Source organism: Pandoraea cepalis (assembly GCF_902459625.1).
GTDB lineage: Bacteria > Pseudomonadota > Gammaproteobacteria > Burkholderiales > Burkholderiaceae > Pandoraea > Pandoraea cepalis.
Genome location: NZ_CABPRY010000011.1, coordinates 1 through 57671, shown reverse-complemented (window position 1 = coordinate 57671; position 57671 = coordinate 1). Strand labels below are relative to the sequence as shown.

Here is a 57671-nt window from a genome sequence, read left to right as displayed (position 1 = left end):
CATTCTCGGCGGTGCCGCGACCGGCGCACTCGTCGCCACCGACCGCCGTTCCGTCGGCGCGCAGACGGAAGACCGTGAAATTCAGATCAAGGCCGAAGCCAATACCGCGAATAACCTGCCAGACGCCGCCCACGTCAACGTAACGGTCTTCAACCGTCGCGTGCTGCTCACCGGCGAGGTTCCGAACGACGCCAGCAAGCAGCGCGCCGTCGAAATCGTCAAGCAGATCAGCAACGTTCGCGGCATTGTCGACGAACTTGCCATCGGACCGGCCAGCTCCTTTGGTTCGCGCTCGAACGACGCGTGGATCACCAGCAAGGTCAAGGCCAACCTGATCAACACGAAGGAAATCTCGGCCAACGTCTTCAAGGTGGTCACCGAGCGTGGCGACGTGTATCTGCTGGGCCTCGTCTCGGAAGAGGAGGGCCGCATCGCCGCCAACGTGACCAGCCGTATCGACGGGGTGCAGAAGGTCATCAAGCTGTACGAATACATCAAGCCGGAAGAGGCGCAGCGCCTGTCGACCGAGGCCTCGAAGAACCCGGCCCCGGTGACTGACGATTCGAGCGCCGCGACCGTCACGACCACGCCGATCGACACCGACACCGTGACGGCCAAGCCGTTGTCCTCGCCCGCGCCGATCAGCGACGCACCGATCAAGCCCGGCCCGTCGAACAAGACCGGTAACTGACGCGTGCTGCCCGAGCGCTTCGGGATACCTTGCATGCGCACGCGTGCCGTCACGGGCGCAGCATCCAACCGCCGCGATCGTCTGCCTTGTCCATCTGCACGATGGGCGGCGCAGGCGTTCGCGGCGGCGCTCGTTCTGACCGCCGGAACCGGCGTTGTCGCCACCGGGACGGCGTTGGCTGCACCGGCCTCCGGGGTACGTGCCGCTTCCCCCATCTATGTCGAGCCGATGACCCCGCCGGCATCTCAGCCCGACTGGCAAGCCCGCGACTGGGCGATGGCATGCATGACGTGTCACAACGCGTCGGCGCCGGTGAGCGCGGGCAAGGCAACGCTGCCCGCGCTGGACGGACGCCCGGCGACGGAACTCATGACAGCGTTGCAGGCCATGCGCGATGGTCGGCGTGCCGCCACGCTGATGCCACAGCTTCTCAAAGGCTATCGCGACGACGAATTGCGTCGCATCGCCGCGTATTTCGCATCGCAGCCGGCAGACACGAGCGCGCCGGCGTCACCGCGCACGTCTCAAACGTCTCGATAGGGCCGAAACGATGCGTCGCCGCGACTTTCTTCTTGGCATGGGCTCGACAGCCGCACTGGGCGGCGCGTCTCACGCGTTGGCAGCGCCGCTCTGGCCCACGCCGCTCAAGACGCGTGCCCGTGTCGTCGTGATCGGCGGGGGATTCGGCGGTGCGACGGCCGCCAAGGCACTGCGCGTGCTCTCGGGCAACACGATTGATGTCACCCTCGTTGAGCCGAACCCCGCCTTTGTCTCCGCCCCGTTATCGAACCTCGTGGTTGGCGGGAATTTGCGGGTGAGCGACCTGACGGTGCCCTACGACCGGCTCGTCGAACGGCATGGCGTGGTCTGGCGGCGTACGCGTGCCCATGCCATCGACGCGGCCGCCAAGCAGGTGCGGCTTGCCGACGGTGGCCGACTTGCCTACGACAAACTCATCGTTGCCCCGGGCGTGTCGTTGCGCAGGGAAGCGATTGCCGGACTCTCCGATCACGCGGTGCGCGACGCCCTGCCGGTGGGATGGACCGACGCCCGGGAAAGCGCCGCGTTGCACGCGCGTCTGCAGGCGATGCCCGACGGTGGAGTCGTCGCCATCACGATCCCCGAGGCGCCGTTTCGCTGTCCGCCCGCGCCGTATGAGCGCGCGTGTCAGGTGGCCGCCTGGCTCAAACGTCACAAGCCGCGTGCCAAAGTGCTCGTCTTTGACACCAACGATCAAGTGCTCGCGGAAGCGGAGCAGTTTCAGGCGATCTGGCGCACGCAATTTGCCGGAATCGTTGAGTATCACCCGCAGTTCAATTGCACGGAAGTCGCGGCCGATGGCGCGAAGTGGCTGGCGCGCTTCGAGTTGGGAGAGGAGATCAAGGCCGACGTGCTCAATGTCATCCCGCCGATGCGGGCGGGCGATATTGCGGTGGACAGTGGGCTGGCGACGGCCAACGGCCGTTGGTGCGACGTCGACTTTCTGACGTTTGCGTCGACGGCGCACCCCGACGTCCATGTGCTGGGCGACGCCATCCAGATTGCCCCGCAAATGCCCAAGTCCGGCCACATGGCCAACCAGCACGGCAAGGTGTGCGCCGCGGCGATCGTGGCGGCCCTGTCAGGGCGTCCGATCAACCCGGAGCCGCTCTACAGCAACACCTGTTACACGTTCGTCTCGGCGACCGAAGCGATGCACGTGGCCAGCGTGCACCGATACGACGCCGCGCAGCGCACCATGCTCCCGGTGCCGGGCACAGGCGGCGCATCGCCGCGCGCCACACCGGACGAATTCGCCCTGGGACTCGCATGGGCACAGGGCATCTGGGCCGACATGCTGGCGTGACGCGGGTTCCGGTGGCATTCGCCGTCGTTGAAGCGCGTTTGGAGGCGACTCTCTAAGCGGCGCAACGACCGTGCTGCCGAAGTGCGTGATCGCGTTGTTGTGTAGGCGCCGCATCGCTGCAAATTCCTTCGTTGACGGGGCCTCACGCCTCTCGGTTACACTGGCCGCACGAAAAAATAAGCATACAAGGGGCATAGGGATGGCGCATCGCCAGGGAGCAGCCCGTCTTGCGCCACGCGTCGCGCGTGGGAATTCGGTCAAGACGGTGCAAAGCCGCAAGGTCGTTCAAGTCGTCGCCGTATCGTTGTGTTCCATTGGTCTGCTAAGCGTGCACGACGCCTTGGCCGACGGCAGTCCCGTGCGTGGCGACCCGCTGCAAAGCATTCCAAAAATCGAGGTGCCGAAGGCGCCCGCCGCCACCTTTCGCATTCAGCCGCCGACGCAGGAAGACGCGCTCAAGTCGCTGCTCGCGCGCAAGATGACCCCACGGCGTTTCGGTATCGAAGGCGTCAAGTCGTTGCCGTTCGCTGACGTGGCCGGGGTCTTCGCGCCGCTGGCGGGCAAGGAAGTGACCATTGGCGATCTGGTCGAAAAGGCCAATCAGGTCACGAAGATGTATCAGGACGCGGGCTATCTGCTGTCCTTCGCCTTTGTCCCCGCGCAAGACTTCAAAGACGGCTTCGTGCGCGTGACGATCGTTGAAGGCTATATCTCGAGCACGAAGATCACCGGCAAGCCGGGGCCGTCGGAACAGCGTCTGCGCGACATTGCCGCGCACATCGAGGCGGAGCGCCCGCTCAAGCGCGCCACGTTCGAGCGCTATCTGAACCTGCTCACGCTCGTGCCCGGCATGAAGATCAAGGCCGACGTGCAACCGCCGACGCAGACCGACGGCGCGACCGAACTCTCGCTCGACGTTACGCGTCAGCCCGTAGCGCTGGGCACGTCGCTCACCTATAACAACCCGGGCATTCGCGGCGTGTTCACGGTGACAAGCAACGCGCTCACCCCGCTCGGCGAACAGATTCAGCTTACGGCCATCGCCCCGAAGGGGCATAACGACGAAGAGTTCTATGCGGGGTCGTACATCCAGCCGCTCGGGTCGAACGGCTTGCAGGCGCGCGTGGACGCGTCGCACTATCGCGGACAACCAGACGATCAGGCGCTGGCCGGTCTGACGCGACACCTGGACACCAAGCGTGTCGCCGTGACCGTGTCGTACCCGATTCTGCTCAACAACCAGCGCAACCTGACGGTCAGCGGCGGCATGTACGGCGTGAATTCGCGCGATCGCTACGAAGTGCCGAATTCGCCGAACAACATCAATTCACAGACCAACGTGCGGGCCGCGCAGGTCCAGCTCTCGTACAACGAGGTCACAGAGAAGCAGACCCGCAGCGCCACGCTCGGTGTGTTCAAGGGCTTTACCGGGATGGGGGCGAGTCAGTCTTACACGACGCAGCCGGCGGGCGTCGCGCAAATACTCGGTCCCTACGATCTCGGCTTCTGGCGCTTCACGCTCGACGCCAAGCAGGGGCTCGTGCTGCCGTGGGAGTTTGGTGTTGTCGTCGCTGCGGGCGCGCAATACAGTGCCAACACGCTGCCGACGTCCGAGCAGGCGACGTTCGGCGGTCAGCGCTTCGGCCTCGGCTATCCTGCGGGTGAAGTCGCCGGAGACAGGGGCTGGGGGGCGTCGATCGAACTCAACCGGATGTTCCGCACCGACTTCCGCTTCCTCAAGACGATTCAGCCGTACCTGATGCTCGATACGGCGCGCGTCTATCTGAGTTCGGGACAGTTGTTCCACAACCAGCTTGCCTCCGTCGGCCTGGGCGTCCGGGTCTCCGACAGCAAGTACTACTCGCTCGACCTGTCGGTCGCCAAGCCGATGGCCGACGCGCCGACCAACTCGCCGAGCCGTCCGCTGCGGTTCAATGCGAACTGGTCATATCAATTCGAGTGAGACGGGATGGCGATTCGTCGCCGTTGCGCCATCGCCCGCGGACGACGTCCGCAAAATGTGGTGCTCTGGCACGCTGTCTCCCGCCACTTTCTTATCGGGTTTTTCCCTGATGCCCCAATCCGCCGGGTCGTCGCGCATGCGGCTGCACCTGACGGTACGTTCGGCGTTGCATGTCACGCAAACGCATACGAGGTGGAGCGCTATATCCATGGATATATACGGCAACGCGTCTGATCGGCGCCAAATGCACGTCCTCCGCGACGAGGCGACGGTCTCCAACGTGCTGCAGTGCAGCTTGCGTCCGACGCTTATTGTTTTGATTATCCGTATATGCGTCATTAGGCATATACGAAACTCCTTGTGCCAGCATACGAACTCAAAGACTGACCGTCATGGAAGAACTCGATCGCGTATTCGAAAAGGTGTCGCACTACTTCAGCCTGCTCTCCGAGCCGACCCGGTTACGGATTCTGCATGCGCTGTGCGGTGGCGAGCGCTCGGTGAGCGAGGTGGTGACGCAGGTGGGCTCGTCGCAGACGAACGTATCGCGGCATCTCGGGGCGATGTATCAGGCGGGCGTGTTGGCGCGCCGTCGCGATGGGAATCAGGTGTATTACACGATCGCGGATACCGGGGTGGTCGAGATCTGCCGCGCAGTGTGCGTGCAGGTCGCCGGCCGACTCGAGGAGGAGGCGCTGCCGGAGCGTGCCGTCGATGGCTTCATGCCACGCGTGAACTGACGCATGCCGCAGGCGCTTGTGGGGGCGTAGCACCGCAGTATGGCAACACCCGTAGGTCAGCGCGGCAATCAGACCGCGCGAATATTGTGAAACGCAAGCGGTAATCCGCCCGTGTCCTCGCGACGCGGGCGGACGCCACAAAACGCGAGGAGACAGGGTGAGCAAGACCAGCGATAGCACATCGCGAGCCGGCCGTTTGCGCCGGGCTCCGGAGAACTTCGTCGACAGCACGCTCGCCGACGACATCGCTCGCGACGGGTTGAGTCCCACCCGACGCAGCTTTCTGCAGCGCAGCTTCCTGGCTGCCGGTGCCGCGCTCGCTGGCGGCACGGCCTTTGCCGCCGACGCGCCCAAGGCTGCCGGGGATCCGATGATTCTCGAACCGCGTCCGTGGGCTACATCGCTGGGCCAGCCGGTCGCGGCGCGTCCGTACGGCATGCCGTCGAAATTCGAGGCGAACCTACAGCGCCGGCAGTCGCCAGGGCTGACGCAGACCGCGCAGGCATCGGTGGCATTCACGCCGCTGCAGGGCCTGTTCGGCATCATCACGCCCAGTGGGCTGCACTTCGAGCGCCATCATCAGGGCTGGCAGGAGATCGATCCAACGCAGCATCGCCTGATGGTACATGGCCTCGTGCGCGAAGCGAAGGTGTACACGATGGACGACATCATGCGCCTGCCGTCCGTGTCGCGCATGCACTTCATCGAATGCGGTGCGAACACCGGCATGGAATGGGGCAATGCGGCCGTGCCGACCGTCCAGTACACGCACGGCATGCTGTCTTGCTGCGAGTTCACGGGGGTGCCGCTGTCGGTGCTGCTCGACGAGGTGGGCGCCGATACCAAGCGCGGCCAATACGTGCTCGCCGAAGGCGGCGACGGCTCCGGTATGACCCGCACGATCTCGATGGAGGCGGCACTCTCCGACGTGCTCGTCGCCTGGGGCATGAACGGCGAAATGCTTCGTCCGGAAAACGGCTATCCGCTGCGGCTGGTCGTGCCGGGCGTGCAGGGTGTGTCGTGGGTGAAATGGCTGCGTCGCATCAAGATTGGTGACGCGCCATGGAATACCAAGGATGAAACGAGCCATTACGTCGACTTGATGCCGGACGGCCAGCATCGCCAGTACACATCGATCCAGGAGTGCAAGTCGGTCATCACGTCGCCCTCCGGTGGACAGGCGCTGCTCGATCGCGGCTATTTCAACGTGACCGGACTTGCGTGGTCGGGCCGGGGCCGCATCAAACGGGTCGACGTGTCGACCGATGGCGGCAAGACCTGGCGCGTGGCACGGCTCGAATCGCCCGTGCTGCCGAAGTGCCTCACGCGCTTCAATTTCGACTGGCAATGGGACGGCTCGCCGGCGCTCCTGCAAAGCCGGGCCATGGACGAGACGGGCTTCGTGCAACCGCGTTATCGGCAACTGCGCGAAGTGCGCGGCACGAAGTCGATCTATCACAACAACGCGATCCAGACGTGGCAAGTGGCGGCGAACGGGGAGGTGACCAATGTCCACGTCGATTGAACGCAAGTTGCAGCGCCCCTTGCGCCGGCGCGCGCAGTCGGTGGTGCTGGCCGGACTGTGGGTGGCCGCATTGACACTCGCGGGTTTGACGGTCGCGGCCTGGTTCTCGGCCCCGGCGCAGGCAGCGTCGGCCAACGCGTCCGGCAGTGCGAAGACGGTGGCGTCGGGGCCGGGCCAGACGCCCATCAAGGCACCGGCCGGGATCGGGCGCGACGCCACGCCGGCCGAATTGAGCGCGTGGGACATCGATGTGCGCCCTGACTTCAAGGGTTTGCCCAAGGGGCAGGGATCTGTCGCGGACGGCCAGAAGGTGTACGACGCCCGCTGTGCGTCGTGTCACGGTACGTTCGGCGAGAGCAACGAGGTGTTCAACCCGCTGGTGGGTGGCACCACGGCCGATGACATCAAGACGGGGCACGTGGCGTCGCTGCGCGCGAACAATCAGCCGGTGCGCACCACCTTCATGAAGGTCGATACGATCTCGACGATCTGGGATTACATCCGTCGCGCCATGCCGTGGAACGCGCCACGCTCGCTCAAGCCCGACGAGGTGTACGCGGTCACCGCCTATCTCCTGAATCTCGCGGAGATCGTGCCGTCGGACTTCGTGCTGTCGGATAAGACCATTGGCGACGTGCAGAAACTGATGCCCAATCGCAACGGGATGACGCGTGCGCACGGCATGTGGCGCGTGGGCGACAAACCGGATACTCATAACAAGGCCTGTATGCAGGATTGTCCCGAGGCTGGTATCGTGACGTCCGCACTCCCTGCGTACGCCCGCGACGCACATGGGGATCTGGCCGCGCAAAACCGGATCATCGGTCCGGTGCGCGGTGTCGATACGAAGCTGCCGCCGCTGTCGGGCACTGCCGCGCAAAACGCGTCGGTGCGCAAGACGGCGGCCCTCGCCACGCTCGGCATGGCGAGTTCGGACGCGCCGGCCCACTCCGCCGCTGTGACGTCATCGGCAGCAACGCTTGCGGACAAGAATGGTTGTCTGGCGTGTCACGGCGTGACCGACAAGAAGATCGGACCCGCCTTCTCGGAGGTCGCCACCAAGTACCATGGGCAGCCGGATGCGGCTGAAAAACTGGTGGCGAAGATACGTGCCGGCGGCGCCGGCAATTGGGGCAGCATGCCAATGCCGCCGCAATCGCAGGTCGCCGAAACCGATATCCGTACGATGGTCGACTGGATTCTCCGTGGTGCACATTGAGCGGGCAGGAGGTTCGACGGACGCACCGAGGGGCTCTCGGGCCGCCGCAGGACCCCCGTCCCCTACACAAATCGAAGGAGATACGATGAAAAAGATGCTGATCGCCGCGGCCATGCTGGCCGGCACCTCGCTGGCCCATGCCGGTGTCGATGTCGCAGCGGCGACCAAGCTCGCGGGTGCCAACGCCTGTATGGGTTGCCACGCCGTCGACAAGAAGCTGGTGGGCCCGGCCTATCAGGAAGTCGCCGCCAAGTACAAGGGTGACAAGGACGCGGTGGCCAAGCTGGTCAAGAAGGTGAAGGGCGGTGGTTCGGGTGTCTGGGGTCCGATCCCGATGCCGGCGCACCCGAACCTGTCGGATGCCGACGCCAAGATCCTCGTTGAGTGGGTTCTGGCCGGCGCCCCGGCGAAGTAACACCGGGGCAGGGGGCTCGCCGGCGGGCTACTCGGCAGGATCGGGTGGCGGGTCAGGTGAGCGAACGGCGGCCGGTGCGTGGCGGATCGATGGTCCGCTTCGTACCGGCGGCCCTCAGAGAAGGAAACACACAGAGATGAACCAACAGCGACGCGACATGCTGCGGTTTTCCGCGGTAATGGGACTGGCGGTAGCCGCCGGGCTGATCAAGCCCGAAGAGGCGCGCGCGGCAGAGGCGCATTGGAACAAGGCGGCGTTCTCGACCCGGAGCGTGGCCGACACGGTCAAGGCCCTGGGCGGCACGGGCACCAGCCCGAGCGATCTGGTCGTGCTGACCGCGCCTGACATCGCCGAGAACGGTGCGGTGGTGCCGGTGGCGGTGGCGAGCAAGGCGCCGAATACGCAGATGATCGCGATCTTGATCGAGAAGAATCCGAATACGCTTGCGGCGTCGTTCGATATTCCCGACGGTACCGAGCCGGCGGTGACCACGCGCGTGAAGATGGGCCAGACCTCGAAGGTCTATGCGCTCGTCAAGGCGGACAACAAGTACCTCGTGGCCGAGAAGGAAATCAAGGTCACGCTGGGCGGCTGCGGCGGTTAAGCGACGCATCGTAGAACAGAGGAGCCACAACATGGGTAATCCGATGCGCATTCGCGCAACCGAGGCCGGCGGTGTCGTCGAGGTCAAGGTGCTGATGAGTCACATCATGGAAACCGGCCAGCGCAAGGACGCTTCCGGTAATATCGTCCCGGCACACTTCATCCAGAACGTCACGGTGACTTGCAACGGGAAGACGGTACTGTCGGCCGAATGGGGTCCGGCGGTGTCGAAAGATCCGTTCATGGCGTTCAAGTTCAAGGGCGCCAAGAAGGGCGACAAGGTCACGGTCATGTGGGTCGACAACAAGGGCGATTCCCGGACCGACGAGACGGCCATCGCCTGACGGGCGGACGTCGGCAGACGTGCGGCGGCGAGTCACAGGCGCTGCCACGCGGATCCGGCCGGGTGGGACGGCGTGACGAGTAATCCGCGCCGTGCAGTGTGCAAGCACGAGCGCTCTCGGGAGATTCCCCGTTGCGCGGACCAACCCCACGAAGAGGAGATCGAGATGAACGAGGCGCAACATAGCGCACGGGCGAGCCAACGAATGAGCACGGCAGGAGACGCAGCGTGGCTGCGACGGACTGTGCTTGGCGGCATGCTCGTCATCGCGGGCGTCAGTGCCCCCGCATTCGCTGCAGAAAGCTCGACGGCGGACGCCATCGCGCAATATCGCGAGATGCTCGCCGACGGCAATCCAGCGGAACTCGTCGAAATGCGAGGCGAGGAACTCTGGAAAACGCCACGCGGCCCGAACAACGTGTCGATGGCGCAGTGCGACCTGGGTCTTGGTGCGGGTGTCGTCAAGAACGCTTACGCGCAACTACCGCGCTACTTCCCCGATACGAAGCGCGTGCTCGATGCCGAGTCACGCATCGTCGAGTGCATGGTGCATCTGCAGGGCTTCAAGCGCGCGGACGTCATCAAGCAGCCGTTCTCCAAGGAAGGGCAGGACCCGACCGATCTCGAAGCGCTCACCGCCTACGTGGCGGGTCAGTCACGTGGCGCGCTCATTCACGTGTCGCAGGCGCGCAAGGAGGAGAAGGAAGCCTACGCGCGCGGTCAGAAGATCTTCTATTACCGTTCCGGTCCGTACGATTTCTCGTGCGCGTCGTGTCACGGGGCGGATGACAAGCGTATTCGTCTTCAGGATCTGCCGAACCTGACCAAGCCTGCGGCGGCGCGACAGGCGTTTGCGACGTGGCCGGGCTATCGCGTCTCGCAAGGTGCGCTGCGCACGATGCAGTGGCGGATGAACGACTGTTTCCGCCAGCAGCGCATGCCGGTGCTGAATTACGGCTCGCAGGCGTCCATTGACCTGATTACCTTTCTCGGCGTGATGGCCAATGGCGGCAAGATGGACGCCCCTGGCCTGAAGCGCTGACCGATTGCGAGGCACACCCATGAAATCATTCGCATTGCGCGCGACGGGCGTCGCGCTGGCAGCGGCCGGGGCACTCGTCGTCGGCACGGCCTTCGCGCAGGACGAGAGTCCGAAGCTGGTGAGCGGCACGACCGATGCGGCCGTCGTGCAGGAGTTGCGCGATTCGTTCCGCGCCTCGGGCATCGCGCAGCTTGACCGCATCGATCAGAGCGAGTTGCAGAAGCTGTGCACGCAGTACGCGACCAAGCCGATGCCGGCGAAGGTGGCCGAGCGTCTGCAAAAAGCCGAGATGACGAAGGTCAAGGCACCGGCCGACGGCCAATATCTCGGCGACTGGAAGGAAGGCGAGAAGGTTGCCCAGAACGGCCGTGGCCTGCAGTTCACCGACAAGGCCGATACCGTCAATGGTGGCAACTGCTACGCGTGCCACCAATTGACCAAGAGCGAAATCTCGTTCGGCAACATCGGACCGTCGCTGTATCACTACGGCAAGCTGCGGGGTGACTCGACCGAAGTGGTCAAGTACACATGGGCGAAGGTCTATGACTCGCATAGCTACACGGCCTGCTCGAACATGCCGCGATTTGGCGCAGCGGGCATCCTGACGGAGAAGCAATTGAAGGACGTCATGGCGCTTCTGCTCGACCCCGCGTCTCCCGTCAACCAGTAAGCCACCGCCGTTCCGGCGCGCGGCCCGAGATCGTTGCGATCGACGGCCGCCGCCGGCTTCCGGAGTGCCGCATGACATCCCTGGAATATTCGAATCAAGCCACTGATCGTCGCCGGCCGTCGCGATGGTCTTGCTCGCGTGCGGGGTGGCGAAGTGGGTGTTTGCTTGCGTCTGGCGCGGACTCGCCAGTGGCGCGAATGCGTTTGTGGCAAGTGGCTGTTCACATGATGCTGAGTGGAATGGACGCCGTATTTGATGCCTGTACGGGGCGTGGATCGCGCCGTGCTGCGCGACGACGCGACATGGGCGTGCTCGGGCGTTTGGACGCAACGATGCGCACGGTGTTCGTCGTGGGAGCGATGGCCCTTGGCACACCGGCGCACGCGCTTGAGGTCGGCGACACGGTCACGCTGCCGTCGCTCACGCTGCTCGATGGCAAGACGCTGCCGGCGAGCGCGTTCAAGGACCGTACGGTCATCGTCGAGTACTGGGCATCGTGGTGCCCGTTCTGTGCGCAGCAGAATCCGCATGTGCAGAAGCTGTACGAGGCCACCCGCGGCAAGCCGATCCAGATCGTCACGTTATCGATCGACAAGAAACCGCAGGAAGCCATCGACTATCTCAAGACGCATGGCTATACGTTTCCGGCGGGTATGGAAACGGACGCCTGGCGGGCGGTGCTGGGTAAGCGTCGCGGGTTGCCGGAGCTGTATGTGATCGGCCGCAACGGCAAAGTGCTGCGCAAGGAGGTGGGCGAGATGTTTGGCGAGGACGTGGCGGCGCTGGCGGATTACGCGGGAAAGTGACCAGATGACCACGTGACCACGTGACCACGTGGCAAGGTGCCAGGGTGCCAGGGTGCCCAAGGTGCCCAAGGTGCCCAAGTGCCCCCGGTGGTTGGGTGATTGGGTAACCCGGTTACACGAGGACTCAGGGTTTGAATCAGTGATTTGGCGACTCGGTGAATCGATAACTCGGTGGTCGGGGGCTCGGTGAGTCGGCGGGACGAGACGGAAGATGATCGTTACCGAATCGTCCCGGGACGCTTACCTCGGCATCGCGTCGATGGTTTGCTGGCGCGGTACGCGCTGGCGGGTATGGCTACATTGGCTAACGATAAAGCAGGCGCGCCGCACGACGTTTGCGGTACGGAGACGAAATGAATCGACGCGAGTTCATGCAGGTGTTGGCGGTGGCGGCAGCCGGCGGAATGGCGCTTTCGCATCACGAGACGGCGGCCGCCGCAGGGGCGTCGTCGTTCTACGATCTGCCGAAGTTCGGCAATGTGCATCTGCTGCACTTCACCGACTGCCATGCGCAGTTGTTGCCGATGTATTTCCGCGAGCCGAGCGTCAATCTGGGGATTGGCGACCAGGCGAACAAGCCGCCGCATCTGGTGGGCGAGGCGTTTTTGAAGGCGTACGGCCTGCGTCCCGGCACACCCGACGCGTATGCGTTCACGTATCTCGACTTTGCGGCGGCGGCGCGTACTTACGGCAAAGTGGGCGGGTTCGCGCATCTTGCGACGCTGGTCAAGCGCATGAAGGCGTCGCGTCCTGGCGCGCTGCTGCTGGACGGCGGCGATACGTGGCAAGGTTCTGCCACATCGATGTGGACGAAGGGCCAGGACATGGTCGACGCCACGCTGGCGCTTGGCGTCGACGTGATGACGGCGCACTGGGAATTCACGTATGGTGCTGACCGTGTGAAGTCGGTGGTCGAGGAGCAGCTCAAGGGCAAGATCGACTTCGTTGCCCAGAATGTGCAGACGAACGATTTCGGCGACCCGGTCTTCGCGCCGTACACGATCAAGACGATGAACGGCGTGCCGGTGGCGATCATCGGGCAGGCGTTCCCATACACGCCGATTGCGAATCCGCGTTACTTCGTGCCGGACTGGACGTTCGGTATACAGGAGGAGCGTCTGCAGTCGATAGTCGACGGGGTGCGCGGCAAGGGCGCGCAGGTTGTGGTCTTGTTGTCGCACAACGGGATGGACGTGGATCTGAAGCTGGCGTCGCGGGTGCGGGGTATCGATGCAATTCTGGGCGGTCATACGCACGACGGGGTGCCGAAGCCTGTCATCGTGGAAAACGCTGGCGGCAAGACGCTTGTGACGAATGCCGGGTCGAACGGCAAGTTCCTGGCGGTCCTGGACTTCGACGTGAAGGGCGGCAAGCCGGTGGACTTCCGTTACAAACTGTTGCCAATTTTTGCCAATCTGCTTCCGGCCGACGCGCCGATGCAGGCGCTGATCGAACGCGTGCGTGCGCCGTTCGCGGCGAAGCTGGCGGAGCCGCTGGCGGTGACGGAGGGCGTGCTGTATCGGCGGGGGAACTTCAACGGGACCTTCGATCAACTGCTGCTCGATGCGGTGATGGCGGAGAAGGATGCCGAGATTGGCTTTTCGCCGGGTTTCCGTTGGGGGACGTCGCTGCTGCCGGGGCAAACGATCACGATGGAGCAGTTGCTCGATCAGACGGCGATCACTTACCCGTACACGACGCTCACTCCGATGACTGGCGAGACGATCAAGACGGTGCTCGAGGATGTGGCCGACAACCTGTTCAACCCCGATCCGTACTACCAGCAGGGCGGGGACATGGTGCGTGTGGGGGGGATGGATTACGCGATCGACCCGATGGCACCGATGGGGCAGCGGATTACGGAAATGCGTCTGAACGGGAAACTGATCGAGGCGGGGAAGACGTACAAGGTGGCAGGCTGGGCGCCGGTGGCCGAGGGGGCCCAGGGCGAACCGGTGTGGGATGTGGTGGCGCGGCATCTGCGCGCGCAGAAGACGGTGGTGGCGAAAGCGCCGAAAGTGCCGTCCATCAAGGGGATGAAGGGGAATTTGGGGGCGGCTTGAGGGCGGGAAATACGAAAATCCAACAAATCCCGAGCGTTTTTGTCGGCTGCTCGTCGGGCATTCAAAAACCGCTATAATTGGGGCCTCGTGTGGGGCGGTAGCTCAGCTGGGAGAGCGTCGCGTTCGCAATGCGAAGGTCGGGAGTTCGATCCTCCTCCGCTCCACCACTTTGTACGGCAGGTCTCTGCCGTTTCTCTTGTGTATTAAGTTAGCTTCGTGATGAAGTTGTGTCGCGGTGGCTTGTCGAAAGTGGGTGTTCTGCGTTTCCTGGACGTTCACCCCCCTCTCGGTCTTTCATACGTCCCCTTTTTGCGCGCGTGCGCTGCTTCTGCGCAATATCGCAGTCTTTGCGTTTAAATTCCCTCCGCCTGTTTTCGGTCACGTTCTTTTCGTCGAGAGATTATCCGTGAACACCGTGTGCATGCTGTAAATATGGAATCAATACTGCCGATCGTCGCGAGATTTCCGGGAAATTCAAGCGGATTTTCATTGCGATTTGCTCATCACAGAATTTCCAGGATTGGTGAAAGTGTTGGCAATCAGTACAGTTTGGCGATGATAGAAGATTCTGGATCGACACGTGGGGATTTGGCTGTAGGCACCACGCGTGTTGCTTCGTTGATTGGATTTTCGTTCCGTGAGCGCGAGGCATTAACACAGTCTTGCTCCTTGCGGCGAAATCAACCTCACGATAAGGGTTAGCCTGCGCGACGTGGGAACGTTTTGCAATCTGTTGCACCACTGACCATCGGCCAACCGGGCTGTCATTTTGTGGTGACTTCAAACGATCGGCGATTTTTTCAGCATCCATCGACTCTTGATCGTCACAGGTGGGGTTTCTTCTCAAATAAGCCCTGGTGAAGGGGATCGTCCACCGAATTATTTACATTTGCATATAGGCACGAAAATTGGCATTTTTGCGGGCTGACTATATGGCGTGGTCCCATCGATCATCGAAGCATTCTTTTATGTCAGTCGCCAGAGAAAATAACTTCAGTTTCGAGCGTGGGGCAATGAATCAATTCCGATAATGCCGCTATCTTTTCTTGTCAATATATTAAATCGCGGGCCCTGCTCACTTTCGTCCGGCCGTGTCACGGTATTCGTGTTGGGCTACCATCGAATCGAACCTGGGTGGAATCAGTTTCACGGCGACTTGCCATGCCGCTTACCTGGCCTCAGGCCTCTAGCGAGTGATATGCGCAGGTTGTGGCTGCAATGTAACGATATGTATCACGCGTCTGTAGGAGACGGGAATTACACAGGCCGATCTCGGCTTGCAGGGTGTGCCCGATAGTCAGTTACAAGTGCAGACTCCCCGATTCTTCAGGGTTTCTGGCAATCTGCGCGCCCTAACGGGGTGTGGACTTGTCCGAGGCAGCTTCGGTTACGCCTTGTTGCGAATATTGCGTCGACCTGACATCGAATCCGCCTGCCGCTGGCGAGTTGGATTAAAATCCTCGGTTTGGCAGCGAGCCATGCGCGGGTGGTGCATATCCCACGAGGGGGTACGCGTTCGACCACCATAAGCGGCGATTTTTGCCAAGCGTGGTGTGTGACCACCTCAGATGCGAAAGTTGGCGGGTTCTTGGAGCTTAATAGAATTATGGCGATAATTCCGGTCGTCCTGTCTGGTGGCAGCGGTACGCGCCTTTGGCCGCTTTCACGTGCGAGCTATCCCAAGCAATATCTCGCACTCTATGGGGCAGATACGTTGCTTCAGCAAACGGTCGGCAGAATTAGGGGGCTGAAGGATGTCGGTGCGCCGCTGATCATTGCGAACAACGAACAGCGATTCCTCGTGGCCGAGCAATTGCGATCGATCGATCTGAAGCCGGGCGCTATCGTACTCGAACCCATCGGCCGCAACACCGCACCGGCTGTCGCGGCTGCGGCACTGCTTGCGCTGCGCGACATGCCCGATGCAGTACTTCTCGTTCTGCCGTCGGATCACATCATTGCTAACGAGGACGTGTTCTTCGATGTTGTGGAAGCCGCGCGGGAACTAGCGGCCGACGACTATCTCGTCACTTTCGGTATTCCACCCGAAACACCTCATACGGGCTATGGTTATATTCGTCGCGGCGCCCGGACGAAGGGCAGCGCCAGCGGGTTTCACATCGAGCAATTCATCGAGAAACCGAATGCAGAACTCGCGGCTTCGTTTATCGAGGAGGGGAACTGCTTCTGGAACAGCGGCATGTTCCTCTTTAAGGCTAAAGCTTATCTAGAACAGATGGCCCGACTGCAGCCCGATATGCTCGCGCAGGTAACGGCAGCCGTTGATCAAGGTGCCGTCGACGTCGATTTTCTGCGGCTGGACAGGGCAAGCCTTGAGGCGTGCCGATCCGATTCTATCGACTACGCCGTTATGGAAAAGGCGACGCGCGCCGCCGTCATCGATGCGGCGGGTCTGGGCTGGAGTGACATCGGGTCTTGGTCAGCTTTGTCGGAAATCGTGCCGCGTGACGAACAGGGCAATTCTTTGTTGGGAGACGTGGTCGCTCACGATGTGAAGAACTCCTATATCCGTTCCGAGAGCCGCATCGTTGCGGCTGTTGGCGTCGAGAACGTCGTTGTTGTCGAGACACCGGATGCTGTGCTAGTAGCAGGGAAGGAGCATGTGCAGGACGTACGAAAAGTGGTCGACTCATTGATCGCTCAAGGGCGTTCCGAATCGACACTGCACCGCCGTGTGTTCCGTCCCTGGGGCGCCTATGAAGGTCTTGGCGAAGGTGAGCGCTTCCAGGTGAAGCGGATCTTCGTGAAGCCGGGCGCCGCCCTCAGCTTGCAGATGCATTACCACCGTTCGGAGCACTGGATCGTTGTTCGCGGTACCGCGAACGTCACATGTGACGGCAAGACCATACTACTCACGGAAAATCAATCGACTTACATTCCGTTGGGGACGTCCCATCGTCTGGAGAACCCGGGCAAAGTGCCGCTCGAATTGATTGAAGTCCAGTCCGGCACCTACCTTGGAGAGGACGATATCGTCCGATTTGAGGATCATTATGGCCGAGCCCCCTGATTGGGATCGGCACAGCTCGGACGAATTCTCCTCCCCCTTTCGTTTGTTTGACAATCGCCAACCGATTCTTGCGGGACGGCACAGTATTGTGCGTAATGGCTATGAAAAAAGTACTTGTTATTTTCGGCACCCGCCCCGAGGCCATCAAGATGGCACCGGTGATTTCCGCTCTGAAAGCCGCGGATCGATTCGAGGTGCGTGTGTGCGTCACTGCGCAGCACCGCCAGATGCTCGATCAGGTACTTGACCTGTTCGGCATTCAGCCCGATTTCGACCTGAACTTGATGCGCCCTGGGCAGGATCTGACGGATGTGACCTCGCGAGTATTGCTCGGCATGCGCGACATCTTCGCCAAGTACCGACCCGACATAGTATTGGTTCACGGGGACACAACTACCACGCTCGCCGCCTCGTTGGCAGCGTTCTATCAGCGGATAGTCGTTGGGCACGTCGAAGCTGGCCTGCGCACGGGCAACATATACTCGCCGTGGCCGGAGGAAATGAACCGGCGCGTTGCCGGCTCGATCGCCACGTTCCATTTCGCGCCGACCAACGTCGCCCGCGACAACCTGCTGGCCGAGCATAAGGACGCTGCGTCGATTCATGTCACGGGCAACACCGTAATCGACGCTTTACTCGAAGTGCACCAGCGCATCAGGGGCGATGCCGATCTGCGAGCCGCCTTCGACGAACAGTTTGCATTCCTTGATAGTAATCGCAAGCTGATTCTAGTGACGGGGCATCGGCGCGAGAATTTCGGCGACGGATTCGAGAGTATTTGCGCTGCATTGGTCGAGCTTTCGCAAAGAGAGGACGTTGAGGTCGTCTATCCCGTGCATTTAAATCCGAATGTGCAGGAGCCGGTTCGCCGCATTCTGGGGCGCCTGGGCAACGTACATCTCATTGAGCCACTCGATTACCTGCCGTTCGTCTATTTGATGGGGCGCAGCTACCTTATTCTTACGGATAGCGGAGGCATTCAGGAAGAAGCTCCGTCGCTGGGCAAACCGGTGCTGGTGATGCGCGACACCACTGAGCGCCCGGAGGCGGTAAGTGCGGGGACCGTTCGACTCGTAGGCACCGATTCCGACTTGATCGCTCGCGAAGTCACGCGATTGCTTGACGATTCCACGGCCTATCAAACGATGTCACGCGCGCACAATCCATACGGCGACGGTGCGGCAGCAAAACGAATCACAGAGATTCTCGTAAAGGGAGTATGAGGCAATGACGCAGTTCAAAACGGTCACCGTGATTGGCCTGGGATACATTGGTTTGCCGACCGCAACAGTCCTGGCGAGCCGCGGCGTCACGGTCGTGGGTGTGGACGTGAACGACCGTGTTGTGAACACGATTAACGAAGGCCGGATTCACATTATTGAGCCGGAACTTGACGCGCTTGTCCACGAGGTCGTGCGCAATGGCAAGCTGCGGGCAACGCTTGTGCCCGAGCCGGCCGACGCCTTCATGATCGCCGTGCCTACGCCGTTCAAGGGCGATCACGAGCCCGACCTCTCCTACATCGAGCAGGCCGGCAAGGCCATCGGTCCTGCGCTTAGTGCCGGCAATCTAGTCATCCTCGAGTCGACATCGCCCGTTGGCACCACGGAGAAGCTTTCGAAGTGGTTGGCCGAAGCTCGCCCGGACCTCAAGTTCCCGCACGAGTATGGCGAGCAAGCTGACGTCCACATGGCGTACTGCCCCGAGCGAGTGCTGCCGGGTCATGTGTTGCGCGAGCTTGTCGAAAACGACCGGATCGTCGGCGGGCTCACCCCGAAGGCCGGAGAATTGGCGGTCCAGCTTTACCGGACTTTTGTGCGTGGGGAATGTCTGCAGACGGATGCCCGTACGGCCGAAATGGCAAAGCTCACCGAGAACGCATTTCGTGACGTGAACATTGCGTTTGCGAACGAACTGTCACTAATCTGCGACCGCCTGAGCATTGATGTTTGGGAGCTGATTCAGTTGGCCAATCGCCATCCCCGTGTCAGCATACTGCAGCCGGGCCCAGGAGTTGGTGGACATTGCATCGCCGTAGATCCTTGGTTCATTGTGGATTCAAGCCCGGACGAGGCACGCCTGATACGGACGTCACGTGAAGTGAACGACTACAAGCCGCATTGGGTCGTTGAGCAAGTGCTCAATGCGGTCGCAGGCCGCGCGGACGCGGTCGTCGCGTGCCTGGGACTTGCCTTCAAAGCCAACATTGACGATTTGCGTGAAAGCCCGGCCGTGGATATCGCAAAGACGCTCGCCAGCGACGAGCGTCTGCGTGTACTCGCAGTGGAACCACACATCGAATCGCTGCCGGCGTCACTCGTTGGCGCAGTCGAGTTGTCGACTTTCGACGAAGCGCTCGGCGTCGCCGACGTTATCGTGCTGCTGGTCGACCACGATCAGTTCAAACGCGTGGACTGGAGCGCACATACTGGCAAACCGATCATCGATACGCGCGGCCTCGTTCGCGTTGGCCGATAACACAGTAGATCAGGGCATACAAGCACATGAGCAAAGCACTAGTTACCGGGGTCACAGGTCAGGACGGCGCCTACTTGACCGCGCGTCTTCTCGAGCTGGGTTATACCGTCTACGGTGCTTACCGCCGTTCCAGCTCAGTGAACTTCTGGCGACTGGAGGAGCTTGGCGTTCTTGGACATGCGAATCTGCATCTGGTCGAGTTTGATCTGACTGACGCTTCCGGCGCCATTCGCCTCCTCGAGCAGTGCGAGCCGGACGAAATCTATAACCTCGCGGCACAAAGTTTCGTCGGGGTCTCGTTTGACCAGCCGCTTGCAACGGCAAACATAACGGGGCTGGGCGCCGTGAATCTGCTCGAAGCGATTCGTATAGTCAACGCGCGTATCCGCTATTACCAAGCATCCACTTCGGAGATGTTCGGCAAGGTGCAGGCGATTCCCCAGGTCGAAGACACCCCGTTCTATCCGCGCAGCCCATACGGCGTCGCCAAGCTTTACGCGCACTGGATGACGATCAACTACCGCGAGTCCTATGGCATCTTCGGGTCGAGCGGGATTCTCTTCAATCACGAGTCGCCTCTGCGCGGACGTGAGTTCGTGACACGCAAAATCACGGACACCGTGGCAAAGATCAAGCTAGGCAAGGCAGACATCCTTGAGCTTGGAAATATGGACGCCAAGCGCGACTGGGGCTATGCAAAGGAGTACGTTGAAGGCATGCGCCTGATGCTGCAAGCTGATCAACCGGACACGTTTGTACTCGCGACCAACCGCACCGAGACTGTGCGCGACTTCGTGACGATGTCGTTCAAGGCGGTGAACATTGCGCTTGAATGGAGAGGTAACGCCGAGAACGAAATAGCCATCGATTGCGCTACGGGACGAACGCTGGTGCGCGTAAATCCGAAGTTCTATCGCCCCGCCGAAGTCGATCTGCTGATCGGCGATCCCGCGAAAGCCAAGAGAATTTTGGGCTGGGCTCCAGAGACGACACTTGAGACTCTTTGCGAGCTGATGGTGGTGGCTGACCTTAGCAGGAACCGCAGTGGTCACTCGTTCTGATACCGTGCCGCGCGTCTTTGTGACTGGGTTGTCCGGCTTCACCGGAAGTTATCTTCGTGAGCGTTTCGCCGCTGATGGCTGGGAAGTGCGGGGCACCGGCCGCGAGGTCGCAGACGGCGTGATGACCTGCGACCTGTTTGAAAAGTCGCGCATGACGGAAATTTTGTCGGCGTTTCGTCCGGATTATGTGGTGCATCTCGCGGCCATTGCGTTTGTCGGACACGGCGCGCCGGACGCCTTTTACAACGTCAATGTACTGGGCACGGAAGCGTTGTTTGAGGCCATCGTTGCTGCGGATGTCCAGCCTCGCAAGGTATTGGTCGCGAGTAGCGCGAATATTTACGGCAACGCCACAATATTGCCGATTAACGAAAAAACACCACCTGCACCGACGAATCATTACGCGATCAGCAAATTCGCGATGGAGCTGATGTTGCGCAACTGGTTTGACCGGTTGCCGATCATTGTGGCTCGGCCTTTCAACTACACTGGGTTCGGGCAATCGGAGAGTTTTTTGGTGCCGAAGATCGTTTCGGCATTTTCACGTGGTGATCGCGCTTTGAAACTGGGAAATCTGGACGTGGCGCGCGATTTCTCGGATGTTCGTTACGTCGTTGATGCTTACGCGCGACTTTTAAGCGCTGACATTGCTGGAGAAACGGTAAACATTTGTTCCGGCAAGGCCTATTCGTTGCGCGACGTTGTCGCCGCCGCCGAGGCTGCTTCAGGCCGATCCATTGTCATAGAGAGCGAGCAACATCTCAGGCGCGCCGGCGAAGTATCGGTCCTGTATGGCACGCCGGAGCGCCTTGCGCAGCTCATTGGTGACCTGTCTCCAGTAGGCCTTGATGCGCTTGTTCGCAATATGTACCAGCAGTATCTGCATGCCGCCGCCAGAACGGGTGGCGATGCTCCGATTAGCTTGATGTGATGACCGTGCGCGGTTATTAGTCGTCTGACGTACCTCTCTTCATGAAGATTTGTTTCTTTTCGCACATGACCGATCACTCCAACTGGCGTGAGGCGTTCGAGAAAGTGGAGTTCTACCGGGTCGACATCGAGATTTTGCGCTCGCTCGGGCATGAGGTCGTGCTGGCAGGGGACTTCAAAACGTTTGATCGCACGGCAGATTTGTACTACTGCTGGTGGTGGACCTATGCAATGTTTCCCGTCGTACAGTCGCTAATTGGGCGTAAGCCCGTGGTTGTGACCGGGGCATTCGATTACGACACATGTCACGGCGTAATTCCAGGCCTTAGTTATCTCGACAGGCCGACGTGGCAGCGCGCCTTGATGGCGGCCGCACTCCGTACGGCAAGCGCCAATCTGTTTATTTCGCAATGCGAGTACGAGAAGGTGACGTCGAACCTTGTTGTGCGAAATGCCGTAAATTGTCCGTTGGCCATCAATACCGAGCACTATCGCTTGGCGAATCCTGCTCTCGCGCGCGAAGACTTCTTCTTCACTGTGTCTTGGTCGAGCAAAACTAACGTGCAGCGCAAATGCCTTGAATCGATTATCAAAGCATTTGGAGAATACGCGAAAACAAATGCGAAGACGCGCCTTGTGATGGCGGGAAAGAAGGGCGACTACTACGAGAACTTAGTTGAACTGGCGAAGTCCTGCGGCGTAGCTGAGCGAGTGGAATTCCCGGGCATGATCTCTGACGAGGAGAAGATTCGAAAATACCAAGCCTGCATCGCCTATGTGCAGCCAACGTTGTTCGAGGGCTTTGGCTTGGCTATCGGCGAGGCGCTTGCCTGCGGTGCCCAAGTTATCACGAGTCCGTCCGGTGCTGTTCCAGAAGTGGCTGTCGATTTTGCGCAATATGTCGAGCCTAACAATGTGGAAGCGTTGACGACTGCGATGCGTAAGGCCGTTGATGAGATCTTGACTATGGACCGCAAGATCGCGCAATTCGAACATATTAATCGCACTTTTTCCATTGAGGCCCGTCGCGAGCATTTGGGGGAAATCATCGATCGCGTAGCTTCGCGAAAAGTGACGCATGCGCAGCGATATCAGCAGTGAGAGTGCACCGCGTTTTGGAAAAAGTTTTCACAAAATTGGGAGCATACCGGACGGTGTTCTCGGTGCTCATTTTGACGATGTGCATCCAGGGCGGCATCATTGCGTCACAGCTATTCACGACGCTTTATTTGACATCGTCGGAAGTTGGCGTGATTCGGGCGTTGGAGAGCATTCTATCCATTCTCGTACTCGGCGTTTCCTTCGGAGCTCCATCCCTCGCCATTCGCGAAGCAGCCGCGCATGCGGACGACTCGGAGCGAGCCCATTTAATGGCTCGTTTGCTGATAATAGAATTGGTGGCTGGTGGCGTGACATTCGTCGTGCTCCTCACGATTCAGCGATTCTTGCCCAACACTGAAACGATAAGGCTTGTGAGCCGGGTCGCTGCGGTGGCGCTGTTGACCAACAGTGTTCGGGTACTCGCCGGCTTTGCTCAGGGCTTGCAGATTACAACGCAGGTATCGATACCCCTTATCGTGTCGACAACGGCGTCAATGGCGATCGTGACTGTCAGCGCGTATTCGTTCGGTATCGGTGGTTGGGTGGTAGGCCGATATGTTGGCGAAGCAACTGTGCTGCTGGCATTTGTGTTTTGCCTTAGGGACTATTTCAGGAAGGTATTCCCGTTGTTCTCCCGCAAGAATCTACCAAGCAAGAGTTTGGTTATCCTTGGATTTACGGCAAATCTTGCGCTGGTGGTGCGACTCGTTTGCGACAACCTCCCGATTCTTGGTATGACGGCCGCCAAGGTCAAGCCGGATCAGATTGGATATTTCGGTATCGCCACGCTAGTGTTAATGGCGCCGACGCTCTTGATGGCCGTCACCAGTCAGGTGGAACTGCCGCGGATTGTAACTGTGGCCCATGATTTGCTTCGGGTGACCGACCGATTGCGTCGACTCACGCGGGCGCTCGCGAAGATTGGTGGGCTGTGTATCGCGGTCAGCCTGTTGGCGGGCATTGTCAATCGATTGATTCTGCATATTAGCTATACAGCAACACTAGATATTCTGGTGGTCATTTCGCTGGCGCTGCCGCTACGCGGTATTGCTTTGTCAGTGGGCACCGTATTCATGGCGCTGCGACATTACCGTACTTCGATGTACGTTAACGTCGCCGAGGTGATGTTGACGAGCGTTCCGGCCTACGTCCTGGCGAGGACATTTGGGGCGTATGGTGCTGCGGCGGCCTTTCTCCTGGGCTCGCTTATCTCGGCAATTCTGCATCTGGGAACGCTCCGTTTTTCCGGTATGCTGGGCGGGCATTCGATTGGGGCCGGCGGACACCGGCCGCTATTGCAAGATCGCGGACTTGACTAACCGGCATCGACCGAAAGGCTTCGATAGTTCGCCCCGGCAGGTTTGCTGCCTTGCCGTACAGTGAACTGGAGTCTCTTGCGTAACACTTGGCTTACATCTGTGTGCCGCGGCGTTCTTTGCCGCGCAATCAATGACTAAATCGCGACTATGTGTGGAATCGTAGGATACGCTGGCCATTCCGGCCGGGCGCTGGACCTCTCTCTGTTGGGATCGATCATGGCCCATCGGGGACCCGACGATAGCGGGCAGGTAGTGTTCCATGAGGACAATATCGGTCTGGCACAACGACGCCTGGCGATCATCGATCTCTCGTCGACTGGACACCAGCCCATGTTCTCGCACGACAGCAACGTCTGCATTGTCTTCAACGGCGAGATCTATAACTACCGCGAATTGCGCCAGGCGCTTGTTGCCGACGGATATGAATTCCGCGGGCAGTCCGATACCGAGGTACTGCTCGTTATGTACGAAAAGCATGGCGAGGCAATGCTGTCACACCTGAACGGCATTTTCGCGTTCGCGCTTTGGGACAAACGCAAGCGCCAGATGTTCGTTGCGCGCGATCAGTTGGGCATCAAGCCGTTCTACTACACATGTGATTCGTTCGGATTCGCGTTTGCCAGCGAGATGAAGGTGCTGCTGCGCGGCGGTCTCGCGAGCAGCGAGCTTGATCCGGCCGCGGTACTCGCGCACCTCGGTTTCCTGTGGTCACCGGGCGAGCGAACCATCGCGAAGGCTGTGCGCAAACTCGAACCGGGCCATGCGATGATCGTTCGCGATGGTCGCATCGAGCGAAACTGGAAGTACTACGATTTACCTTACGGGCAGCCGTATCTCATGGGCACGGAAGACGATGTCGCCGATCAGGTGGCGGCGGCGGTGAAGGAAGCCGTGCGCCGTCAGATGGTAGCCGACGTACCCGTTGGCGCGTTCTTATCCGGTGGCTTGGACTCCACTTCGGTGGTTGCCTGTGCAGCACAGACCAACCCGGCGAATCGACTGCAATGTTTCACGATCGAAGTGATGGACGGCTCGGTCGCGACGGAAGGTTTTGCGAACGATCTTCCTTTCGCCAAGCGTGCTGCAGAGTATCTCGGTGTTGATTTGCATACCGTGCAAGTCGGACCGGAGATGGCCGACCGCCTCGGCGAAATGATTTACCATCTCGACGAGCCGACCGCCGATCCGGCAGCGCTCAATGCATTGTTCATCTCGGAGTTGGCGCGGGAGAAAGGCATCACGGTCTTGCTGTCAGGGGCAGGTGGCGATGACATCTTCACAGGCTACCGGCGACACTTTGCACTCTCGAAGGAGAGTTATTGGTCGTGGCTGCCGTCTGGAGTACGCACATTGTTGGCAGGCGCAGGCCGATCGTTACCGCCATCGTCGCCCTTCATGCGTCGCATTGGCAAGGCGCTGCAGTACGCGGATCTGAGCCCGAGCGATCGTCTCGCGAGTTACTTTTACTGGTTGCAGCCGGACACGGCGCTTGGTTTGCTCAATCGAGACTTCGCCGCCGGGCTTACGCCGGCAACGCTGGCCCAGCCGATGCTGGCGTCGTTGGGCAATCTTCCAAAGGGTGTCGACCCGCTGCATCGAATGCTCTATCTCGAGTGCAAGCACTTCCTCGCGGATCACAATCTGAATTACACCGACAAGATGGGGATGGCGGCGAGCATAGAAGTGCGTGTGCCGCTCCTTGATCTGGATCTTGTGGCGTTGGCAGCTCGAATCCCGCCAGAAATGAAGCAGAAGGGGCGGGAAGGCAAGGCGATTTTCAAGAGGGCGATGGAGCGCTATTTGCCGCGCGACATCATCTACCGTCCGAAAACCGGCTTTGGTGTACCGCTGAGACAATGGTTGGGTACTCGCCTCAAGCCACTCGTCGATGACGCGCTATCCGAGGAGTCGTTGCGACGCCGCGGCGTATTCGATCCTCGGGCAGTGGCCCGCCTACGCCAGCTCGACACCCAGAAACAAGTGGATGCCACTTACCCGATCTTCGCTATGCTCTGTCTCGAGCTCTGGTGCCGTCAGTACATTGACGGCCGCTATCCAAAATAACGCTCTCGCATCTATTAGAAGATGAAGCAAATTCTACAAAACATGGGCAACGGCGAAACAACGATCGTCGAGGCGCCAGCGCCGAAGGTGCAAGCCGGTAACCTTGTCATTCGCACGACGCACAGTTTGATCTCGGCGGGCACCGAGCGAATGCTCGTTGACTTTGGCAAGGCGTCGATGCTCGACAAGGCGCGCCAGCAGCCTGAAAAGGTAAAGATGGTGCTCGACAAGGTGCGCACTGAGGGATTGCTGACGACGATCGATGCGGTCAGGAGCAAGCTTGACCAGCCGCTGCCGTTGGGCTATTGCAATGCTGGTGTCGTGCTTGAAGTGGGCGCGGGTGTTGAGGGCTTTGCCGTGGGAGATCGTGTCGTGTCGAACGGGCCGCACGCCGATCTGGTGCGTGTGCCCAAGCATCTATGTGCAAGGATTCCCGACGGTGTGAACAACGAAGAGGCAGCCTTCACGGTGCTCGCTTCGATTGGTTTGCAGGGCATCCGGCTCGCGCAGCCGACGCTGGGCGAGTCCGTGGTGGTCGTTGGCCTAGGTCTGATCGGCCTAGCCACTGCTCAGTTGCTCAAGGCAAATGGATGCCGGGTGCTGGGGATCGATTTCGACGCCAGCAAGTTGGCGTTGGCTCGTCAGTTCGGTATCGAGACGTGTAATCCGGCGCAAGGGCAAGATCCCGTCGCATTCGCGATGGCATTTACACAGGGCGCGGGTGTTGACGCCGTCATCGTTACGGCGTCAACCAAATCTAGCGATCCGATAAGCCAGGCAGCGCGCATGTCACGCAAGCGTGGCCGCATTGTGCTGGTCGGCGTGACCGGCCTCGAGCTCAACCGCTCCGAGTTCTACGAAAAGGAGCTGACATTCCAGGTGTCATGCTCGTATGGCCCAGGCCGTTACGACCCTGACTACGAACAGGGGGGCAACGATTATCCGGTGGGCTTCGTCCGTTGGACCGAGCAGCGCAACTTCGCTGCCGTGCTCGACATGATGGCCGCGGGACACCTCAACGTCGCATCGCTGATTTCGCACCGATTCCCGTTCGACGACGCAATCGACGCCTATCAGGTGTTGAGTGCGGACAAATCGGCGCTGGGGATTGTGCTTCAGTATCCGGATGTGCTTGAGGCGGAACTGCGCGTGAAGAAAGTCGCATTGCAGGCAGCGTCGCCAAGCGTGAGCGCTGCGCCGGGCAGGCCGGTCCTGGGTGTTGTCGGTGCCGGCAATTATGCGTCGCGCGTGCTGCTGCCCGCCTTCAAGAAAGCGGGTGGCCATTTCGGCACCATCGTGACCAGTGGCGGCGTGTCAGGCGTTCATCATGGCAAGAAGCTGGGTTTCGAATCCGCATCTACCGAGCTTGATGACGTGATGACGGATGCATCCGTCAATACGGTTGTCATCGCCACGCGGCACGACACGCACGCGGGATTTGTTGTCAGAGCGCTGCGCGGTGGAAAGCATGTTTTTGTCGAAAAGCCCTTGGCGCTCACTATCGAGCAACTGGAACGGGTTCAGGACGCCTATGCAGACGCCCAGTCGGAGGGCGCGTCTTGTTTGCTGATGGTCGGTTTCAATCGGCGATTCTCGCCGCTCGTCATGGAAATGAAGCGAGCCCTCGGTGCCATTCGTCAGCCCAAGGTGTTTGTGTACACGGTCAATGCGGGCGCGATCCCGGCCAACCATTGGACGCAGGACATGGCCGTGGGCGGCGGGCGGATTATCGGTGAGGCATGCCACTTCATTGATTTGCTGCGCCATCTCGCTGGGGCACCTATCATTGATGCCTCGATTCGATGCATCGAATCGCAGGGCGATATCGTGAGCGACAAGGCAAGCATCACGTTGTCGTTTGCAGATGGTTCGCTCGGTACGATTCATTACCTCGCCAACGGTGGAAAAGCATTTCCGAAGGAGCGGTTGGAAGTTTTCGCCGGAGACGGCGTGATGCAGCTTGAAAACTATCGAGCGTTGCGTGGCTTTGACGCTTCCGTCAAAAACATGAAGCTGTGGCGTCAAGACAAGGGGCAGGACGCGTGCGCCGCAGCGTTCCTCGACGCCATCTCGAAGGGCCAGGCTTCGCCAATCCCTTACGAAGAACTCGTTGAGGTCGCGCGCGTAACGATCGAACTGGGGCTGCAAGCCAGCTAACATTATGGTCAAGCGACGACTGTCCCAGGCAACGACGCTTTGGCGTCTCGGACCTGCCAATTTGGCGCGGGTCGTGGCGTATCGCGCGCTGGGTCGCACGGGGTACTACCGCAGGACGATGCCCCGGTCGCCATCGTCGAGCGAACCGTTCTTCGCGTTCGAAAGCGCACGCTCGTCACCGCAAGGGAGCGCCATCCTCTCTGAACTCGCCCGCCCGGATATCGTCGAGCAGGCCGACGCGTTGCTGGCAGGCACTTTGAAGTTTTATGGTGACCGAGATTGGCGGGTCGGTTTTCCGCCGGCCTGGCATCGCAACCCGCGTTCGGGGGAAGACGCACTGAATGTGCGCGGCACCCACTGGTCCGACATCAACGAGTTCTCGCTTAACGCGGGGGACATCAAAGACTTGTGGGAGCCTTCGCGTTTTGACGGGTTGGTGCTGCTCGCTCAGTCGTGGCTAATTACGCGCGCGTCGAAATACGCCAACGCAGTCGAACAGTGGCTTGGAGACTGGTGTCGGGAAAATCCGGTGTCGTGCGGGGTCAACTGGAAGTGCGCACAGGAGGCGGGCATCCGTCTAATGCACGTGCTACTCGTAGCCGAAATGCTCGACCGATACGCGGGAGTGGCGCGTCGCGGAGGATTCTGGGCCTTCGTTGATACCCATTGCGCGCGTATCGCGCCGACGATGTTGTACGCGATTGCGCAGGACAACAATCACGCAACGTCAGAAGCCGCTGCGCTATATATGGCAGGCTTGGCGGGCATCCGCTGGGCAGATGCCCCGGCGGCGCTCGCCGTCGCCGCGCGACGATGGCATGCCCTTGGTCGAAAGTGGTTGCCCAACCGCGTAGACCGACTGGTGATGCCGGACGGCAGCTTCTCGCAACATTCGACGAATTACCACCGGTTGATGCTGGATACGCTGTCGCTCGCTCAGTGGTGGTGTGACCGCTTACGTGATCAGCCGTTGGGGGGGCAATGGCAGGTGCGCACGCAGGCGGCTGCGCGCTGGCTGTGTGCCATGACTGACCCGCGAAGCGGCGGCGCACCCAATCTTGGCGCGAACGACGGTGCACGGCTGATCAATCTCGACGGTGCGCCGTACCGGGATTTTCGGCCTTCCGTGCAGACCGCGTATTTCATATTTTTCCGTGCCCGTCGTTATGTGGCCGGTCCTTGGGATAGGACCGGCCGATGGCTGGGCATCGAAATTCCGGAACGGATCGACGCAACGCCTGAACGGACACGCTTCCCGGACGGCGGCTACGCGATGTTGCCGCTGGGCGACGATGGTCGTGTCTGGTTGCGCCTGCCGACGTTTCGGTTTCGTCCGTCGCACGCCGATGGCCTGCACATGGATCTGTGGTGGCGAGGCACTAATGTGTTGCGCGATGGCGGGACATACTCGTACAACACCGACACTACGACACTCGACTATTTCTCGGGGACAGCATCGCACAATACGCTGCAGTTCGACGCCCGTAATCAGATGCCGCGATTGAGCCGCTTTCTGTTCGGGGACTGGTTGCAGTGCGAACAGGCGACGACCTTGCCTGAGCAAGGCGTTGTCACCGCGGCATACCGTAATAGGGTGGGCGATTGGCACAAGCGCGAGATGAAGGTCGTCGGTGGCAACGAAGTGCGAGTCACCGATGAGTTTGCATCGAATGCGTCGCAGACAACGCTCCGCTGGCGCTTGGCGCCAGGCAACTGGCGATTGCGGGGCAACGAATGTACCGACGGGAGCACCACACTGCGCGTCGACGGGGCAAGCACACTCTGTCTGGAGACGGGGTGGGAATCGCTCTGTTACGGGCAGCGCGACGAGATTCCAGTGCTGGTTGCCAGGGCTCCAGCCAAAGGGCGCATCGAGACGTCTATACGACTGAACTAGTATGAAAATTCTTTACTTCCATCAGCATTTCTCAACCCGGTCAGGTGCAGCGGGGACGCGGTCGTACGAGATGGCTCGGCGCCTCATCGCTCGTGGTCACGAGGTCACCGTGGTTTGTGGTAGCTACGCGGCTGGTCGGACCGGTTTGTCTGGGTCTTTTCGGCGTGGCGTGCGCGAAGGCATCGTCGATGGCATCCACGTCATTGAGTTAGAGCTGCCGTATTCCAACAAAGACGGCTTCCTGAAGCGCATCGGTACCTTTCTGAAGTTCGCTTGCCGCAGCACTTGGCTGGGACTCTCGCGCGAATACGATCTGCTGTTTGCAACGACGACGCCCCTCACGGCGGGCATTCCGGGCATTGTTGCGAAATTGTTGCGTCGCAAAAAGTTCGTCTTTGAGGTGCGTGATCTCTGGCCAGAGCTTCCTAAAGCGATGGGAGTCATTCGTAATCCGGTCGTGCTGACTTTGATGTCGATGCTCGAGTGGAGCTCTTATCACGCGGCGGATGCATGTATCGGATTGTCGCCGGGCATCGTCGAAGGCATTCACCGACGCGGCATTCCGATGGAACGCATCGTCATGGTACCCAACGGTTGCGATCTTGGTATTTTCGATCAACACAGTGTTGTTGCGCATCGCCCCGAGGGGGTCGAGGCGGGCCACCTGATGGCAGTATTTGCCGGGACACATGGCGCTGCCAACGGTTTGGGTGCGGTGCTCGACGCGGCAGCAGTCCTGAAGTCGCGCGGCGCAGAGAATATCAAGCTGGTGTTCGTCGGCGACGGCAAAGAAAAGCCGGCGTTGACCGAGCGCGCGAACCGCGAAGGCCTGACCAACTGCTTGTTTCACGAACCTGTGTCCAAGACAGAATTGGCTTCACTGATGGCGGCGGCAGACGTGGGCCTCATGGTCCTCGCCAACATCCCGGCCTTCTACTACGGGACTTCACCGAACAAGTTCTTCGACTATATTTCTTCTGGGCTGCCGGTATTGAACAACTATCCTGGCTGGCTGGCGGACTATATTGATGAGAGCCGATGCGGCGTTGCCGTACCACCTGACGATGCGACGGCATTCGCCGACGCCCTCATGCGCATGGCCGAAGACCGAGAGGAACTCCGCGAGATGGGCGTCCGCGGTCGTGTGCTTGCAACGCAGTTTGATCGCGAACGGCTATCGAATCAGTTTGCGGACTGGCTGGAGAAAACTGCCTGTGTTTAAGCGACTCATCGACATCGTTGGTGCGACGACCGGGTTGCTGCTCCTGGGGCCCGTCATCCTGCTTGTCTGGTGGATGGTTTCGCGCCGGCTTGGAAAGCCGGCGCTGTTTCGTCAGGTGCGGCCGGGGCTTCACGGGCGTCCGTTCGAGATGGTTAAGTTTAGGACCATGACGGACGCGCGCGACGCCAATGGCAATCTACTGCCGGATGCTGAGCGCATGACCCCGTTCGGTCAATTCTTGCGTGCCTCTAGCCTCGACGAATTACCTGAACTGTGGAACGTGCTCAAGGGCGATATGAGCCTTGTCGGTCCGCGGCCGCTGCTCATGGAGTACCTTGCATTGTATTCTTCCGAGCAGGCGCGTCGACATGACGTTCGTCCCGGGGTAACAGGCTGGGCGCAGGTCAATGGCCGCAACGCGATCAATTGGGGCGAGAAGTTTCGTCTCGACGTCTGGTACGTCGATCATCGTAACTTCTGGCTCGACTTGCGCATCATCTATATGACGGTACGTAAGGTATTCGTGCGCGAAGGGATCTCGCAGGTGGGACAGGCAACTGCGGAAAAATTTTCTGGCAACGGAGATCGTAATTGAAGCGGCTCATGGTGCTGGGTGCCGGTGGGCACGGTGCCGTTGTGGCCGACATCGCCTCGGCCGTGTGGCCGGATGTGACGATTTCATTCCTGGACGACCGTTACGGAACCTTGTCGAGAGTGTTTGACTGGCCGGTCGTCGGAAACTTCGAGAGCGCACTAAAGCTAATCGATGCGGATTCCGGGTTTATTGTTGCGATCGGCAACAATCGAGCGCGTCACGATTGGCTGAATAGGTTACTTGAGGCGGGGGCCGTGTCTCCGGTTCTGATGCATCCGACTGCGGTTGTGAGTTCTCGCGCCCGACTGGGTGCAGGCACGGTGGTTTTCGCGACTGCCGTCATTCAGATTGGTGCAACCGTTGGACGAGGGTGCATCGTCAATACCGCCGCCGTTGTGGAGCATGATTGTCAACTCGGGGACGCCGTCCATATCTGTCCCCAGGTTGGCTTGGCGGGTAACGTGACTATCGGCTCGCGAAGCACGCTAGGCGTGGGGACGTCGGTGCGGCAAGGGATTGAGATAGGTTCGGATGTTGTCATCGGCGCGGGGAGCGCTGTGGTCAGGGATATCGCATCCAGCGCGCTGGCGTATGGCGTGCCGGCAGTGACGAAATTGGAGATTTGATTTCATGTTGAATACGAAACTGAGCCCGTGGCCGAGTTTCACCCAAGAGGAAATCGACGCAGTTGCTGGCGTTCTGCGCTCGAACAAGGTCAACTATTGGACCGGCAACGAGAGCCGTGAGTTCGAGAAGGAATTCGCCGCTTACGTGGGCAGTCGCCATGCGATCGCGCTGGCGAATGGCACGCTGGCTATCGATCTGGCGCTCAAAGTACTCGGTATCGGTAAGGGCGACGAGGTAATCGTCACGTCGCGGACCTTCCTTGCATCGGCCAGTTCGATCGTCAATGCCGGCGCGGTGCCAGTGTTTGCCGATGTGGATCGTGACTCACAGAACATCACGGCAGAGACGATTCGCGCGGTCCTGACTACGCGCACCAAAGCCATCATGTGCGTGCACCTAGCCGGCTGGCCGTGCGACATGGACCCGATCATGGAGCTCGCGCGCGAGCGAAATCTCTATGTCATCGAAGACTGTGCGCAGGCGCATGGCGCCCGCTACAAGGGGCGTCATGTTGGGACGATCGGGCACATTGGCGCGTGGTCATTCTGCCAGGATAAGATCATGACGACGGGGGGGGAGGGCGGTATGGTTACGCTCGACGACGATATGTGGTGGCGTGCCGCGTGGGCATTCAAGGATCATGGAAAATCATACGCGGCGGTGTATGAGAAGTCGCACCCGCCGGGATTTCGCTGGTTGCACGAGTCGTTTGGCACCAATTGGCGAATTACGGAAATGCAATCCGCGATCGGACGCATCCAGTTGCGTCGACTCGATACTTGGAAGGCACGGCGGCAAGCGATAGCGCGTCGTCTCGACGAGGCGTGCGAACCGTTCGCCTCGATCCGTCTCGCCAAGGCGCCGCTCGACATAGATCACGCGAAGTACAAGCACTACGCTTTTATCCGCCCGGAAGCGCTTCGCGAGAACATTTCGCGAGATGACGTGGTCGCCAAGCTCAATGCGGCCGGTGTACCGAGCTACCAGGGCTCGTGCTCGGAGGTGTATCTCGAGAAGGCCTTCGACGGTACGAATTGGCGTCCCGCAGCGCCGCTGCAAGTGGCCCATGAATTGGGTGAGACCAGCCTTATGTTCCTCGTGCATCCAACGCTGGCGGACGAGGAAATTGATACTGTTTGCGCGTCCATCGGGCAAGTTCTTCAGAAAGTCACGCGTTGATTTTGCCATGCTAACCAAAATTATCGGTCTACCGCGCGGCGTAAAGACCGGCCTGATGTTAGTGGCCGATGCGATATTGCTTCCACTATCCCTGTGGACTGCTATCGGCCTGCGGGTCGATATTTGGCATTTCCCACAGTTGCATGCGTGGTGGGTATATCTACTCACGTCGATCGTCGCTATCCCGATTTTCATTCGGTTGGGGCTTTACCGCGCAGTCGTTCGCTACATGGAAACGCGTGCATTGCTGATGATCGGCGTTGCGGTAACGATTTCGGTGTGGCTGTTCGCGGGCTTGCTGGCGCTGTTGACCCTGCCGTCGGTGCCACGAGGCGCGCTGTTGGTCTATTGGATGATCGCGGTCTTATACATTGGCGCCAGCCGCTTTTTGGCACGTTCTCTGTTGCGAAGTTTGCTGCCGAATTCTCGGAATCCGTACGGTCGCAGGGGCGTGGCTATTTATGGCGCAGGCAGCGCGGGATGCCAGTTGGCAATGGCGCTTCGCGCTGGGCGCGAATATCAGCCGCTGCTGTTCGTCGACGACGACAAAGCGTTACAACGGCTGGAGATCATGGGCTTGCGGGTCTACGAACCGTCGCAATTGCCGACGTTGATCGAGCGATTCGATGTCAGTCAGGTGCTGCTGGCAATCCCGTCGATGTCGCGTCAGCGACGAATCGAGATAATTGACCAGCTCGAACCGCTGAAGGTTGAGGTGCGCGTAATTCCAGGGATGGCAGATCTGGTCGACGGTGTTGTGCAGGCCTCCGATACGCGCGAAATTGAAATCGACGAACTACTTGGGCGAGACATTGTGCCACCGAGCGATAGCATGCTCGATGCGAACATTCGCAACAAATGTGTGATGGTTACGGGAGCCGGCGGATCGATCGGGTCGGAATTGTGTCGGCAGATTTTGCGTCAGGAACCGCGTACCCTCATTCTCTACGAAATTTCGGAGTATGCGCTTTACCTGATCGAGGCCGAGCTTAATGCTGCGCTGCAAAAAGCGAAATTCGACGTGGAAATCGTTCCGGTTCTCGGGTCGGTGCAAAACCCCGTCCGGTTACGCAGCATAATGACGCGCTATGTGGTGCAGACGGTCTACCACGCGGCGGCATACAAGCATGTGCCGATCGTCGAGTTCAACATGATCGAAGGTGTGTTGAACAATACGTTCGGCACCCATGCCACGGCTCAAGCAGCCATTGCTGCCGGCGTCGAAGCGTTTGTTCTGATTTCGACAGACAAGGCTGTTCGGCCGACAAATGTCATGGGCGCGAGCAAGCGCTTCGCTGAGTTGATATTGCAGGCCTACGCCAGCGACCCCACTATCCGAACCCGCTTCTGCATGGTGCGTTTCGGCAACGTACTCGGCTCGTCGGGTTCAGTGGTGCCACTGTTCCGTCGCCAGATCGAAGCTGGCGGGCCCGTGACGGTGACGCATCCAGACATCATTCGCTACTTCATGACGATTCCCGAAGCGGCACAACTCGTCATCCAGGCCGGTGCAATGGGCGCTTCGGGAGAGGTGTTTGTCCTCGACATGGGCGAACCCGTGAAAATTGTGGATCTGGCACGGCGCATGATTCACCTGAGCGGCTATTCGGTACGCGAGGACGGGAATCCAGACGGCGACATTGAAATTCGCTTCAGCGGACTCCGACCAGGGGAGAAGCTGTACGAGGAATTACTGATCGGCGACGACGTGAGCGGCACCCGGCATCCAAAGATCATGATGGCCAACGAGATGTTCATCAGCCGGCCCGATCTCGAAAAGGAGCTTGCGCAGTTAGAGGCCGCATGTGCGCGTATTGACCACGAGCGAGTCATCTCATTATTGCGCCGCTGCGTGTCCGGCTTCCGACCCGAGGCGGAGATTCGAGACCATCTTTACGGCGCTTCTGGCACTCTTCACTTGCATTGAAACTTGACTCCTGACGCATTCGGCATAGCCTTGGAAATGTGGGATCCGACTTCGAACGCGATGTGACCGGGCAAGCGTCACCAGGAGGTGAGCCAAGTGAAGTGTGCTCCAACTAGCGAACTGGGCTTCGAAGGTCATCAGGCCTTAGGCATGTGGTGCCGCTGGGGTCAACAAGGTCGAGGCGATTCGCCATGGCCCTGCCCATCCTCCTGACCATCGTCGTCGCCGCAGCCCTGGCCTTCCACTTCTGGAGTCCGTGGTGGCAAACGCCGCTCGCGTCGAACTGGCGCCAGATGGACGACACCCTCACGATTACGCTAGTCATCACCGGCGTGGCCTTCGTTGCCGTCAATCTCTTCGTTGCCTGGGCGATTTACCGTTACCGCCACCGTGACGGGCACCGCGCGGCCTACGAGCCGCACAACCGATGTCTCGAAGCCTGGCTGATCGGTATCACCACCATTGGCATAGCCGCCATGCTCGCGCCGGGCCTATTCGTCTATGCCAAGCTCATCAATCCCCCCGCCAATGCCCGCGTCGTTGAAGTCGTCGGCCAGCAGTGGCAATGGCGTTTCCGCCTGCCGGGCCCAGACGGGCGGCTCGGCAGTTCCGACCCGAGTTATGTCACCGCCGACAACCCGCTCGGTTTGAACCCCAAGGATCCCGCGAATCAGGACAACCGTATCGTCGACGCCCCCGAACTGCACCTGCTCGTGGGCCAGCCGGTGAAATTGCTGCTGCGCGCAAAAGACGTCCTCCATGACTTCTATGTCCCGCCATTTCGCACGCGTATGAATATGGTGCCGGGCATGGTCACGCAGATGTGGCTTACGCCGACGCGGACCGGGCGGTTCGACATCCTTTGTGCGCAACTTTGCGGCGTCGGCCATGCCAACATGCGCGGCGTCGTTGTCGTCGACGACAAGCCCGCCTACGATGCCTGGGTGGCAACACTCCCCACTTTTGCTGCACTGCAAGCGCAACATGCCGGGGCGGCGACGTCCGACCCGCTCGCGACCCAAGGCAAATTGCTGGCGCAAGCCAAGGGCTGTGCCGCGTGCCATACGGTCGACGGCTCCCCCGGGGTGGGACCGACATGGAAAGGTCTGTATGGCACGATCCAGACGTTTCAGGATGGCAGCTCGGCGCACGTCGATGACGCTTATCTGGCGACCTTCATCCGCAATCCGACCGCTCGCGTGCCCAAGGGCTTCGCGCCGATCATGCCCAAGCTCGATCTCACTGATGACGAGCTAAAGGCCCTCATCGCGTACATTCGGACGCTGGGTACCGCGCAACCTCCTGACGCCGCCCCTTCACCGCCTGCAACACCTGCGCCTGCCGCAGTCGTACCCGCGCCCCGTCATCCGGTAACTTTGGCCCCAGTGGCTCAGCCGGCTCGTGCGCAGTCCGCCCTATCGACGCCAGAGGCGGCCCAGAGCGCGTCGACAGGGTTCGTCACCGCGGGGTTTCCGGCCGACGCGCCTCGGCGAAATCGCCCTACCGAAATCGTCGTACCCGTCGCATCGGCATCCGGATCGGTCACCTCCGCGCAGCCCAATCCCCAGACATCGCAGCCGGTCGTACAACTCGCCCAAAATTCACTGCTTACACCGCGACCGCCCGCGCAGTACGCGCCGCTAACGCCATCCGGTCCGTCCAGCTCAAGCTCGCAGCCGCCGTCTCAGCCTGGACGCCGGTCGGGGCAAGCGCCGGGGCTGCCGTTGCAGAACGACCCGAATACGACGTTGCCGCCGCTTGCCATCCCGCCATCACAGCCAGTCAATCCGCCGTCGGGACCCGTGCAGCCGCGCGTGCCGATGATTCGTCCCGCACCTTAAATCGGCCTCACACTTTGTAGACGTTTCGTCGCAGACCCATCACTACGGAGAGATCGGAAAAAGCTCTGCAAAGTCAGCGCCTCGACGCAAGACTGCACAACAAGGGACAACACGGGACAACACGGTACAGCACGGGACAGCACGGGACAGCGCGGGATAGCACGGTACAGCACGGTACAGCACGGTACAGCACGGTACAGCACGGTACAGCACGGGACAGCACGGGATAGCACGGGATAGCACGGGACAGCAAGGGACAGCAAGGGACAGCAAGGGACAACACGGCACAACACGGCACAACACGGCACAACACGGGGTAGCACGACGCAACACGACGAACGACATAGCGCGATACGCCACAACACAACACGAGACAACGCAACACAACACAACTCAAATCAGCGCAGAACCCACAGGGAGACAAGTCATGACCGGCGACTCCGACAGTTCCGACAGCGCAGCGCACGCGGGCGGGTACCACGGCGCCCCGCACAGCTTCTGGACGAAATACGTCTGGAGCCAGGACCACAAGGTCATTGCGGTGCAATACGCGCTCACGGCCATCGCCGTGGGGCTCGTCGGTCTCGTGCTCTCGAACCTCATGCGCATGCAACTGGGCTTCCCGGGCAAGTTCTCGTTCATCGACGCCAATCACTACTACCAGTACGTCACCATGCACGGCATGATCATGGTGATCTACCTGCTCACCGCCCTTTTCCTCGGCGGCTTCGGCAACTACATGATCCCGCTGATGGTCGGGGCGCGCGATATGGTCTTCCCATTCCTGAACATGCTCAGCTACTGGGTCTACCTGCTCGCCGTCATCGTGCTGATGGTGAGCTTCTTCGTGCCCGGCGGGCCGACCGGCGCGGGCTGGACCCTCTACCCCCCTCAAGCGATTCTCCCCGGCACGCCGGGCACCGAGTGGGGCATCGTGCTGATGCTCGTCTCCCTGGCGATCTTCATCGTGGCCGCCACCATGGGCGGCCTCAATTACGTCACCACCGTGCTGCAGGCGCGCACCGAAGGCATGACGCTGCTGCGCATGCCGCTCACGGTCTGGGGCATCGTAATGGCCACGGTGCTCGCGCTGCTGGCCTTCCCGGCCCTGTTCGTCTCCGCCGTCATGATGCTGCTCGACAAGACCCTGCACACGAGCTTCTTCATGCCGGCCATCGTGTCGATGGGCCAACCGCTCGACTATCGCGGCGGCAGCCCGCTCCTGTTCCAGCACCTGTTCTGGTTCTTCGGTCACCCGGAGGTGTACATCGTCGCGCTGCCCGCGTTCGGCATCGTCTCCGATCTCATCAGCGTGCACGCGCGCAAGAACATCTTCGGCTACCGCATGATGGTCTGGGCGATCCTCGCCATCGGCGTGCTCTCGGTGGTTGTCTGGGCGCACCACATGTTCATCAGCGGCATGAATCCGTATTTCGGATTCTTCTTCGCCACGACCACGCTCATCATCGCCATTCCCACCGCCATCAAGGTCTACAACTGGGTGCTCACGCTGTGGCGCGGCGACATCCACCTGACCGTGCCGATGCTCTTCGCCATCGGCTTTATCAGCACCTTCGTGATCGGCGGCCTCACCGGACTCTTCCTCGGCAACGTCAGCGTCGACATGCCGCTGTCGAACACCTACTTCGTGGTCGCGCACTTCCACATGGTGATGGGCGTGTCGCCGCTGCTGGTGATTTTCGGCGGCATCTACCACTGGTATCCGCTCATCACCGGCAGACGGATGAACGACCGCCTCGGCCAATGGCATTTCTGGATCACGTTCCTCGGCACCTACGCGATCTTCTTTCCGATGCACTACCTCGGCATCCTCGGCATGCCGCGCCGCTATTACGAGTTCAAGGGCTACAGCTTCATCCCGGAGTCGGCGCACACGATGAACGCCTACATCTCGGTCGCAGCTTTCATCGTGGCCGCCGGGCAATTGTTGTTCCTGTTCAACCTTGCCTGGAGCGTACGACACGGCAAACCGGCCGGCGCGAATCCGTGGCGCGCGGCGTCGCTCGAATGGCAGACGCCCGACGTACCGCCCGTGCACGGCAACTGGGGACCGACGCTGCCCGTGGTCTATCGCTGGCCTTACGAATACAGCGTGCCGGGCGACATTGACGACGTCGTGCCGCAGAATCTCGCCCCCGATCCGCGACGCCCCGCCACGCTGGTAGATGGCGACTCGGCGGCGCTGCACCGTCGCGACACGCCGCCGCCTCCACCGCGCAAGTCGCCCAAGGGAGCCGCACCATGAAGCCCGCTCCCTCATGGCCGTCCCCGCCATCAGGGGGCGCGCCCATCGCTCAGCCGCAGCGTCGCGCGGCGTCGCAGATCGCACTCTGGTGGCTCATGGGCGTGATCGGCATGCTGTTCGCGCTGATGCTCGTGGCGTATGTCATGCGCATGAGTCTCGGCGACTGGCGTCCGTTGCCGTCGATCAACGCACTGTGGATCAACACAGGAGTGCTGGCGGCCGCATGCCTCGTGATGCAGTCGTCGGCCTGGCAAGCGCGACGTGGCGAGTTGCGACGTTCACGCCGGGAATGGGCGCTGGCGGGCGGGTTCGCGCTCGCGTTCGTCATCGGACAGCTTTGGGTGTGGCACGACCTGACGGTGCGTCACTTCGGCGTGGCCGGCAATCCCGCCAACAGTTTTTTCTTCCTGCTTACTGGATTGCACGCATTGCATCTGCTCGGGGGCGGGATCGCGTGGGCGTGCCTGGCGTCGCATCGGCTCACGCATGCCGCGCGCGCGCGTCGCCTGTCCTTGACCGCGCAGTATTGGCACTTCCTTTTCGTGCTCTGGATCGTGCTTTTCGCGGCCATCGTCAATCTCACGCCGGAGATCGCGCAGCGACTGTGCGGCACGGCCGCCGTCGGCTCGTAACGCGTCGAGGAGCGACATCGTGAATACGCCTTCGTCTGCATCGTCCCCGTCGACTGAATTGCCCGCCGGTTGGCGGGGCGTCGTCACCGATTGGTCGGGAGATCGCGCTGCGTTCCACGTGCCGTGGGGCAAGGCGATGATGTGGATCTTCCTGCTCTCGGACACGTTCGTGTTCAGCAGCTTCCTCATCGGCTACATGACGGTGCGCATCTCGACGACCGCCCCCTGGCCAAGCCCGGCGGAGATCTTCGCGCTCAATGTGAACGGTCATCCGGTGCCGCTGCTGCTCATCGCCATCATGACGTTCACGCTCATTACCAGCAGCGGCACCATGGCGATGGCGGTGAACTACGCCTACCAGCGCGACCGCGACAAGACAGCCGCATGCATCCTCGCAACGGCCTATATGGGCATCGCATTCGTGGGCATGCAGGCATTTGAATGGACCAACCTGATCGTGCACGAAGGCATCCGGCCGTGGGGCAATGCGATGGGCGCTGCGCAGTTCGGCGCGTGCTTCTTCATGATCACGGGCTTTCACGGGCTGCACGTGAGTGCGGGCGTCATCTATCTGCTCACGGTGATGCGCAAGGTACTCAATGGCACACTCGAGCGACGTGGTAACTATCAGCTCGTCGAGATCGCGGGCCTGTACTGGCACTTCGTCGATCTCGTCTGGGTGTTCATCTTTGCGTTGTTCTATCTCTGGTAGGAGGAGCGATGGAATCCTCTGCGACTCCGGTACCCAATGCCACTCACGCCGCGGCTTCCGGCAGCGACCACGGCGGGCAGCAGCATTCGGTCGGTATCTATCTCAAGGTGTGGGGATTGTTGTTCGTGCTCTCGACATTCTCATATCTCGTCGACTACGCCGATCTGCAGGGCTACTTGCGATGGGGGTTGATTCTGGCGCTGATGGTGGCCAAGGCAGGCCTGATCGTGGCCGTGTTCATGCACATGCGCTGGGAGCGGCTCGCGCTCGTCTACGCGATCCTCATTCCGCCGCTCGCATTGCTCGTGTTGATGGCCCTCATGGCGGCGGAAGCGGACTACACGTTCCTCACGCGACTGGCGCACTTCGGGTAGATCGCACGGAGCGATCGCCGCAACGCCTCACAACAATTCCACCAGCCGCCGGTCGCTCTTGCGGCAGTATTCCGAGCACGCCGTGCGCGCGGCCGTGGCCGCCCCATGCACGAAGAGCGGGGCGTCGGCGCGTCGCGACATCGACACCACGATGGACGGCGGCGCCGGCTGCAACGGCAACTCCGCGACTTCACCGCTCGCAATCAGATCGTCGACGAACAGCCGCGGAATCGCCGCGACACCAAAGCCGTCTCTCACCAACTGCACGATCACGGCAATCGACGGCGACCCCGTAATGCGGGTCTCCGAGAGCGGCACGCCATGCACGCCCGCCAGCTTCGCCACGATGTCCTCCAGCGCCCGGTGCGGGGCCGTGCCGCGCCCGTAGGTCAGGATCGGATGCTGCAGCACCTGCTTCGCAAGCCCGCTGCGCGTGTTCGGAAACATGCCCGTGCGCGCGATCCAGTGCACCGGATAGTTGGCGAGCGCATCGCACACCACGCTGCTGTCGTCGCTGCCCTCCACGCGGATGATGAGATCGAGTTCGTCCGCGATCAGGCGGCGCTGCAACTGCACCGAGACGTCCACCGTCAACTCGACTTCCAGCGAAGGATAGTCGGCCGCCAGACGTCGCAGATAGTGCGGCAGCCAGCTATGCACGACGGTCTCGATCACGCCGAGACGCAACCGTCCGCGCAAGGTGCTTTCGCCCGATGCCGCCGCTTGCAGACGTCGCGCCGCCTCCACCACCGCCTTGGCATAGCCCAGCAGGTATTCGCCGTTGGGTGTGAGCCGAAATTCCCGACTGTCGCGATCGACCAGCACGGTTTTCAACTCCTCCTCGAGTGTCTTGAGCCGTTGTGAGATCGCCGCCGGCGTGGCGTGCAGCGCCGCGGCCGTTGCACGGAAGTTGCGCAGCTTGGCCAGCGTGACGAACGTTTCGAGAAATCGCGTGTTCATGGGACTCGGCGGGGACTCGGCGGGCCGGGAGCGCGCCCAAAATTTGACCTCGGATCGAGGAAGAAAAAAAGCAACGAACCTCGGGAAAACCCGTGACGTTGTTAAGAAATTCTATACGGCAGCGCGTAGAAAAACTCGTTAGCGACAACTTTTTTTTCTTTCTATGCTTCAGCCATCCGATGCCACCGCGGCATCGCCCCTCAAACGCCGGAGCAGTCATGAACCATCCCGCCGTGCTCGACGACCTCGCCTCACAACGCGATGCCATCACGCCCTTCGCATTCCGCCAGGCGGTGCGCAGCGGCCAGTTCCGGAAGCCGACCGCCGGGTACTGCGGCGACTTCGCGCAGGCCAACCTCGCGATCCTGCCGGAGGCCCACGCGCACGATTTCCTGCGCTTTTGCCAAAGTAACCCGAAGGCCTGCCCGCTGCTGGGGGTAGGCGAGCCGGGGCAATGGCATGTGCCGGCGCTGGGCCGCGAGGTGGATATCCGCACGGACGTGCCGGGTTACAACGTCTATCGCAACGGCAAGCTCGCCGAAACGGTCGATCACCTCGCCGAGGTCTGGCAGGACGATTTCGTCGTCTTCGCCATCGGCTGCTCGTTTTCGTTCGAAGGCATGCTGGCACAGGCAGGCATTGGGCTGCGTCACGTGGAAGAGGGACGCAACGTGCCGATGTACCGAACGAACATCGCCAATCAGCGCGCCGGAAAGTTCGGTGGCGAGCTGGTCGTGTCGATGCGTCCGATGAAGGGGGCCGATGCGATTCGCGCTGTGCAGATCACGAGCCGGTTCCCCGGCGTGCACGGCGCGCCGATCCACATCGGCGACCCGGCGGCGCTCGGCATCACGGATTTGAACAAGCCGGAGTTTGGCGACGCCGTCACCATTCGCGACGGCGAGCTGCCTGTCTACTGGGCCTGTGGTGTGACGCCGCAGACCGCAATCATGGAGGCCAGGCTGCCGATCGCCATCGCGCACCGGCCGGGCTACATGCTGATGACGGATATCCCGAACGCGTCGCTCGCCGTTTTCTGATCGCGCGCGACGTGCGTTGCACGGCACCCGGGCATCACGGCAATACCGACGACAGCGACGCATGATCTGAAGCACCACGCAGACTTCACGCAGGCATCAAGCATCACCAAAGCATCACCCGAGCACCAAGTACGACAGAAACACCGCGCCATGACGGGAGGCGGCAGGGGATCGATCGCCTGCCGGTGACCGCACACGCCCATCGGAGAGCGCGGCCCGAGGGCACATCACACGGCAAGTCACGACATCACCGGAGCCTTTTTTCTCATGGAAAGCAAAACCCCTCTCGCGCCCCCGGCGGCAGTCTCCGCCGGCACGCCCGATACGTCTGAGCAGGGCGGCAGCCTGTTCGGCTGGTACGGCGACGCCACCCCGCGCCAAAAGCGCGCCTTCTGGAGCTGCAAGGTCGGTTACATGCTCGACGGCATGGACACCCAGATGCTGAGCTTCGTCATTCCGACGCTGGTCGCGACGTGGGGCATCAGTCTGGCCGACGCCGGCTTCATCGGCACGCTGACGCTACTCGCGTCGGCGCTCGGCGGCTGGGCGGCCGGCATTCTTTCGGATCGCATCGGTCGTGTGCGCACGCTGCAGCTCACCGTGCTGTGGTTCGCCGTTTTTACCGGTCTGTGCGGACTCGCGCAGACCTACCATCAACTGCTCGCCGCGCGCGCGCTCATGGGCTTCGGTTTCGGCGGCGAATGGACGGCCGGCGCCGTGCTCATCGGTGAAGTGATGCGCGCCCGCGACCGTGGCAAGGCCGTGGGGCTTGTGCAGTCCGGCTGGGCCATCGGCTGGGGCCTGACGGCAATTCTCTATTCGGTGCTGTTCTCGCTGTTTCCCGCCGAAATGGCCTGGCGCGGATTGTTCCTGATCGGCCTGCTGCCCGCGCTGCTCGTGCTATTCATTCGTCGCTACGTGCAGGAGCCGGAGGTCTATCAGAAGGAGAAGGCCAAGCAGACGTCGGACGACGCGCCCGGCCTGGCCGCTATCTTCAGCCCGGCATTGCTCTCGACGACGATTCGCGCCGCGCTGTTGACTACGGGCGCACAGGGCGGCTACTACGCCATCACGACGTGGCTGCCCACGTACCTGAAGACGGAGCGCCATCTCACGGTGATGGGCACCGGCGGCTACCTCGCCATGATTATCTTCGGCTCGTGGGTCGGCTATCTGGCCAGCTCGTATCTGACGGACCGGCTCGGCCGCAAGCCGAACTTCATTCTGTTCGCTGTGGGCTCGATGGTGATCGCGTTCTCGTACACGTCGCTGCCGCTGACCGATAGCGCCATGTTCTGGCTCGGCTTCCCGCTCGGCTTCTTCGCCTCGGGCATCTTCAGCGGCATGGGCGCGTTCCTGACCGAGTTGTTCCCGACGCGAGTGCGTGGCTCCGGCCAAGGCTTCTGCTACAACGTCGGCCGTGCCGTGGGCGCCCTGTTCCCGTTCCTGATCGGCATGCTCTCGAAGCAATACGGCCTGGGCACGACCATCGGCATCTTCGCCGGCGTGGCCTACGGCGTGCTGATTTTGGCAGCGCTTACGCTTCCCGAAACCCGCGGCCGTGATCTCGATTCGCTCGAGGCGCACACGCAGTGACACGCGACACCCTGTGCCAATGAAATACCGCGGCAGCCGTCGCTGCCGCGTCCGATGACTTCTCTTTAATTCTCCCGATAACGAGATTTGCGAGTGTGTAGCGCGGCGGACGACATCGGCCGCGCCACACGCCGGGACACGCGCGCCCTGCGCCAACACAGCATGACGACGGTGCCCCCCGCACCGTCACCCCGTCGATTCACGTTTGACCATTGCTTTGCGAGTGACCCCATGACGAACGCCCTCACGCCCTCCGCCCAAAACCAGGCCCCCGCGCACCAGACCGCTTCGCGCTGGCAGTTCTGGATCGACCGCGGCGGCACCTTTACCGACATCGTGGCGCGCCGCCCGGACGGCACGCTCGTCACGCACAAGCTGCTCTCCGAGAACCCCGAGCAGTATCGCGACGCCGCCGTGGCCGGCATCCGTCACCTGCTGGACCTCGCGCCGGGCGAGCCGATCACGCCCGAGCGGGTCGAGATGGTGAAGATGGGAACCACCGTGGCCACCAACGCGCTGCTCGAACGCAAGGGCGAGCCGCTCGCGCTCGTGACGACGCAAGGCTTTCGCGACGCGCTGCGCATCGCGTATCAGAATCGGCCGCGCCTGTTCGATCTCGATATCGCATTGCCGGAGGCGCTGTATGCGGAGGTCGTCGAGATCGACGAACGTGTCGGTGCGCATGGTGAAGTCGTGCGCGAACTCGATGCCGAGGCGACGCGTCGCGCGCTGGAAGCGGTCTACGCCAAGGGGATTCGCGCGCTCGCCATCGTACTGATGCACGGCTACCGCTATCAGGCGCACGAAAAGGCGCTGGCGGCGATGGCGCGTGAACTGGGCTTCTCGCAGGTCTCCGTCTCGCACGAAGTCTCGCCGCTCATGAAGCTGGTCTCGCGCGGCGACACGACCGTCGTCGACGCGTATCTGTCGCCGATTCTTCGACGCTATGTCGAACAGGTCGCGCAAGAGATGCCGGGCGTCAACCTGCAGTTCATGCAGAGTAGTGGCGGCCTCACCCGTGCCGACAACTTCCAGGGCAAGGACGCCATTCTGTCCGGCCCGGCCGGCGGCATCGTCGGGATGGTGCGCGCGTCGAGCGCGGCGGGCTTCGAGCGGGTCATTGGCTTCGACATGGGCGGCACGTCGACCGACGTCTCGCACTATCACGGCGAGTTCGAGCGCGTGTTCGAGACGCAGGTCGCCGGTGTTCGCATGCGCGCGCCGATGATGAGCATCCACACGGTAGCCGCCGGCGGCGGGTCGGTGCTGTCGTTCGACGGCACGCGTCTGCGCGTGGGACCCGATTCGGCCGGCGCCAATCCGGGGCCGGCGGCTTATCGACGCGGCGGACCGCTCACGGTGACCGACTGCAACGTCATGCTCGGCAAGATCCAGCCCGCGCATTTCCCGAAGGTGTTCGGCCCGAACGCCAACGAGCCGCTCGATCGCGATGTCGTGGTGGCGAAGTTCACCGCAATGGCCGCGGAGATCGAGCAGGCGACCGGCCGCCGCCAGACGCCCGAAGCCCTCGCGGAAGGCTTCCTCGAAATCGCCATCGGCAGCATGGCCAACGCGATCAAGAAGATCTCGGTGCAGCGCGGCCACGACGTGAGCCGCTATGTGCTGACGACGTTCGGCGGGGCCGGCGGCCAGCACGCCTGCGGTGTGGCCGATGCCCTCGGCATGACGAAGGTCTTCGCGCATCCGCTCGCCGGGGTGCTCTCGGCCTACGGCATGGGCCTCGCGGATCAGACGGCGATGCGTGAGCGCATGATCGAAGCGCCGCTGTCGGACGACGGACTGGCGGCGCTGGAAGACGCGCTTGGCGCGCTCGCCGACGACGCCGTGAACGTCCTGCTGTCCCAGGGCGTGCCACCGTCGCGCATCGACACGGTGCGTCGCGTTCACGTGCGTTACGCGGGGACCGATTCGGCGCTGGCGGTGCCGTTCGGTAACGTCGAACAAATGCGCGCGGCCTTCGAAGCCGCCTATCGTCAGCGCTATTCGTTCCTGATGGACGGCGCTGCGTTGATCGTCGAGGTGGCGTCGGTCGAAGCCATCGGTCGCTCGGATGCGCCCGTCGACATCGCTTCGCTCGATGCCCGCACGTCTGGCGCACCGCAGGCGGTCGATCGCGTGAAGCTCTACGCCGGTGGCGCATGGCACGAGGCGGCGCTGTTTGCCCGCGATACGCTGCTCGCGGGAGACACCATCGACGGGCCCGCCATCGTTGCCGAGAAGAGCGGCACGACGGTGATCGAGCCCGGCTGGCAGGCGCAGATGAGCGCGCAGGGCAACCTCGTGCTGGCGCGCGTGGTGCCGCGCGCCACGCAACGCGATGCCGCTGACCGGGACACGCAAGCCGATCCGGTGCGTCTGGAGATCTTCAACAATCTCTTCATGTCGATTGCCGAACAGATGGGGCTGCGTCTGCAGAACACGGCGTATTCGGTGAACATCAAGGAGCGTCTGGATTTCTCGTGTGCGTTGTTCGACCGCGACGGCAACCTCATCGCCAACGCGCCCCACATGCCGGTGCACCTGGGCTCGATGGGCGAGAGCATCAAGACAGTGATCGAGCGCAATCGCGGCAAGATGCGCGACGGCGATGTCTTCATGCTCAACGACCCGTATCACGGGGGTACGCATTTGCCGGACGTCACGGTCATCACGCCGGTGTTCGTGGGCGCGGAAGGTGCCGCGAACGCCGAGCCGCTCTTCTACGTCGGCTCGCGGGGCCATCACGCGGATATCGGCGGGATCACGCCGGGATCGATGCCGCCGGATTCGACGCACGTCGAGGAGGAGGGCGTGCTCATCGACAACTGGCAACTGGTCGCGGCGGGCGAACTGCGCGATCGCGAGACGCGCGGGCTGTTGGCCGGTGCGCGCTACCCGGCACGCAATATCGACCAGAACATGGCCGATCTGCGGGCGCAGGTCGCGGCGAACCAGAAAGGCGTCGATGAACTGCGTCGCATGGTGAGCGAGTTCGGGCGCGACGTGGTGCTCGCCTATATGGGGCACGTGCAGGACAACGCCGAAGCCGCCGTGCGCCGCGTGATCGGCGCGTTGGCCGACGGGCACTATCGCTACGCACTGGATAACGGTGCGGTGATCGAGGTGGCAATTCGCGTCGATCACGCCACGCAAGGCGCGACCATCGACTTCACCGGGACGTCGGCGCAGTTGCCGAACAACTTCAATGCGCCGCGGGCCGTGTGCATGGCCGCCGTGCTGTATGTCTTCCGCACGTTGGTCGACGACGACATTCCGCTCAACGCGGGCTGCCTGAAGCCCCTGACGGTGATCGTGCCGCAGGGCTCGATGCTCAACCCCGTGTACCCGGCGGCGGTGGTGTCCGGCAACGTGGAGACGTCGTCCGCCATCACCAACGCGCTCTACGGTGCGCTGGGGCGTGTGGCGTCGAGCCAGGGCACGATGAACAACTTCACGTTCGGCAACGAGACGTATCAGTACTACGAGACCATCGCGGGCGGTAGCGGCGCGGGCGAGGGCTTCCATGGCGCCGACGCGGTACAGACGCACATGACCAACTCGCGACTGACGGATCCGGAAGTGCTGGAGTGGCGCTATCCCGTGCGCCTTGAGAGCCATCGGATTCGCCTCGGGTCGGGCGGCGCGGGGCGCTGGCATGGCGGCAACGGGGCCGTGCGACGTATTCGCTTCCTTACCCCGATGACCGCGTCGATTCTCTCCAACAACCGCGTGCATGCGCCGTTCGGGGCGCAAGGCGGGGCGGTGGGGGCGCTGGGGGCGAACTACGTGGAGCGCGTGGATGGCACGCGCGAGACGCTGGCGCACATCGGCCGCACGCAGATGCAGCCGGGCGACATCTTCGTTGTCGAGACGCCGGGAGGGGGGGGATTTGGTGTCGCGTAAGTGATTCGTAACGGGTAACGACGCCACGCGGATGGGAAATCGCTGAAGCAGGGCGTGATACCGGAAGGGAATGCTGCCTTTGCAAAGGCAAGCGTCGAGCGTCTTCGTACGATGCGTTATGTCTTCAACGACTGATCGCAACATACGGAGGCGCTCCCATGTCTGACCCGTTGCAACGTTCCACCCTCGCATCCCCCACGTCCGCCGAGCCGGTGCAAGACGCGGCGGACGATCTTCTTGTTCAGTACGAACGCGCATGCGCCGACATGCAGATGGCCGGACGAAAGTTGCACCGGCAGATGCAGGACTACCACGCCGTGCTCGACGAGGTCGCGCGTCTCGAAGCGGCCGGCACCCCCGACGCCCGCGAGAAGCTCAAGCGACTCGAAGCGCTCGTCGCGAGCGAGGCCTTCCAGCGCAACGAGCGAGAGATCCGTCGCATGACGGCGGCCCTTGCGCACACGATTGAGCGGATGCGCGATGACGCGCCCGTACCGCTCGCGCCGGTGTCGGCCGCCCCAGCGAAGCGTGCGCCGGCCGTGCGCCGCGTGTGTGCCTGAGACGGGGTTCGACATGATCGATCGAATCTCCGGCACCGCATCGCGTCCATACCCCGACGTCACATCCACGAGTGGCGCGTCGCCCATCGATTCCTCAAACCCGCTGCTCGCGACGATTGCCGTGGCCAGCGATCGATTGACCGCCTTGCAATCGATGGCCGACGCCTGGCTCCTGTCGGCACAAGCGCGTGTCGGCGTTGCTCGCGAAGCGCGCGATTTCGCAACGTTGGTGGGCGCCATGGCGCAGCGAGCGTCCTCCGGCACGACACCCGAGCGCTTGCCACCCGCGCTGCGAGACTTCGTGATTCGACACGAACTGGTGTCACCGCAGGTCGCCGACGCGCCGTTCGATGCGGCCAATCTGCAAGCACTGGAAGGGCAGCTTCAGTCGCTGGCCATGATCGACAGTGCGTCGAGCACAAGCGAACAGATTCAGCTCAAACGCTTCGTCACCCGCTATGACAACACGCTCACGCTCTACAACGCGGTGATTGCCAAGCTTGGAGAGATCACGAAGCGCATCGTGAACAGCATCTAACCCGTTTCAAAGGGCCGCGCAGGTCCGCCGTCGAACGTCGATATCGACGTTCCTCTGCCAGCCCCGATTTCACTGACTTCAGGACTCAAGCCTCATGACGATCATCCAGTACGCCTCTTCCCGCCTCCTGCCCCCGCAAACCGGACTCACGCGCGACATCAATGTCGGCGGCGTCACGAAGTCGCTCGATTTCCACGGAACGCTCGCGCAATACGCCATGTTGATGATGGAGATGAACAACGGCGAGGCGCAGCACATGATCCAGGAGATGCAGCGACGCCAGAAAGAAGGACAGGAGGCGCGCGAGGTAGCGAACCTGATCGAATCACTGATCAACGATATCGGCTCGGACACATCGAAGAAGAAACTCGTCGGTGACGGCATTCGAGCGTTCTTCGACAAGCACAACATCCAGATCACCGTGAACGGCGACGGGTCGAAGAAAACGATGATGGAGTGGGAGTCGCGTACGAAGCGCGTCGGCGAGCCCGGCTACACCACGCCGACGGGGAGCAGCGCGCAGTACAACGCGTCCGATCTGCGCACGCTGAAGGCTGCGGCCGAGGGCTTCACCGAACAGGCGTCCGACAGCCGCACCGTCGACCAGATCAAGATCAACAAGAAGCTGCAGGAGTACAACGGCGCCTCGACGTTGGTGAACACGATCTACAGTTCGCAGGGCTCGCAGCTCAACCAGATCAACGGATCGATGCGCACATGACCGCGACCACGTCCCCCGATACCGCGCTGCCGGATCTCCGCGCAGACGAAGCGCCAGCCATCCTTTCACGCTTCTTCGAAAGCGGGGGCGTGCTTCGGATGCTGGCCGATCTCGACGAGGCAGACCTCGCGCGTGTGCGCGCCCACGCATGCCAGCGGTTCGCCCAAGGACAGATCGCCGCGGCGCAACGGGTGTACTTCGTACTCGCCACGCTCGACCAATGGTCGTTCGACGATTGGTATGGGCTTGGGCTGAGCTACCAGCGACTCGGGCAGCACGAACAGGCGCTGCCGTGCTTCGCGAAGGCCGGCCTGATCCATGCGTCGGACCCGCGCCCGCCGTACCTCGCCGGGATGAGTTACGTGCATACCGGCAACCGGGAGTTCGCTCGCAAATCGTTTGACGCAACGCTACGCATCTGCGGACAACTGCCTCACCACGACAAGCTTGCCCGCTCGGCACGGGCGCGACGCGATGCGCTGAATGCCACTTCGGATCCTAAATCAACATGACCGCCATTTATTCCCCACGAGCCGCTTACGCACCCGCCTGGACCGGCAACGTCGGCCACGCGCCCGCGGCTGACGCCACTGCCGCTGTCGCGGACAACGGCATCGAGTCGCCGGACGCCAATCGTCAACGGCGCGAACGCCTGGACTGGCTGCGCACCGAAGACTTCGCACCGGACCCGTCGACCGGCGTCGACTGGCAAGGCGCCGACGACGCGTTCTCCCGCCTGCTGAATCGTCTCTTTGCCGTGGGCAGCGGACTGGCGGCGAACGCGCTGGGGGCGTCCAGCGCCGACGGCGCTTCGAACGCCTCAACCCTCTCTGCGCTCGAGAACGTCGATCCGTCCACGCTGGCGATGATGGCGTCGATGATCGCGATGGACGCGCTGGGCGACACCGCGAAGTCCACGCAGCGGGCGCTGACGTTGATGGGCGAGCGTCAGGAAAAGCTGCGTCAGGAGGACATCAAGAAGTATCGCGAGCAGATGGACGCGAAGACCGAGGATGCCAACAAGGCCCGCAAGGGGGGCATCTTCGGTGTGGTGTTCGACTGGCTCATCGCAGCGGTCGACGTGGTGGTCGGCGCGGTCAAGGTCGTGACGGGTGTGCTCACCATGAACCCGTTGATGATCGCGGGTGGGGTGGCCGATGTCGGCGCGGGCATTGCCGGGCTCGGCATGGCGTTCCACAGGACGATGGCGCTGGTCGATCCGAAGAACGCCGCCTATCACGAGAACGAGGCGACCAAGTGGGGACACGCGCAATTGGCGTTCCAGATGCTCGGCATGGTCATCGGCTTCGGTACGTCGATCAGGGGCTTCATTGCCAAGCGCGCAACGACCAAAGCCGCGAGCCGTGTGTTCAAGGCGGGCGCGGGGGAGGCGCTGGAGCAGGCGGTCAAATCGGGCGACAAGACAGCCGTCGCAGCGATCAAGTCTCGCGTGGTCTCCGAGATTGGCTTCGTCGTCGGCAACGAGGTCGGCAAGCGCGTGGGCAAGTCGCTGCTGCAAAGCGGCACGCAGAGCGGGCGTCGACTGGCGAAGGCCGGCTTCAATCGCATGGCCGAGCAGTTCACGCAGCAGATGGTCGAGCAGATGGCCTCGCGCGCCTTCAACAAAGTCGCGAAAAACGCCGCGAAGCAAGTCGCCAAGGGCAAGGCGGTGACATCGAAGGAACTGACCAAGGCCTTCACGTCGAGCATGAATATGCAGGGCTACTTTGCCATTGCGCGGGGTTCGTGGTCGCTCTCCATGGCTGCTCGAGGCGTGTTCAAGGGCGCCAGCGCGCTCGGTCAGGGCATTGTCGGTGTACAGCGCGCAAAGCTGCAACTTGAAGCCCGCGATCTCGCCGTCGACATGATGTGGTTGCAGTTGTTGATGCAAATGAATGGCGACGACAAGAAGCGTGCGGCCAAACGCATGGAAACGCTCGTGGGTCAGCAGAGCGACATCGCGGTGTCCACCGGCGAGCAAGTGCAGAAAACGGGCGAGATGCGTATTCGTATCGCGGCCTCGTTGTCCCGGGCGTGAACCCGCGCGGACCTTTCGGACGCGGCGTTGCGCCGCGTTGTCTACCTACGGAGTGATGACATGACTTATGCATTGAGTTCGACGTTGGCGAATCCGCGTCAGGCCGGGATCGCCGCACCCGACGCCCAGCAACGCGCGGCGACCGACGACGAGGGCACGCGCGTGCTGCCGCGCATTCGCGAGCAGGTCGACGGACTTCAATCCGCGCAGGCGCTCATCGCCCTGTTTCTCGCCATGCGGGTGGCCGAGCGCAACACCGACCAGTCGTATCGCACGCGTCACGACGCGATGGTCTTCGAGCGCGGCCAGACCGCGCGCACCGAGAAGTACAACGCCAACAACTCGCATTACCGCGCCGGGTTGTATTCGGCCATCGGCGGCATCGTCTCCGGTACCTTCTCGTTGGTCGGCGGTGTGGGATCGGGCGCGGCAGGGTTTGGGGGCGAGTTGGGCAAGTTGAGAGTGGTCGGCACGGCGGTCGGCGAAACGACCAAGGGCGTCAGCCAGTTCGTGAAGTCGCCGTTCGATGTCGTGTCCAACGACGATTCGCTTGCCGGACGCGATAAGGATGTGCTCGGCGAGTTCGAGATGTCGCTCACCGAGGAGACGCGTCGCACCAACGATCGGCTGCGTCAGCGCATTGACGCGACCAGCGCGGACATCCGTGAGGTGTCGCGCGCGATGTACGGCATGATCGGCCAGCAAGTCACGAAGATGTACGACACCATCCGATAAGCCCATGACCGTTTGCGAGCGCGCCGTTGCGGCATTCTTCAGAGCCCACCGTTTTACGGCGCGCGTCGAAATCTGCGAACGCACGCACGTCGAACTGGGACAGCGCGTCGAGAACGGCGAGCTGTCCCTTTGTCATCGTCTCGACCGTGTGCCTGCCGGTGTCGTGCTGACGATCACCGACTTCCGCCTCGACGCCGAAGCGAAGGCAAGCGAGCATGCCGTGAGGCGCTTCTGCCAACTGATCCGGACACTGTTGCGCACGGTGCCCCATGTCGGCTACGTGCGCGGCATGATCCTGCCCGGCGTGAGCGACACGCGCGTTCGAGCCACACGTCTACGTCTCGGTGCGATTCTCGAACGCGAGGGGGCGTTCTGGCGTGAGGAAGATGGCGATCGATGGCTGGTCTTCTGTCGGGAACCTAGCCGTCGATAGGAGGCATTCAAGGCAACATGCGGAGCAGGTGCCACCAGAGGTAGTCGAGCGGGAAGAGGAAGACGAGCGTAATGACCGTCATGACGACGGTCAGCCGCGTGCCATCGCGCATGCCGACGCCACCCAGATGCATCGCAATCATCATCGGCGGGCTCTGATAGGGCAGGAGGACGGTGGAGAACACCGGCACTTGCAACATCAGCACAGTGTAGAGCGGCAGGCCGCTCGCGCTCGCGAGCTGTCCCGCGAGCGGGGTGAGCACCGCCGGCAGGCCGGGAAGCGTGGCCACCAGTCCGATGGCCGCGCCGATGGCGATGAGCCATGCGGCATTGATCGCGGGGGTGCCCGGTGTCATGCTCACCGCATCCAGGCATAGCCGTGCGAGCTTCTCGCCCAGCCCTGAATCCGCGACGACCGCGCCCACACCGAGAAAGCCCGCGACGTAAATAAGCGGCGTGATGTGCATCTGCTCGGTGAAGGTCTTCGGCGTGATGATGTGAATCGCGGGGAGCAGGCAGAGGATGGCCGCGGCAACGGAAATCCATGCGGGCGAGATGCCGTGCCAGGCATCGGTCGCGAATCCGGCGAGCGCCAGCGCCAGCAATACCGAGAGGCGCCGGGCGTCGTTTGACAGCGGAGGCGCGGCGCCGTGGGTCACCTGGGTGAGGGGGCCGTCGTCGGGGAACAGGCGGCAGATCACCCATACCAGAAGGGCGGCCTTGAGCGCACCGAGGACAGGGAAGTGCAGCAGCAGGTAGGGCGCGTAGTGCAGCTTTACGCCGTAGAACGAGTCCGCCGCGCCCATGAGCACACTGTTCGGAATGTTGGCGGGCAGGATCGTCGTGGGCGGCATGTAGCTCGCGGCGGCGACCATCATCACCAGACCGGTGCGTCCGCGCCGACCCTCGGTGAGGCCGATGCGATCGGCGAGCGCGAGCACGATGGGGATCAGCAGCAGAATGCGTCCCGTCGTCGAGGGCATGACGAACGCCAGCCCCACGCAGGCGACCATCACCGACGCCACATAACGCGCATACGTTGGGCGCTTGAGTGCGAACAGCGTTGCGGCCAGACGCGCGCCGAGGCCTGTCGTGCGCACCGCGATACCGGTCACCGCACCCCCAAAGACGAGCCACCACGCAGCCGAATGAAACCCCGCGAAAATCACTTCCGGCTTTGCGACATGCAGCAGGACGGCGAGCAGGAAGAACGTCAGCGTCGTGATCGGTTCCGGGAACAGGCCGAAGGCCCACGCTCCGATGGTGAACAGCACGAGCACGGCGGCCTGCGCGGCGGTGGGCGACAGGCCGAGCGAGGTGCTGCCATGGCTGGCGGCCCACAAGGCGGCAGCGAACATCCCGTAAATGACGTAACCGCCGAGGGTGCGCACCCGTGACCGCAGGCGTTCGCGGCGCAATACGTCGGCCGCCGAGGGGCGGTGATGGCGGGGATCAGGGGTGTCCGGCGAGGCGGGTTCGGTCATGGCGCTTGTCGTTGTGGTGTTGGGCCAGGCAGGCGTGTTACGCGGTCCGGCGGCGATGAGGGGGCGCGCTTGCATCGCCGTGGGCATATCGTATGCTAGCGACTTCGACAGCGTCACCCGATCAGGACAAAATTCGTCGCGAACATGCCACGCTCTGTACCCGCGCCTGCCCAGTGCCCCAACGTCTTTGCCATACCGCGCGGATCGCACGACTTCCGCTACGAATCGTGGGCGACGCGATGATGGCCGTCGCGCCGAAGCCCTGGTTCGTCTATCTGCTGGAGTGCGCGGGCGGACGCATCTACACCGGCATCACCGTCGACGTAGAAGCGCGCTATGCGGCGCACGTCGCGGGCAAGGGCGCACGCTTCACGCGCGCTTATCCGCCGTCGCGCATCCTGCTCTCGCTCACCTTTGCCGATCGCTCAGCTGCCTCGCGGGCCGAGTACCGCGTCAAGCAACTGAGCGCGTCGCAGAAGCGAGCGCTCATTGCCGGCACGTTCCTTTGCGATCTCGGCGATGTCCGCGCCGCCGCCGACTTCAAGGCACCAGGCGTGCCTGACGAATGATCCGGCGCACGTCGCGCTGGATCGCACCGAACTGGCCGCGCGACGGAATTGGCGACACCACGAGCGCCCAACTGTCGCCGGGTACGGTCTTCTCCACCACGGTGTAGTAGGTCGACTGGGTGCGGAAGAAGTCGGCGATGCCGTCGTGACTGATGCGATAGTTTCGCTCGCCCGCGCCGGGCACCATGAATACGCCAAGCGTGTAGTAAACGTCGCGATCCGCGCTGACCGGGCCGGAGCGCTTGTCGAGCAACAATGTGCGCAGCGTCTTCTCCGTGAGCAGGCTCGGCCGGCGGATGTCGAACACGCGCCAGACCTTGAGCAGTGCGCTCGTCGACATCTGCCACCCGGCGAACGGAGCCAGCAGACGCCAGTTGTCGGGCAGGGTGGCGCCGGTAATGCCTAGCGGCGCGAAGATGTGCGTTTCGCAGAAGTCCTTGTAATCGTCGCCGGAAACCGCTTCGATCACCATGCCGAGCAAGAGATACGACACGTTCGAGTAGACGAAATCGGACTTGCCTGTCGAGTGCCCGGCGTCGCCGGCGTCGAGATAGTTGAAGAAGTCCGCGCTGCCGCCCACACGGCGGATCGCCAGTCCGCTGAACAGGCCGTTCACGGGATCGTTGTAGCCGTTCGTGGCGAGCCCCGCGCGATGCGCGAGCAGGCGTCGCACGGTCAGCTCGCGCAACGACGGGTCGAGCGGCTTGCCGTGCTGTTTCGAATACGTGTCGAGCAGATCGCCGAGCGTTGCGTCGAGCGAGAGTTTGCCCTGCTGCACGAGCAGCGCAATGCCGATGGCCGTGACCGACTTCGACAGACTGGCGACGGGCAGCAACTGTTCGACGCTGTCGCCCGGTGTGGCCGCTTCGAGCCCCACGCCGGCATCCGATTCCGTGCGCAGCCAGACATGAGACAGGTTGTAGCGCTCCTTGAGCTGCGCCACGCCCTGCGTGAGCGTCGCCTGACCGATGGGCACCGCCGGTCGGATCGGTTTGGCCGCGCCGGACGACGGCAGCGCCACGACGACCGGACTCGTGGTCGCGGCAAGCGGCGACGACGCCGCTGACGACGCGGGCGTAGCCGCCGACGCGGTCTGGGCGAGCGCATGGCCCGCGGTCATTAACATGGCAGTGCCCAGCAAGGCACTCAGGACACCGACGACGGCGCGGCGCACGCAGGCACCCCGTCGCCCCGTCGCGCGCGCGACGACATGCTCGTTGCGCCGCGATAGCCGCGGCATTGTCAGACGTGCCCCTGCCGGACGGCTGTGCCGTTCGACGTACATTTTCTATTCCCCCCGCGCACGATGCTTCGAACCACAAATCGACTCTCTTCGGAGCCAGAAAGGTTCGGGGTGCGCACGTGTCGCTTTGCGGCGCTCTTCGATATCGAAGTTTAGGAAAAACTTCGTTCAAACAACCAGTAAAAACGCTGAATTCTACATTAAATTGCATTTATGGAGATCAAATGCCCATAGCGGCGCGCAATCGCGCGGTGGCAATGTTGGGCGGCGGGGGCAGCGCCCGAGCCGTTATCGACGAGACCTGTCACGCATCGCGGTGTAAGCTATCGCCCTGACAGGCTCTGACTCGCCCACAGGCCATGGGAGCGGCGTCCCGTAGGTGACGTCGTGCCGGCTGAAGGATCGACCGATACATGACTGAACCCTCCCGCGCGCGCCCGAGCCGGCCCGCCGATGCACCTTCCTCCGTGGCGCTGCCGATGGACGCCGCCGCGGCGTCCGCCGGTGGCGGGG

The 57671-nt window shown here is 61.9% G+C and carries 47 protein-coding genes, 1 tRNA gene and 1 pseudogene (1 of these 49 running past the window's edge); 46 read left to right on the top strand and 3 right to left on the bottom strand.

Translation table 11 applies throughout. The features are described from left to right. The 35 genes and pseudogenes from PCE31107_RS19265 to PCE31107_RS19095 form a co-directional block, all read left to right on the top strand. Nucleotides 1-691: the 3' portion of a BON domain-containing protein gene (locus tag PCE31107_RS19265; protein WP_130027518.1), read on the top strand. Its footprint begins 77 nt before the window's first position; 691 of the gene's 768 nt are visible here — the last part of the coding sequence; its start codon lies off the left edge, out of view; it ends in the stop codon at nucleotides 689-691. A gap of 33 nt (nucleotides 692-724) precedes the next feature. After that, the gene (locus tag PCE31107_RS19260) at nucleotides 725-1231 is read left to right on the top strand and encodes a c-type cytochrome (protein ID WP_150610324.1); all 507 of its coding nucleotides are present in this window, start codon (nucleotides 725-727) and stop codon (nucleotides 1229-1231) included. Between the two features lie 10 nt (nucleotides 1232-1241). Continuing rightward, nucleotides 1242-2537 (top strand): NAD(P)/FAD-dependent oxidoreductase, encoded by a 1296-nt coding sequence (locus tag PCE31107_RS19255; protein WP_150610323.1) that lies wholly within the window; start codon nucleotides 1242-1244, stop codon nucleotides 2535-2537. A 199-nt stretch (nucleotides 2538-2736) separates the two neighbouring features. After that, nucleotides 2737-4500 carry a ShlB/FhaC/HecB family hemolysin secretion/activation protein gene (locus tag PCE31107_RS19250; RefSeq protein WP_150610322.1) on the top strand — a complete coding sequence of 588 codons (1764 nt, stop codon included), beginning with the start codon at nucleotides 2737-2739 and terminating at the stop codon, nucleotides 4498-4500. Nucleotides 4501-4892: 392 nt separating this feature from the next. Next, nucleotides 4893-5240, top strand: coding sequence for an ArsR/SmtB family transcription factor (locus tag PCE31107_RS19245; protein WP_130027514.1), 348 nt, complete (start codon nucleotides 4893-4895; stop codon nucleotides 5238-5240). Between the two features lie 157 nt (nucleotides 5241-5397). Beyond that, the gene (soxC, locus tag PCE31107_RS19240) at nucleotides 5398-6765 is read left to right on the top strand and encodes a sulfite dehydrogenase (protein ID WP_130027513.1); all 1368 of its coding nucleotides are present in this window, start codon (nucleotides 5398-5400) and stop codon (nucleotides 6763-6765) included. Continuing rightward, nucleotides 6749-7984, top strand: a complete 1236-nt coding sequence (locus tag PCE31107_RS19235; RefSeq protein WP_150610321.1) for a c-type cytochrome — start codon at nucleotides 6749-6751, stop codon at nucleotides 7982-7984. The genes soxC and PCE31107_RS19235 overlap by 17 nt, the downstream gene beginning before the upstream one ends. An 85-nt stretch (nucleotides 7985-8069) precedes the next feature. Further along, nucleotides 8070-8399 carry a c-type cytochrome gene (locus PCE31107_RS19230; RefSeq protein ID WP_017233577.1) on the top strand — a complete coding sequence of 110 codons (330 nt, stop codon included), beginning with the start codon at nucleotides 8070-8072 and terminating at the stop codon, nucleotides 8397-8399. A 136-nt stretch (nucleotides 8400-8535) separates the two neighbouring features. After that, nucleotides 8536-9003, top strand: a complete 468-nt coding sequence (soxY, locus tag PCE31107_RS19225; protein WP_130027511.1) for a thiosulfate oxidation carrier protein SoxY — start codon at nucleotides 8536-8538, stop codon at nucleotides 9001-9003. 31 nt (nucleotides 9004-9034) lie between these two features. Continuing rightward, entirely contained in the window at nucleotides 9035-9346 is a 312-nt protein-coding gene (soxZ, locus tag PCE31107_RS19220; protein ID WP_017233575.1) for a thiosulfate oxidation carrier complex protein SoxZ, read from the top strand. A gap of 255 nt (nucleotides 9347-9601) precedes the next feature. Then, complete coding sequence (soxA, locus tag PCE31107_RS19215; RefSeq protein ID WP_370364043.1) at nucleotides 9602-10387, top strand: sulfur oxidation c-type cytochrome SoxA; 786 nt, start codon at nucleotides 9602-9604, stop codon at nucleotides 10385-10387. A 19-nt stretch (nucleotides 10388-10406) separates the two neighbouring features. Beyond that, the gene (gene soxX, locus PCE31107_RS19210; protein ID WP_130027510.1) at nucleotides 10407-11057 is read left to right on the top strand and encodes a sulfur oxidation c-type cytochrome SoxX; all 651 of its coding nucleotides are present in this window, start codon (nucleotides 10407-10409) and stop codon (nucleotides 11055-11057) included. Nucleotides 11058-11389: 332 nt separating this feature from the next. After that, a complete protein-coding gene (locus PCE31107_RS19205) occupies nucleotides 11390-11863 on the top strand; it encodes a TlpA family protein disulfide reductase (protein ID WP_246181891.1) in 474 nt (157 codons plus the stop codon). A 353-nt stretch (nucleotides 11864-12216) separates the two neighbouring features. Continuing rightward, nucleotides 12217-13926 (top strand): thiosulfohydrolase SoxB, encoded by a 1710-nt coding sequence (gene soxB / locus PCE31107_RS19200; RefSeq protein WP_150610320.1) that lies wholly within the window; start codon nucleotides 12217-12219, stop codon nucleotides 13924-13926. Nucleotides 13927-14017: 91 nt separating this feature from the next. Beyond that, a tRNA-Ala gene (locus PCE31107_RS19195) sits at nucleotides 14018-14093 on the top strand. A 1439-nt stretch (nucleotides 14094-15532) separates the two neighbouring features. Continuing rightward, nucleotides 15533-16957, top strand: a complete 1425-nt coding sequence (locus PCE31107_RS19190; protein WP_150610361.1) for a mannose-1-phosphate guanylyltransferase/mannose-6-phosphate isomerase — start codon at nucleotides 15533-15535, stop codon at nucleotides 16955-16957. Between the two features lie 101 nt (nucleotides 16958-17058). Further along, nucleotides 17059-18180: a non-hydrolyzing UDP-N-acetylglucosamine 2-epimerase gene (wecB, locus tag PCE31107_RS19185; RefSeq protein ID WP_150610319.1), complete on the top strand. Its 1122-nt coding sequence runs from the start codon at nucleotides 17059-17061 to the stop codon at nucleotides 18178-18180. 4 nt (nucleotides 18181-18184) lie between these two features. After that, nucleotides 18185-19435 carry a UDP-N-acetyl-D-mannosamine dehydrogenase gene (gene wecC, locus PCE31107_RS19180; RefSeq protein ID WP_150610318.1) on the top strand — a complete coding sequence of 417 codons (1251 nt, stop codon included), beginning with the start codon at nucleotides 18185-18187 and terminating at the stop codon, nucleotides 19433-19435. A 26-nt stretch (nucleotides 19436-19461) separates the two neighbouring features. Further along, nucleotides 19462-20496: a GDP-mannose 4,6-dehydratase gene (gene gmd, locus PCE31107_RS19175; RefSeq protein WP_150610317.1), complete on the top strand. Its 1035-nt coding sequence runs from the start codon at nucleotides 19462-19464 to the stop codon at nucleotides 20494-20496. Then, nucleotides 20480-21427 carry a GDP-mannose 4,6-dehydratase gene (locus PCE31107_RS19170; RefSeq protein WP_246181887.1) on the top strand — a complete coding sequence of 316 codons (948 nt, stop codon included), beginning with the start codon at nucleotides 20480-20482 and terminating at the stop codon, nucleotides 21425-21427. Before gmd ends, PCE31107_RS19170 begins: the two co-directional genes overlap by 17 nt. 41 nt (nucleotides 21428-21468) lie before the next feature. Then, a complete protein-coding gene (locus PCE31107_RS23540; protein ID WP_217425214.1) occupies nucleotides 21469-22527 on the top strand; it encodes a glycosyltransferase in 1059 nt (352 codons plus the stop codon). Between the two features lie 14 nt (nucleotides 22528-22541). Beyond that, the gene (locus PCE31107_RS19160; protein ID WP_150610316.1) at nucleotides 22542-23846 is read left to right on the top strand and encodes an MATE family efflux transporter; all 1305 of its coding nucleotides are present in this window, start codon (nucleotides 22542-22544) and stop codon (nucleotides 23844-23846) included. A gap of 147 nt (nucleotides 23847-23993) precedes the next feature. Then, the gene (asnB, locus tag PCE31107_RS19155) at nucleotides 23994-25910 is read left to right on the top strand and encodes an asparagine synthase (glutamine-hydrolyzing) (protein WP_150610315.1); all 1917 of its coding nucleotides are present in this window, start codon (nucleotides 23994-23996) and stop codon (nucleotides 25908-25910) included. A gap of 21 nt (nucleotides 25911-25931) precedes the next feature. Continuing rightward, nucleotides 25932-28067 carry a bi-domain-containing oxidoreductase gene (locus PCE31107_RS19150; protein ID WP_150610313.1) on the top strand — a complete coding sequence of 712 codons (2136 nt, stop codon included), beginning with the start codon at nucleotides 25932-25934 and terminating at the stop codon, nucleotides 28065-28067. A gap of 118 nt (nucleotides 28068-28185) precedes the next feature. After that, on the top strand, nucleotides 28186-29964 hold the full coding sequence (locus PCE31107_RS19145; protein ID WP_174966731.1) for a heparinase II/III family protein: 1779 nt from the start codon (nucleotides 28186-28188) through the stop codon (nucleotides 29962-29964). A 1-nt stretch (nucleotide 29965) separates the two neighbouring features. Beyond that, nucleotides 29966-31186: a glycosyltransferase family 4 protein gene (locus PCE31107_RS19140; RefSeq protein ID WP_150610309.1), complete on the top strand. Its 1221-nt coding sequence runs from the start codon at nucleotides 29966-29968 to the stop codon at nucleotides 31184-31186. Further along, nucleotides 31179-31781, top strand: a complete 603-nt coding sequence (locus PCE31107_RS19135) for a sugar transferase (RefSeq protein ID WP_150610307.1) — start codon at nucleotides 31179-31181, stop codon at nucleotides 31779-31781. Before PCE31107_RS19140 ends, PCE31107_RS19135 begins: the two co-directional genes overlap by 8 nt. Next, on the top strand, nucleotides 31778-32407 hold the full coding sequence (locus tag PCE31107_RS19130) for an acetyltransferase (RefSeq protein ID WP_150610306.1): 630 nt from the start codon (nucleotides 31778-31780) through the stop codon (nucleotides 32405-32407). Before PCE31107_RS19135 ends, PCE31107_RS19130 begins: the two co-directional genes overlap by 4 nt. A 4-nt stretch (nucleotides 32408-32411) precedes the next feature. Next, nucleotides 32412-33587, top strand: coding sequence for a DegT/DnrJ/EryC1/StrS family aminotransferase (locus PCE31107_RS19125; RefSeq protein ID WP_150610305.1), 1176 nt, complete (start codon nucleotides 32412-32414; stop codon nucleotides 33585-33587). A gap of 7 nt (nucleotides 33588-33594) precedes the next feature. Further along, the gene (locus tag PCE31107_RS19120; RefSeq protein WP_150610304.1) at nucleotides 33595-35514 is read left to right on the top strand and encodes a polysaccharide biosynthesis protein; all 1920 of its coding nucleotides are present in this window, start codon (nucleotides 33595-33597) and stop codon (nucleotides 35512-35514) included. A 191-nt stretch (nucleotides 35515-35705) separates the two neighbouring features. Then, nucleotides 35706-36827: pseudogene (locus tag PCE31107_RS19115) on the top strand (cytochrome c oxidase subunit II); the annotation flags it as partial. A 955-nt stretch (nucleotides 36828-37782) separates the two neighbouring features. Further along, nucleotides 37783-39621: a cytochrome c oxidase subunit I gene (ctaD, locus tag PCE31107_RS19110; RefSeq protein WP_150610302.1), complete on the top strand. Its 1839-nt coding sequence runs from the start codon at nucleotides 37783-37785 to the stop codon at nucleotides 39619-39621. Beyond that, a complete protein-coding gene (locus tag PCE31107_RS19105) occupies nucleotides 39618-40253 on the top strand; it encodes a cytochrome c oxidase subunit 3 (protein ID WP_150610301.1) in 636 nt (211 codons plus the stop codon). The genes ctaD and PCE31107_RS19105 overlap by 4 nt, the downstream gene beginning before the upstream one ends. Nucleotides 40254-40272: 19 nt before the next feature. Continuing rightward, the gene (locus PCE31107_RS19100) at nucleotides 40273-40965 is read left to right on the top strand and encodes a heme-copper oxidase subunit III family protein (RefSeq protein ID WP_150610300.1); all 693 of its coding nucleotides are present in this window, start codon (nucleotides 40273-40275) and stop codon (nucleotides 40963-40965) included. Nucleotides 40966-40973: 8 nt separating this feature from the next. Beyond that, nucleotides 40974-41339 (top strand): cytochrome C oxidase subunit IV family protein, encoded by a 366-nt coding sequence (locus PCE31107_RS19095; RefSeq protein ID WP_150610299.1) that lies wholly within the window; start codon nucleotides 40974-40976, stop codon nucleotides 41337-41339. A gap of 27 nt (nucleotides 41340-41366) precedes the next feature. Here PCE31107_RS19095 and PCE31107_RS19090 read toward each other — a convergent pair whose 3' ends face one another. Next, the gene (locus PCE31107_RS19090; RefSeq protein WP_130027488.1) at nucleotides 41367-42299 is read right to left on the bottom strand and encodes a LysR family transcriptional regulator; all 933 of its coding nucleotides are present in this window, start codon (nucleotides 42297-42299) and stop codon (nucleotides 41367-41369) included. 266 nt (nucleotides 42300-42565) lie between these two features. Between PCE31107_RS19090 and PCE31107_RS19085 the strand changes: the two genes are divergently transcribed. The 10 genes from PCE31107_RS19085 (at nucleotide 42566) to PCE31107_RS19040 (ending at nucleotide 53863) form a co-directional block, all read left to right on the top strand. Beyond that, nucleotides 42566-43339 carry a putative hydro-lyase gene (locus tag PCE31107_RS19085; RefSeq protein ID WP_130028012.1) on the top strand — a complete coding sequence of 258 codons (774 nt, stop codon included), beginning with the start codon at nucleotides 42566-42568 and terminating at the stop codon, nucleotides 43337-43339. A gap of 267 nt (nucleotides 43340-43606) precedes the next feature. Next, entirely contained in the window at nucleotides 43607-44935 is a 1329-nt protein-coding gene (locus PCE31107_RS19080) for an MFS transporter (protein ID WP_150610298.1), read from the top strand. 231 nt (nucleotides 44936-45166) lie between these two features. Further along, nucleotides 45167-48838, top strand: a complete 3672-nt coding sequence (locus PCE31107_RS19075) for a hydantoinase B/oxoprolinase family protein (RefSeq protein ID WP_150610297.1) — start codon at nucleotides 45167-45169, stop codon at nucleotides 48836-48838. Between the two features lie 158 nt (nucleotides 48839-48996). After that, complete coding sequence (locus tag PCE31107_RS19070) at nucleotides 48997-49398, top strand: hypothetical protein (RefSeq protein WP_150610295.1); 402 nt, start codon at nucleotides 48997-48999, stop codon at nucleotides 49396-49398. 13 nt (nucleotides 49399-49411) lie between these two features. Further along, a complete protein-coding gene (locus PCE31107_RS19065; RefSeq protein ID WP_130027485.1) occupies nucleotides 49412-49936 on the top strand; it encodes a hypothetical protein in 525 nt (174 codons plus the stop codon). Between the two features lie 94 nt (nucleotides 49937-50030). Beyond that, on the top strand, nucleotides 50031-50657 hold the full coding sequence (locus PCE31107_RS19060; protein ID WP_130027484.1) for a hypothetical protein: 627 nt from the start codon (nucleotides 50031-50033) through the stop codon (nucleotides 50655-50657). Then, nucleotides 50654-51169 carry a tetratricopeptide repeat protein gene (locus PCE31107_RS19055; RefSeq protein ID WP_150610293.1) on the top strand — a complete coding sequence of 172 codons (516 nt, stop codon included), beginning with the start codon at nucleotides 50654-50656 and terminating at the stop codon, nucleotides 51167-51169. The genes PCE31107_RS19060 and PCE31107_RS19055 overlap by 4 nt, the downstream gene beginning before the upstream one ends. Beyond that, nucleotides 51166-52695: a type III secretion system translocon subunit SseC family protein gene (gene sctE / locus PCE31107_RS19050; protein WP_150610291.1), complete on the top strand. Its 1530-nt coding sequence runs from the start codon at nucleotides 51166-51168 to the stop codon at nucleotides 52693-52695. The genes PCE31107_RS19055 and sctE overlap by 4 nt, the downstream gene beginning before the upstream one ends. A gap of 60 nt (nucleotides 52696-52755) precedes the next feature. Continuing rightward, nucleotides 52756-53430, top strand: coding sequence for a hypothetical protein (locus tag PCE31107_RS19045; RefSeq protein WP_150610289.1), 675 nt, complete (start codon nucleotides 52756-52758; stop codon nucleotides 53428-53430). 4 nt (nucleotides 53431-53434) lie between these two features. Further along, nucleotides 53435-53863, top strand: coding sequence for a hypothetical protein (locus tag PCE31107_RS19040; protein ID WP_017233535.1), 429 nt, complete (start codon nucleotides 53435-53437; stop codon nucleotides 53861-53863). A gap of 7 nt (nucleotides 53864-53870) precedes the next feature. Here PCE31107_RS19040 and PCE31107_RS19035 read toward each other — a convergent pair whose 3' ends face one another. After that, nucleotides 53871-55346: an SLC13 family permease gene (locus PCE31107_RS19035; RefSeq protein ID WP_150610287.1), complete on the bottom strand. Its 1476-nt coding sequence runs from the start codon at nucleotides 55344-55346 to the stop codon at nucleotides 53871-53873. Between the two features lie 239 nt (nucleotides 55347-55585). On the opposite strand from PCE31107_RS19035, the gene PCE31107_RS19030 reads away from it, so the two are divergent. Then, nucleotides 55586-55915 carry a GIY-YIG nuclease family protein gene (locus PCE31107_RS19030; protein WP_174966730.1) on the top strand — a complete coding sequence of 110 codons (330 nt, stop codon included), beginning with the start codon at nucleotides 55586-55588 and terminating at the stop codon, nucleotides 55913-55915. On the opposite strand, the gene PCE31107_RS19025 is transcribed toward PCE31107_RS19030, so the two are convergent. Beyond that, complete coding sequence (locus tag PCE31107_RS19025; RefSeq protein WP_174966729.1) at nucleotides 55887-57041, bottom strand: serine hydrolase domain-containing protein; 1155 nt, start codon at nucleotides 57039-57041, stop codon at nucleotides 55887-55889. The two genes, PCE31107_RS19030 and PCE31107_RS19025, sit on opposite strands and share 29 nt — an antisense overlap. Between the last annotated feature and the right edge of the window lie 630 nt (nucleotides 57042-57671).

Bases quoted from the DNA above. Each gene is read 5' to 3' on its own strand.
- PCE31107_RS19260 (WP_150610324.1), top strand. From the start codon at position 725: ATGCGCACGCGTGCCGTCACGGGCGCAGCATCCAACCGCCGCGATCGT.
- PCE31107_RS19255 (WP_150610323.1), top strand. From the start codon at position 1,242: ATGCGTCGCCGCGACTTTCTTCTTGGCATGGGCTCGACAGCCGCACTG.
- PCE31107_RS19250 (WP_150610322.1), top strand. From the start codon at position 2,737: ATGGCGCATCGCCAGGGAGCAGCCCGTCTTGCGCCACGCGTCGCGCGT.
- PCE31107_RS19245 (WP_130027514.1), top strand. From the start codon at position 4,893: ATGGAAGAACTCGATCGCGTATTCGAAAAGGTGTCGCACTACTTCAGC.
- PCE31107_RS19235 (WP_150610321.1), top strand. From the start codon at position 6,749: ATGTCCACGTCGATTGAACGCAAGTTGCAGCGCCCCTTGCGCCGGCGC.
- PCE31107_RS19230 (WP_017233577.1), top strand. From the start codon at position 8,070: ATGAAAAAGATGCTGATCGCCGCGGCCATGCTGGCCGGCACCTCGCTG.
- soxY (WP_130027511.1), top strand. From the start codon at position 8,536: ATGAACCAACAGCGACGCGACATGCTGCGGTTTTCCGCGGTAATGGGA.
- soxZ (WP_017233575.1), top strand. From the start codon at position 9,035: ATGGGTAATCCGATGCGCATTCGCGCAACCGAGGCCGGCGGTGTCGTC.
- soxA (WP_370364043.1), top strand. From the start codon at position 9,602: ATGCTCGTCATCGCGGGCGTCAGTGCCCCCGCATTCGCTGCAGAAAGC.
- soxX (WP_130027510.1), top strand. From the start codon at position 10,407: ATGAAATCATTCGCATTGCGCGCGACGGGCGTCGCGCTGGCAGCGGCC.
- PCE31107_RS19205 (WP_246181891.1), top strand. From the start codon at position 11,390: ATGCGCACGGTGTTCGTCGTGGGAGCGATGGCCCTTGGCACACCGGCG.
- soxB (WP_150610320.1), top strand. From the start codon at position 12,217: ATGAATCGACGCGAGTTCATGCAGGTGTTGGCGGTGGCGGCAGCCGGC.
- PCE31107_RS19190 (WP_150610361.1), top strand. From the start codon at position 15,533: ATGGCGATAATTCCGGTCGTCCTGTCTGGTGGCAGCGGTACGCGCCTT.
- wecB (WP_150610319.1), top strand. From the start codon at position 17,059: ATGAAAAAAGTACTTGTTATTTTCGGCACCCGCCCCGAGGCCATCAAG.
- wecC (WP_150610318.1), top strand. From the start codon at position 18,185: ATGACGCAGTTCAAAACGGTCACCGTGATTGGCCTGGGATACATTGGT.
- gmd (WP_150610317.1), top strand. From the start codon at position 19,462: ATGAGCAAAGCACTAGTTACCGGGGTCACAGGTCAGGACGGCGCCTAC.
- PCE31107_RS23540 (WP_217425214.1), top strand. From the start codon at position 21,469: ATGAAGATTTGTTTCTTTTCGCACATGACCGATCACTCCAACTGGCGT.
- asnB (WP_150610315.1), top strand. From the start codon at position 23,994: ATGTGTGGAATCGTAGGATACGCTGGCCATTCCGGCCGGGCGCTGGAC.
- PCE31107_RS19150 (WP_150610313.1), top strand. From the start codon at position 25,932: ATGAAGCAAATTCTACAAAACATGGGCAACGGCGAAACAACGATCGTC.
- PCE31107_RS19145 (WP_174966731.1), top strand. From the start codon at position 28,186: ATGCCCCGGTCGCCATCGTCGAGCGAACCGTTCTTCGCGTTCGAAAGC.
- PCE31107_RS19140 (WP_150610309.1), top strand. From the start codon at position 29,966: ATGAAAATTCTTTACTTCCATCAGCATTTCTCAACCCGGTCAGGTGCA.
- PCE31107_RS19125 (WP_150610305.1), top strand. From the start codon at position 32,412: ATGTTGAATACGAAACTGAGCCCGTGGCCGAGTTTCACCCAAGAGGAA.
- PCE31107_RS19120 (WP_150610304.1), top strand. From the start codon at position 33,595: ATGCTAACCAAAATTATCGGTCTACCGCGCGGCGTAAAGACCGGCCTG.
- ctaD (WP_150610302.1), top strand. From the start codon at position 37,783: ATGACCGGCGACTCCGACAGTTCCGACAGCGCAGCGCACGCGGGCGGG.
- PCE31107_RS19105 (WP_150610301.1), top strand. From the start codon at position 39,618: ATGAAGCCCGCTCCCTCATGGCCGTCCCCGCCATCAGGGGGCGCGCCC.
- PCE31107_RS19095 (WP_150610299.1), top strand. From the start codon at position 40,974: ATGGAATCCTCTGCGACTCCGGTACCCAATGCCACTCACGCCGCGGCT.
- PCE31107_RS19090 (WP_130027488.1), bottom strand. From the start codon at position 42,299: ATGAACACGCGATTTCTCGAAACGTTCGTCACGCTGGCCAAGCTGCGC.
- PCE31107_RS19080 (WP_150610298.1), top strand. From the start codon at position 43,607: ATGGAAAGCAAAACCCCTCTCGCGCCCCCGGCGGCAGTCTCCGCCGGC.
- PCE31107_RS19075 (WP_150610297.1), top strand. From the start codon at position 45,167: ATGACGAACGCCCTCACGCCCTCCGCCCAAAACCAGGCCCCCGCGCAC.
- PCE31107_RS19070 (WP_150610295.1), top strand. From the start codon at position 48,997: ATGTCTGACCCGTTGCAACGTTCCACCCTCGCATCCCCCACGTCCGCC.
- PCE31107_RS19065 (WP_130027485.1), top strand. From the start codon at position 49,412: ATGATCGATCGAATCTCCGGCACCGCATCGCGTCCATACCCCGACGTC.
- PCE31107_RS19060 (WP_130027484.1), top strand. From the start codon at position 50,031: ATGACGATCATCCAGTACGCCTCTTCCCGCCTCCTGCCCCCGCAAACC.
- PCE31107_RS19055 (WP_150610293.1), top strand. From the start codon at position 50,654: ATGACCGCGACCACGTCCCCCGATACCGCGCTGCCGGATCTCCGCGCA.
- sctE (WP_150610291.1), top strand. From the start codon at position 51,166: ATGACCGCCATTTATTCCCCACGAGCCGCTTACGCACCCGCCTGGACC.
- PCE31107_RS19045 (WP_150610289.1), top strand. From the start codon at position 52,756: ATGACTTATGCATTGAGTTCGACGTTGGCGAATCCGCGTCAGGCCGGG.
- PCE31107_RS19040 (WP_017233535.1), top strand. From the start codon at position 53,435: ATGACCGTTTGCGAGCGCGCCGTTGCGGCATTCTTCAGAGCCCACCGT.
- PCE31107_RS19035 (WP_150610287.1), bottom strand. From the start codon at position 55,346: ATGACCGAACCCGCCTCGCCGGACACCCCTGATCCCCGCCATCACCGC.
- PCE31107_RS19030 (WP_174966730.1), top strand. From the start codon at position 55,586: ATGATGGCCGTCGCGCCGAAGCCCTGGTTCGTCTATCTGCTGGAGTGC.
- PCE31107_RS19025 (WP_174966729.1), bottom strand. From the start codon at position 57,041: ATGTTAATGACCGCGGGCCATGCGCTCGCCCAGACCGCGTCGGCGGCT.